Genomic DNA, 46615 nt, shown 5'->3' with positions numbered 1-46615 from the left:
AAGGCCGTCTGAACATTTTCAGACGGCCTTTAATCATATAAATAAGTAACTAGAAAAATACTGTAACCAATCTAAACAATCCCAAAACTGTATTCCAAACAGCTGTAATGGAAGTATCTATTGCATAAACAATGCCACCAGGTATAGCCATTATTGTATCAATTGGGTTTAAAATTAATCCTGTTATAAACCCTATACCTCCCATAACCATAGCTAAAACAATTTCAAATATTAAAATAGGAATAGCCAATACTAAATCAATTGATAAACTATAACGTTCCTTATCTAAAATATATACCCATTGATTAATATATTTCTGTGGTAAATTAATAATATAAGAAAATGAATATAACACATTAGAGATACCATCATTATCAAAAATAATTAAACTACTATCCGCACCATTATAATCATGTTTAAATATTGAATATGATAATCCCCATGTTCCTAACATATAAGCTTCATACAACCCTCTAGAGGCATCCTTTGTGAAACCTGCATTACTCCAAAAAGGATGTTTATTTTCCCAAGGTTTATCATTCCATCTATCAGTTCTAGAATGATATGATTCAGCCCAAAAAACTGTATTAGCTTTATCTTTATTATCTAAATATGAATAACTTGACTGTTGTTGAATAATATGTTGTTTCTCACAAGTTGCATTACGACGTATATCTGGATTTTCATCAGCCTTTTGAACAGTACCCCACCATTCAACCGGATGTGTAATAACACAATATCCCTTACTTAATGTATAAGGCCATGATTTATCACTTTCTGATCAACTTCATAAAAGTTCCCAATGGAATGAAATTATAACATGTAAATATATTTTTCTCAAATTCATATTTCTCCTCACAAAAGAATTAATCCACAACGCTACCCTTTATATAATCAATAGCTCCCAAATAGAAATTAATAAAAACTTAAATATAACATGAATTTAATTACCTTCGAAAGAAGAAATAACTGCCAACTAACTATTTCAAAAATAGGTTATATTAAAGATAAACGAAAAAGGAATGATAGAGCAATTTAAATGTTAAAAAACAGAACAAGGCCGTCTGGACATTTTCAGACGGCCTTGTCTTATCCATCAAGGTAATGCTTACTTCGGCAATACCAAAAAGCTAATCAGCAATTCTTTAAATACGAATCCAAACACACCCAAGCCCAAAACCAAGAAGAGCATGGCAATGCCGAATTTGCCGGCTTTGGATTCTTTACCCAAGTTCCAAACGATAAATCCCAAAAAGATAATCAGGCCGGTGAGGAGGATTTTCATTGCCCACGAGGCGAATTCTGCTTCAGACATTATTTTTTTCCTTTTATTCTTAAGATGTGTGTTTGATTGCTTTCAGACGGCCTATTAAATTTTAAGGCCGCCTGAAATTTGTTTTTAGATTATTTGTTCAATGCTTGTTGCAAATCATCAATCAAATCGTCGATGTGTTCCAAACCGACAGAGAGGCGGATCAAGCCCGGGCGGATATTGGCGGCGAGTTTTTCTTCAGGCTGCATCCGGCCGTGCGTGGTTGTCCACGGATGGGTGATGGTCGAGCGCACATCGCCGAGGTTGGCAGTACGGGAGAAAAGCTCCACGCCGTCCACGACTTTCCATGCGGCTTCTTGGTCGGCGACTTCAAAGCCGATGACGATACCGCCGCCGTTTTGCTGTTTGCGGATAAGCTCTGCCTGCGGATGGTCGGGCAAACCGGTGTAGTACACGGCTTGGACTTGCGGCTGTTGTTGTAGCCATTGGGCGATTTTTAACGCATTGTCAAACTGTTTTTCCATACGCAGCGACAAGGTTTCTACACCGCTCAACAACTGCCATGCGTTAAACGGAGACATCGCCAAACCGCAAGAGTTGCAATATATGGCAACTTGCGTCATCAATTCTTCCGAACCGGCCAACATGCCGCCCATCACGCGGCCGTGACCGTCAATCGCTTTGGTTGCGGAAGACACGGAAATATCCGCACCGTGTTTCAAAGGCTGCGAACCGGCTGGCGACAAGAGGCTGTTGTCCACCACCAAAAGCGCGCCGATGCTGTGTGCCAGTTCTGCCAACGCTTCCAAGTCGGCAACTTCGCCCAATGGATTGGACGGGGTTTCCAAAAACAGCAATTTGGTATTGTCTTTAACCGCAGCTTTCCATTCGTTCAAATCGGTTGGCGACACATGGCTGACCTCGATGCCGAACTTGGTAACGATGTTGTTGATGAAACCGACGGTCGTGCCAAACAGGCTGCGGCTGGAAACAACGTGGTCGCCTGCTTGCAAGAAGGTAAAAAACGCCGCCTGAATTGCAGACATACCGGTCGAAGTGGCTACCGCGCGCTCTGCACCTTCCAATGCAGCAATGCGTTTTTCAAAAGCGGCAGTAGTCGGATTGGCTGTACGGGTATAGGTAAAGCCTTTAATTTTTTTGGAAAACAAATCTGCCGCATGTTGCGCGCTTTCCCACATGAAGCTGCTGGTCAAAAACAGCGCCTGATTGTGTTCGCGATATTCGGTCTGCTCTTTGCCGCCCCGGATGGCCAGCGTTTGCGGATGAAGTTTTTTGTTCATTTATTCTCCAATCTACTGTGTATTCCAATGGACGGAATAATATTTTCCGTCTGTTTAACTTGTTAACATTTTGCGCCGATTTCTACCATCTTTCAAGCCGAAGGCCGTGTTTCGGGCCGTTTGAAAAAACAGGAAAACCGTTTTTACTGATAAAGGCGGCCATCGTGTTTCAACCAGCCGTCTTCATGACGGCCTGCCGGATCATGATGCGTCCAATGGATAACGCCGCCCTGCTCCGACCATTCGTATTCGCCGTAAAACGCTACTTTATCACCTTTTTTCAAGCCTTTGATTTTATCGGCCAAATCGATATTATGCGCCACCAAAAGCGTCTGGCCGCTGGAGAGCTTCAAGATAAAGCGTTGGTGGCGCGTGCCTTTGTTATCATCCGGCAGGGTTTTCCATACCGTGCCCTCGCCCTCAACCTGAATATCGCTTTGTTCGTTTTCAAACGCCTGTTTCAAAACCGCTTCGGCTGATTCTTTGTCCGAACCGATTTGCTGCTGAGCCGTATCGGCGTTTTTTCTACCCGAATTATTTTGTTTTTGAACGGCTTCTATTTTCTGCTGATTCTGCGATTGTACCGGCTGCTTGTTTTGCATTTTGTTATAGGCAAATACGGCAACCAAAGCAATCAGCAATACAATGATTTTATTTTTATTCATAACAATCTCAAAAAAAATGCCCGATTCTGCATCGGGCATATCAACTATTTAGAAAGGATATTTATCACGAAAACGTGAGCCGCTATTATACACGCTTCGTAAAATTTTAAGGGAATTTTACTCCGAAGGCCGTCTGAAACTTTTCAGACGGCCCGGATACTCAACGGCGGTATTTCATTTCAGTTTTCATATCGTCCAAAATACGTTTGACGTTGTGTTCCAATACATCCTCCACCAAGCCCGGCGCCTGCTCGTTCAGCATTTGCTGCAACTGGTAAGTGAACAAGGCCATTTGTTTTTGCACGGCAATCCGAATCATGCCGTTGACCGCATCAGCCACATGGGGACGCAAACGCTTAATCAGACGCTCGGTCAAATCTTTTTCAGAAACGCAGAATACTTGCCGACGGCCAATTGCTTGAGGGTTCAATACATTGATATGGACATTGATGGCCGGTTCTTGTTCAATGCCGTCTGAAACCGCCTCTTCAGCCGCTTCCGCATCATCATTTTCCGTTTTTTCAGTTTCTTCCACTTCAGGCGCATCAAAATCTACGGCACCTGATTTCGGATTCAGTCTGACAGTGTGCGTTGATTCGATATGACGCTCTGAAGCCGCGGCCTGCAATGCCGATTGCGCGCTCAACCAGTTATCCTGCAAAACCACCATTGCATCGGTTTCCACTGCTTCGCCATCGTCTGCAAGGGCAGTATTGTGTTCCAATTGCCAGCGGTACAAATATTCTTCCAATACTTTTTCACGATTATCCGCATCTAATTTATATTCTTTTTTAGACGCGGTTTTGGGCGCAACATCGACAGCCTCTTCCGATTTTTTGACTAATGGCGCATGGGTCGGCGCGGTATTGAATTGTCGTGCCTGACGCAATCTTTCCAAACGTTTTTCCCAATTCAGGTCTTCTTCCTCGAGGGCTGTGGGGTCAAGACGGTTGTTTTCCATAATAATCTCGTTTTTTCATTTTTATTGTGAACCGCATTCAAACCTAAAATCACTTGAAATACGGCCGATGGTTGGACATATCCGGCAAGCCGGCGCAAGCGTCACATTTTAATATTAATTCGCTATATAATCACTATTTTATTTAATACTCAAGGATACATCATGAGCAGCATCGAACAACGCCTCGAATATCTGGAAGAGGCCAACGACGCTTTGCGTATGCAAAACCACGTCCTCGCTACCGCACTCAAAGGCCTTATCCGCTCCCTGCCCTCCGACATGGCCAACGATGCCGTAGAATCCATCCAGCTTGCCTTTGAAGACGCGTTGGCGGAATTGAGCTACGAAGACAGTCCGCACACCGACCTCTTCCATGACGTAACCTACGCATTTTTCCGAGAAAAAGACCACTAATTTCAGCTAGTTTGTTCACAAAATTATGCTAAACTAAGATTTTATCCGTTAACATTTTATTAAGAAAGCACATATCATGAACATGAAAAAATGGCTGGCCACTGCCCTCGCTTGTTCCGCCCTTGCCCTGACTGCCTGCGGCGGTCAAAGCAACAATGCCTCTGCTCCTGCCGATAAAGTGTACCGTGTCGGCTCTAACGCCGAGTTTGCCCCATTTGAATCTTTGGATTCTGCCGGCAAAGTGGAAGGTTTTGACGTAGATTTGATGAATGCCATGGCCAAAGCCGGCAACTTCAAAGTCGAATTCAAACACCAGCCATGGGAAAGCCTCTTCCCTTCGCTGAACAACGGCGATGTGGACATCGTAATGTCCGGCGTAACCATCACTGACGACCGCAAACAAAGCATGCTCTTCAGCGACCCATACTTTGAAATCACCCAAGTCGTCCTCGTTCCAAAAGGCAAAAAAGTGGCTTCTTCCGAAGACCTGAAAAACATGGCCAAAGTCGGCGTGGTAACCGGCTACACCGGGGACTTCTCCGTTTCCAAACTCTTGGGCAACGACAATCCGAAAATCGCCCGCTTTGAAAGCGTTCCCCTGATTATCAAAGAATTGGAAAACGGCGGTTTGGATTCCGTCGTCAGCGACAGCGCGGTTATTGCAAACTATGTGAAAAACAACCCGACCAAAGGCCTGGATTTCATCTCCCTGCCTGACTTCACCATCGAAAACTACGGTATCGCTGCACGCAAAGGCGACGAAGCCACCATCAAAATGTTGAACGATGCGCTGAAAAAAGTACGCGAAAGTGGCGAATACGACAAAATTTACGCCAAATACTTTGCTAAAGAAGGCGAAAAAGCAGAAAAAGCCGAAGCAGCCAAATAATCCGGTTTGACTTCTTAAACTCAAGGCCGTCTGAAAAGTTTTCAGACGGCCTTTAATCTGGTTAACGCCATTAAACGCAAGCATCCCCTATAATCCGCTTGTTTTTATCCTTCAAATGAAAGACACGCCATGATCAAACCCCTTATCCTCAGTCTCGCTGCCGCAACCGCTTTGGCCGCCTGCTCCGCTTCTGAAAAACAAGAATCTCCTAAGGTCGGCGTGGCCAATCCGGCTTCTGAATTCTGCGTCAAACAAGGCGGCAAATCCGAAATCAAAAAAGACAAAGATGGTGGCGAATACGGCGTGTGCCACTTGCCTGACGATAAAGTCGTTGAAGAATGGGAATATTTCCGTCAGCACAACAAATAATTGCTCAATCATAGAAAAGGCCGTCTGAACCCAAGTTTCAGACGGCCTTTTTATTTAAACAACGATTATTTTACTTCCAATTTGGTCACGCCGCCCATATACGGTTGCAACGCAGTAGGAACATTAATGCTGCCATCGGCATTTTGATGGTTTTCCAATACCGCCACCAAAGTACGGCCGACTGCCAAGCCTGAGCCGTTCAAAGTATGCACCAAACGGTTTTTACCGTTTTCATCTTTGAAACGCGCTTTCATGCGGCGAGCTTGGAAATCTTCGCAGTTGGAACAGCTGGAAATTTCGCGGTAAGTGTTTTGCGCAGGAACCCAAACTTCCAAGTCGTAGGTTTTAGTTGCGCCGAAACCCATGTCGCCGGTACACAAAGTGATCACGCGGTATGGCAGTTCCAACGCTTTCAAAATATTTTCAGCATGGCCAACCATTTCTTCCAGTGCTTCGTATGATTTTTCCGGATGAACGATTTGCACCATTTCCACTTTGTCGAATTGGTGTTGGCGAATCAAACCGCGCACGTCTTTACCGTATGCGCCCGCTTCGGAGCGGAAACATGGGGAATGCGCAGTTAATTTCAACGGCAAATCGTTGCCGGCCACGATGCTGTCGGCAACGGTATTGGTCAGCGTTACTTCGGCGGTCGGAATCAGATATTGCGTTTTCTTGCTCTCGTCACCGCCGCGGGTAACATGGAACAAATCTTCTGCAAATTTAGGCAGTTGGCCTGTGCCTTGCAGGGTGGTGTCGTCCACGATGTAGGGCGTGTAATGCTCGGTGTAGCCGTGTTTCAGCGTGTGCGTATCCAGCATGAACTGAGCCAAAGCGCGATGCAGACGGGCGATTTGGCCTTTCATCACGGTAAAGCGCGCGCCAGACAGTTTCGCACCGCCTTCAAAATCCAAACCCAAAGGCTCGCCCAAATCAACATGGTCTTTGATTTCAAAGTCAAATTCGCGCGGCGTGCCGACTTTGCGGACTTCAACGTTTTCCGTTTCATCTTTACCGGCAGGAACACTTTCGTGCGGCAGGTTCGGAATGGTCAACAACCATGCATCCAATTCTTTCTGAACCGCATCCAAATCAGCGGCAGCCTGCTCCAAATCCACTTTGATTTGGGCAACCTGATCCATCGCAGCTTGAGCCTCTTCGTGTTTGCCTTGACCTTTCAACGCGCCGATTTGTTTGGAAATACTGTTTCGTGAAGCCTGCAACTCTTCTGTTTTCACTTGAACGGCTTTGCGTTGCTCTTCCAAAGCGTTGAAACGCGCGGTATCAAACTCATAACCGCGTGCGGCCAAACGTTCGGCGACTGCGGCGGTATTGCTGCGGAGCAATTGGATGTCTAACATTGTTTTCTCTCGTTAAGATTCGGAATGGCATTATTGTAAACCAATTTAAAGATATTTTCACAGCGGCAGGCCGTCTGAAAACAAAAAACGCCCCTGCAAAAAGCAGGAGCGTTTTTTAGAATTTTGGCACGCCCACGGGGATTCGAACCCCGGTTGCCGCCGTGAAAGGGCAGTGTCCTAGGCCTCTAGACGATGGGCGCGTAACCGAAGCGCGAACTATACAGAAAGCCTTTTCTTCTGTCAACGCCTTTACTGCATTTTTAAAGATGTTGCCGATTTCCGTATGTTATTTTCCCTGTATAATGCCGGTTTTAATAAAAAGGAAAACTCGCCATGTGGTTTAAGCAAATCAGTTTTTATCCGCTCAACAAAGACAAGTTGCCCGAATTGGAAGTCCTTGCCGACAAATTGGCGCAATCCGAATTTGCCCATTGTCAGGGTTTGGACTGGTTTAGCGAAGGCTTTGCCACGCCGGTTTCCTTTTCGCCCGAGCTGGTTTTCCCTGCCGATTACACTTGGCGCGTTGCTTTGAAAAAAGAAGAAAAAGTCCTGCCTGCCGGCGTGATTCGCGATATTTTGGATGAAAAAGTTTTGGAAATTCAAAACAACGAAGCGCGTAATGTCGGCCGCAAGGAAAAACAAGAGCTGAAAGAACAGATTACTGACGACCTGCTGCCCCGTGCCTTTACGCGCAGCAGCCGCACACAGGCGATTTTCGACACGCGCCACGGGTATCTTTTGGTCAACAATGCCGCCTCTGCCAAAGCGGAAAATATCCTGACCAAACTGCGCGAGGCGTTGGGCGGTTTGGAAGCAGCCCTGCCCAACACCAAACAATCGCCCTCCTCCCTGATGACCAGCTGGCTACTGCAAGGACACTGTGAGGGCGGTTTTGAATTGGACAGCGATTGCGAACTCAAAGGCATAGGCGATGTTGTTCCGGTCGTCAAAGTTTCCAAACAAGACCTGACTGCCGATGAAGTGGTACAACACGTCAAAAACGGCAAAACCGTTACCCAACTTGGCTTGGTATGGCGCGAACAAATCGCGTTCATCCTCACTCAAGACTTCACGCTCAAACGCATCCAGTATCTGGACGTTTTGCAAGAAGAAGCGGAAAGCAACGGCGACGATGCCGCCAGCCTCGCCTTTGCCTCGCAAATACTGATGACCGAAGCCATCAGCACCATGCTGGAAGAACTGGTTTCTTATTTGGGCGGCTGGCAAGAATAATTTTTCAGACGGCCTTTTGATTGGGAAATATCAAAGGCCGTCTGAAATATAAATGAAGTATCAGAAAGGATGTCATGATGTTGGGCGCAGTCATTGGCGATATTGCCGGATCACGATTCGAGTTTGACAACTACCGTCACACCGATTTTGACATTTTCAGCCCCGACAGCGACTTTACCGATGACACGATTTGCACTGTTGCCATTGCCGATTGGGTTTTACAAGGCTGCAACGATAATTTGGCCTCTATTTTGCAAGGCTGGTGTAGGGCATATCCCTGTCCGAAAGGCGCATATGGCGGCCGCTTCTCACAATGGATAGAATGGAAAGATCCAGAACCTTATAATAGCTGGGGCAACGGCTCGGCCATGCGTGTTTCGGCCGTTGGTTGGGCATTTGCCACATTGGAAGAAACCCTGCATTTTTCCGAACAATCCGCTATCGTAACGCACAACCACCCGGAAGGCATTAAAGGTGCACAAGCCGTAGCCGCCGCCATCTTTTGGGCGCGTACTGGTATGGGCAAAGCGCAAATCAAAGAAAACATTACACGACAATTCGGCTACAACTTGAGCCAAAGTTGCGACCAAATCCGCCCGCATTATCATTTCAACGAAAGCTGTCAGGAAACCGTACCTCAAGCAGTTACCGCCTTTCTTGAAAGCGATGATTTTGAACACGCCATCCGACTGGCAGTTTCCCTGGGCGGAGACAGCGATACCTTGGCAGCCATTACCGGCAGTATTGCCGAAGCCTACTACGGTATCCCTACCGCCATGCGCGAACACGCTTTAGCCATATTGCCACGCCGTATTGCTGAAACCCTGCTGACTTTTGAATCCCAATATCAGGCCGTCTGAAACCGCCTGCAAAAAGGAATGAATGATGAAATACCTCGCCCTACTCCCTATCGCCTTAATGCTGGGTACGCCTGCCATTGCCGAAACCATCAATCCTTATCAGGAAAAAGGTTGTGCTTATGATGGCGATGTCGGCAAAGACGGCAAACCGTCCGGCAAAGGTACATGGAAATGCCAAGACGGCCGCAGCTATGTCGGAGCCTTTAAAGACGGCAAATTCGACGGCAAAGGCGTATATACTGTTTCCAGCAACAGCGAAACCTTTATCGAACCTTTCTCCTCCAACAGCGCCAAATTACGCAATATGACGCTGGAGGGCGTGTTCAAAAAAGGCAGGGCGCACGGAAACTTTACCGCCTCCCAAAACGGCACACCAGTCTTCATCATGAAATGCGAAGACGGTATGATTAAAGAAGTCAAACTGCCTAAGAAATCTGCTTCCAAAACCAAATAAACAGCCTTTCAGACGGCCTTATCCAGCTTTTAGGCCGTCTGAAACATCAATTAACAAGCCCGCCTAAAGGCTGTTGTGTTGATTTTAAAGAATTTCCAAACAACCCTTACCCCAGGACAACCACCATGAGCATTAAATCCGACAAATGGATACGCCGCATGGCCGAAGAACACGGCATGATTGAGCCGTTCGAGCCCAACCAAATCAAAGAGGCCAACGGTCAACGCATCATTTCCTACGGCACATCCAGCTACGGCTACGACATCCGTTGTGCCAATGAATTTAAAATCTTCACCAACATCAACAGCACCATCGTCGATCCAAAAAATTTCGACCCGAAAAACTTCGTAACCGTCGAAGACGACTGCTGCATCATTCCGCCCAACTCCTTTGCTTTGGCGCGCACAGTCGAATATTTCCGCATCCCGCGCAACGTCCTGACCGTCTGCTTAGGTAAATCCACTTACGCACGCTGCGGCATCATTGTCAACGTTACCCCGTTCGAGCCTGAGTGGGAAGGCTACGTTACGCTTGAGTTTTCCAACACCACCCCCCTGCCTGCCAAAATCTATGCAGGCGAAGGAGTAGCTCAAGTCTTGTTCTTTGAAAGCGATGAAGTCTGCGAAACTTCATACAAAGACCGCAACGGCAAATACATGGGGCAAACCGGTGTTACCTTGCCTAAGACTTAATATACAAAATAAAAAAAGGCCGTCTGAAGTTTCAGACGGCCTTTTATCATTTCATTTAGAAACGGCGTTTCAGCTTACAAGCCTGCAAGATATGAACGGCGAGTTCTTCCACTGATTTATCCGTTGTATTGGTAAACGGTACTCCGTGGCGTTTGAACATATTTTGCGCATCGGCAATCTCACTGCGGCAAGTATCGATTTTGGCATAGGTCGAATTAGGACGGCGCTCATGACGGATAGCCTGCAGACGCTCAGGCTGAATGGTCAAACCGAACAGCTTGTCTTTATAAGGTTTGACCATACGCGGCAAATCGGTCGATTCCAAATCATCGGGAATCAATGGATAGTTTGCGGCGCGGATACCGTATTGCAGGGCCAGATAGAGACAGGTCGGCGTTTTGCCCGAACGGGACACGCCCATCAAAATCACATCCGCTTCCTGCAGGTTTTTATCGCTGACACCGTCATCATGATTCAGTGAAAAATTGACCGCCTCCATACGCGCATCATAGCGTTGGGTATTGCCGATACTGTGGTGCCCCTGCCGGGCGGCAACCGCCTCCGTATTGAGTTCCTTTTCCAAAAGACCGAGAAAGGTTTCAAAGAAATTAATATGGAACGCATTGGCTTTCTTGATGATTTCACGGATTTCGTCATTGACCACACTGACAAAAGCAATCGGGCGCACGCCGAATTTTTCAGCTGACTGGTTGACTTTGTCTACAACAGCACGCGCTTTTTCAGGCGTATCGATAAACGGATAGGTATGGCGTTTGAACTCAACATTGCCAAATTGGTTCAGCAAGGCTTCACCGATATTTTCAGCGGTCAGGCCAGTTCGGTCGGAAATATAGAAGACTTGGCGTGGATCAGTCATAATGAATCCTCTTGAGGGTAACGTTTCAGACGGCAATCATAGCAGTTACAGCCTTTGCAATAAAGCGATTCCCGACAGATTACACAGGATTACAACAAATTTGAACAATTTTTAAATTGGCACAAAATTTTATTTTTTTCTATTTTGTAGAATTTTATTCTAAAATTGCAAAATAAATCTTGTTTATCAAATTTATTAACTTATTTTGTTTTCCATATTTAACAAGAAGATAACACGTAAAAACATGAATCTGATATTCACATTTCAGAAGGCTACACGTCTGAAAAGCACAATATCACAGACGAATTTGTGATTTTTAAAAAGATAAAACACATGACAGCCATCAAACGAATGGCTACAATAAGCAGGCGGATTTGTTTCTTTTTTAACATTTTTTGGATTGGATTGGACACACAAATGGCCGAAAACTACGTTATTTGGTTTGAAAACCTGCGTATGACTGACGTTGAGCGAGTGGGCGGTAAAAATGCCTCTTTGGGCGAAATGATCAGCCAACTGACTGAAAAAGGCGTGCGCGTTCCCGGCGGTTTTGCAACCACAGCCGAAGCTTATCGTGCTTTCCTGGCTCACAATGGTCTGAGCGAGCGTATTTCCGAAGCCCTGAAACAACTGGATGTTGAAGACGTTGCCGAATTGGCACGCGTGGGTAAAGAAATCCGTCAATGGATTTTGGATACCCCGTTCCCTGAGCAGCTGGACGCTGAAATCGAAACAGCTTGGAACAAAATGGTTGCCGATGCCGGCGGTGCAGATATCTCCGTTGCCGTACGTTCTTCCGCAACAGCAGAAGACTTGCCGGACGCTTCTTTCGCCGGCCAACAAGAAACCTTCCTGAACATCAACGGCTTGGATAACGTTAAAGAAGCAATGCACCATGTATTCGCTTCCCTGTATAACGACCGTGCCATTTCTTACCGTGTCCACAAAGGCTTCGAACACGACATCGTTGCCCTTTCAGCCGGCGTACAACGCATGGTGCGCTCTGACAGCGGCGCCTCCGGCGTGATGTTCACCATCGATACCGAATCCGGTTACGACCAAGTCGTTTTCGTTACCTCTTCTTACGGCCTGGGCGAAAACGTCGTACAAGGCGCGGTCAACCCTGACGAATTCTATGTATTCAAACCTACTTTGAAAGCAGGCAAACCGGCTATCCTGCGCAAAACCATGGGTTCAAAACAAATCAAAATGATCTTTACCGACAAAGCCGAAGCCGGTAAATCTGTAACCAACGTCGATGTACCTGAAGAAGACCGTCAACGCTTCTCCATTACCGACGCCGAAGTTACAGAGTTGGCCCATTACGCGCTGACCATCGAAAAACACTACGGCCGCCCAATGGACATCGAATGGGGCCGCGACGGCTTGGATGGCAAACTCTACATCCTGCAAGCTCGCCCTGAAACCGTGAAATCTCAAGAAGACGGCAGCCGCAACCTGCGCCGCTTCTCTATCAACGGCGAAAAAGTTGTCTTGTGCGAAGGCCGTGCCATCGGTCAAAAAGTTGGCCAAGGTAAAGTTCGCTTGGTGAAAGATGCTTCCGAGATGGATTCCGTTGAAGCAGGCGACGTACTCGTTACCGACATGACCGACCCGGATTGGGAACCGGTAATGAAACGTGCTTCTGCCATCGTGACCAACCGTGGCGGCCGTACCTGCCACGCAGCGATTATCGCGCGTGAATTGGGTATTCCGGCTGTTGTAGGTTGTGGCGATGCTACCGATCTGCTTTCAGACGGCCAAGAAGTTACCGTATCTTGTGCCGAAGGCGATACTGGCTTCATCTACTCCGGCCTGCTGGACGTACAAGTTACCGATGTTGCTTTGGACAACATGCCTAAAGCCCCTGTCAAAGTGATGATGAACGTTGGTAACCCTGAATTGGCATTCAGCTTCGCCAACCTGCCTAGCGAAGGTATCGGCTTGGCGCGTATGGAATTTATTATCAACCGTCAAATCGGTATCCACCCTAAAGCCTTGTTGGAATTTGACAAACAAGACGACGAATTGAAAGCGGAAATTACCCGCCGCATCGCCGGCTACGCTTCTCCTGTCGACTTCTATGTCGATAAAATCGCAGAAGGCGTGGCAACTTTAGCTGCTTCGGTTTACCCACGCAAAACCATCGTCCGTATGTCTGACTTCAAATCCAACGAGTACGCCAACTTGGTGGGTGGCAGCATTTACGAACCACACGAAGAAAACCCAATGTTGGGCTTCCGTGGTGCAGCGCGTTATGTAGCTGATAACTTTAAAGACTGTTTCGCACTCGAGTGCAAAGCCTTGAAACGTGTCCGTGACGAAATGGGTTTGACCAACGTCGAAATCATGATTCCATTCGTCCGCACTTTGGGTGAAGCTGAAGCTGTTGTCAAAGCCCTGAAAGAAAACGGTTTGGAACGCGGCAAAAACGGCCTGCGCCTGATCATGATGTGCGAATTGCCAAGCAACGCAGTATTGGCAGAACAATTCCTGCAATACTTCGACGGCTTCTCCATCGGCTCTAACGACATGACCCAGCTGACCCTCGGCCTCGACCGTGACAGCGGCTTGGTATCTGACTCCTTCGACGAGCGTAATCCTGCCGTTAAAGTGATGTTGCACTTGGCAATCTCTGCCTGCCGCAAACAAAACAAATACGTCGGTATTTGCGGTCAAGGCCCGTCAGACCATCCGGACTTTGCCAAATGGCTGGTTCAAGAAGGTATCGAGAGCGTATCGCTCAACCCTGATACCGTGATTGAAACTTGGCTGTATCTGGCTAACGAATTGAACAAATAAGTTCGATGAGACAAAAATCCCCTGCCCGTCTATCTCGGCAGGGGATTTTTATTGCCTTATTCAATGCCGTCTGAAAGAACTTTCACGTTCTTTTACCTTTTTAAAAAAGTCATTTTACATCAAAAAGATATAAAAAGATTCTGCCATACCCACAAATTCTCAATGGTACTATATTGCCTTTCCGCATTTTATCCCATGCCTTTTGAGTGAACCTTTTTTCACTCTTCCTATCTATCATACACAGCATAACGATACATTTAGAAACAACCCATGAATACAAATTTTATTTCCACCTTTCAGACGGCCTTGAAACGTCTAGCACTCATCAGCACCATTGCCGTATTAGCAGCCTGCGCCGGCAACAATACCTCTTCCAACCGCGCCGTACCTGACGGCTACTACAAAGTCCGCCCTGGCGATACCCTGACCCAAATCGCCAAACGCTACGGACAAAACGTCAATACACTGGTTGCATGGAACAACCTTCCCAACGCCTCACAAATCGAAGTCGGCCAAGTATTGCGCGTCCGCCGTCATGTTGCCCCACGCAGCACTGCAACACAGCAACGCCAAACCACTGCCGTTACCCCAATCAACCGATTGAACCTGCAATGGCCGACCGATAACGCTTCATCCTCCATTATCCAACGCTACAACGGCACAACCAGCAAAGGCATAGATATTGCAGGCACACAAGGCCAACAAATCCGTTCCGCTGCAGCCGGTACCGTTATCTACGTTGGCGAAGAAGTCCGCGGTTACGGTAAGCTAATTTTGATCAGCCACAATGACTACACCATTACCGCCTACGCCCATAACGACACGCTTTTGGTACAAAAAGATCAAAAAGTCCAAGCAGGTCAAGTTATCGCCACCATGGGCAGCAGCGATTCAGACAGCGTCAAGCTGCATTTTGAAGTTCGTCTCAACGGCAAAGCAGTCGATCCCCTGCCTTATTTGACTAGAACAAATTAATACCTTAATCAAAAGGCCGTCTGAAATAACTTTATTTCAGACGGCCTTTTGATTTGTCTTACCATAACACCCATCTCAACAAAGCATTGACCAACTTAACTTATGTTGATTGAGTGAAAACACCGTTATACAATAACAACTCTTTTTAACATTCTATTTTAGGTGCCCTACTATGTCTCCTAACCGCATCCTTGCAACCGCATTCTTGTTTGCTTCTGCATTTGCCAGCGCAGATGTCCATATTGATGAAAGCATCCCTTACCGTCATGCAGAAGAAATCGATACCCGTATCGTTTCCGAGTGTTTACAAATTGGCAACGTCATGTCCAAATCTTTGCAAGAAACTGCAGCCAAAAGTGATGTAACTATTGTCCGTGACGGTAAAAAACAAGGCACATACGCAGATATCTCCATTACTTCCGCCATGAGCGCAGGCGTAGCCTTTGTCGGCCACGCCAAAAGTATTACAGCCGTTGCCACTTTGTATGGTGATGGCGAAGAAGTCAATAAAAAAACCTTTACCCGCAATTCTTCCGGCGGCATGCTCGGTGTTTATAAAAGCTCTTGTGCAGTCTTAAATCGCACTTCTAAAGTCTTGGGTTCAGATATTGCCCAATGGATTGTTAGCGAACAAAAAACGCTCAAGACAAATAAAACCCCAATTTGATAAAGGCCGTCTGAAAAATCGTATTTCAGACGGCCTTTATATTTTCTATTTCTCTAGAAACAAAGAAATAAATTATCCATTAATCATTGTCAGAAATAGAGAATTTTATTTCCAACGCCCTTGATTTTAGAATATCTACCCTCAATTATTAAAACTATAAGAATTTTGTATATGAGCAGTCAAAGGAATAACATGGCAGAAAAAAACTATTATGAAATACTAGGCGTTGCCAAAGATGCGGATGAGGCCGAAATCAAAAAAGCCTACCGAAAACTGGTGCGCAAATACCACCCCGATGTCAGCAAAGAACCTGACGCAGCCGAACGTACGGTAGAAATCAACCGTGCCTACGAAACGCTTTCCGACAAAGAAAAGCGGGCCGAATACGATGAAATGTTGGCTAATCCTTACGGACGCAGCGCCGGAGGCAATCCGTTCGGTCAAGGCGGCAATCCGTTTGGCAATGGATTTAACGGTGGCGGCTTCCACTATGAACGTCATGAAGGCGAACCGTTCGGAGCGGGAGACTTCAATTTTGAAGATCTGTTTTCATCATTCCGCCAATCCCACACTCGTTCCGAGCAACCCCGCGGCCCAATAAAAGGCGAGGATCAACATGCTGAATTGAGTATTGATATTTACGCAGCGTATGTTGGCGCAGAACGTAGCATGACTTTGAATGTGCCGACTCTAGACGAATACGGACGTGCGGTCTATCAAAATAAAACCCTCAACGTCAAAATCCCCAAAGGCATTGCAGAAGGCCAACAAATCCGTTTGGCCGGTCAAGGTTTGCCGGGATATAACGGCGGTGAAAACGGTGACTTGTACTTAAAAATCAAGTTCCACGACCAACCTGATTTATACGTCAAAAACAGGAAAGACGTATATCAAACAATAGATGTCAAACCTTGGGAAGCCGTATTGGGCGGCAAAATCATCGTCCCTACCGCCTCAGGCCGCTTGCAGGTCAATCTGCCTGCCAACAGCCAAAGCGGTAAAAGCATCCGCCTCAAAGGCAAAGGTATTCCTGCAAAAGAAGCCGGAGACCTTTATCTCAATATCCGCATTAATGTTCCGCCAGTAGAGAGCGAAGCCGACCGTGCCGCATGGGAAAAATTGGCCGAACACTTTGCCGCGAAACAAGCATAAGAGAAAGGATAAATTATGATTCAGTCCTCCGATGTTACCCTTACTTTTGAAGAAATCGTTGCCGCCAGCCGCTGCCGTCGTGATTGGCTGTTGGAACTTATAGCAGAAGACATCATCAGCATAGATGGTGCGCCCGAAAAAAGCACCTTCAGTGGTTTTCATCTTGCCCGCATCCGTCGCGCACAACGCTTAAGCCGTGATTTTGAGGCCGGCATTCCTGCATTGGGGCTGATTATGCGGCTGTTGGACGAGGTGGAAGAGCTCAGAAAAATACAGCGTCCGCTGGTACTGCTCGAAGAAGAGTAAATATTGGCAAGTTGTTCGATTAAATATTGATGACAAGACAAAATCTTTGATATTTATTGATATTCCATAATGAAAGGCCGTCTGAAAGTATTTTCAGACGGCCTTTTTATGCCTTCATTAACAACAGCGTCCGCCGTTGCTACCGCAACGGCGTTTGCGGCAGTAGTCTTGGAATTGCAGCTCGGTCATGACCGGCGCATTGGGATTATGTTTGCGCTGGCGGGCAACGTAGTTTTCATAATCTGGGACACCGGCCATCAAGTTTGCTGTCAACTTGATGGTTTTCCACCAAGATGCGAGCTTATGCTTCATGCTGAGCCTCCGGCTGTTTACCGTCGCGGTACACTGCTGGAATTTCTTTAGCAGTTGGCCAGCCGACTTTGCGGGCTTTCATGGCGGTACGAAAACCGTACACGGCGACAATCACGACAACTGCCAGGAACAAAGCGGTCAGACCGGCATTGATTTGGTCGTTGAAGATGATTTGTGACATTTCGCCAATGTCTTTAGCTGGGGCAAGGACTTCGCCTGAGGCCAAGGCATCGCGGTATTTGCCTGCATGAGCCAAGAAGCTGACGCGTGGGTCGCTGTGGAACAGTTTTTGCAAACCGGCATAGCAGGTTACAAACAATACGCCGACAGCAGGAACCAAGGTTACCCAAACATAGCGGTCGCGTTTCATTTTCACCAATACAACGGTACACATAATCAACGCTACGCCTGCAAGCATTTGGTTGGCGATACCAAACAACGGCCAGAGCGAGTTGATACCACCCAGAGGGTCGGTTACGCCGGTATAGAGGAAGTAACCCCACAATGCCACGGCAAAGAATGTTGCAACCAAGTTGGCAGGGATAGAATCGGTGTTACCGAATGGTTTGTAGAAGATACTGCCCAAGTCTTGAATCATGAAACGGGCAACGCGTGTACCGGCATCAACCGCGGTCAAGATGAACAAGGCTTCAAACAGCAAGGCAAAGTGATACCAGAACGCCATCATGGCTTCACCCGGAATCAGACGGCTCATGATGTGTGCCATACCAACTGCAAGAGTTGGTGCACCGCCTGCACGAGACAGAATGGTGTTTTCGCCCACTTCTTTAGCAGTATGCAACAGAGTTGCGGCATCAACAGAGAAATTCAGTTTAGTGGTGATGACTTCGGCAGCTGTGTTGGCATCTGTACCAATCAGCGCAGCCGGACTGTTCATCGCGAAGTACACGCCTGGATCAAGCGAAGCGGCGGCAGCCAAAGCCATAATGGCCACAAAACTTTCCATAATCATGCCACCGTAACCGATCATGCGGACGTGGGTTTCGTTTTCCACCATTTTTGGTGTGGTACCTGAAGAAATCAACGCATGGAAGCCTGAAACCGCACCACAAGCAATGGTAATGAACAAGAATGGGAACAATGCACCGGAGAATACCGGACCTGAACCATCGATAAAGTGGGTAACAGCAGGCATTTGCAGAGTCGGGTTAACAATAACGATACCCAAAGCCAAAGCTGCAATCGTACCGATTTTCAGGAAGGTAGACAGATAGTCGCGCGGAGTCAGCAAGAGCCAAACCGGCAATACGGAAGCCACGAAACCGTAAATCATAATCGCCCAAGTCAGCTGAATGCCGTCAAGGTCGAACCAGTGACCGAAGGAGCTATGGGCAACATCTTCACCGTAAATCACGGCCAACATCAGCAAAATAAAGCCGACGATGGAAATCTCACCAATTTTGCCCGGACGGATATAACGGGTATAGATACCCATAAACAGGGCAATCGGCATAGTCGCTGCGATGGTGAACGTACCCCAAGGGCTGTGAACCAATGCTTTCACAACGATCAGCGCCAACACCGCCATAATGATGACCATAATCATCAAAATACCGATGGATGCAATCACGCCTGGGACGGTACCGAGTTCTTGTTTCACAATATCGCCCAAAGACTTACCGTCACGGCGCATAGAAACAAACAGTACCATCATATCCTGTACGGCACCGGCAAATACCACGCCGAAGATAATCCACAAAGTACCGGGCAGATAACCCATTTGCGCTGCCAATACAGGACCAACCAGAGGGCCTGCGCCTGCAATAGCGGCAAAGTGGTGGCCGAACAGTACACCTTTATGTGTGGGCACATAGTCCAAGCCGTCATTGTGGCGTTCTGCCGGAGTCAGACGGTTAGGATCAAGCTGCATCACACGGTTGGCAATGTAAAGACTGTAGAAACGGTAGGCAATGCAGTATACCGAAATGGCGGCCGTAACCATCCAAATCGCACTGACTTGTTCGCCACGGCTGAGAGCTAAAGTAGTAAAGGAGGCCAAGCCTACCAAAACCACAATGCCCCAGATCAAAAATGATTTGAGCGATTTCATTGATTTATCCTTAAAACGTGATGCACCAAGGCTTGCTTTAGCGACAAACTGCCTTAATGCGCTTCAGAAAGACCAGTCATTATAGTCTTCATGATTTCATGAGTGAAATGTCATTTCAACCCAAATTCGACTGAAAACAAAATGATTAGTTCGCCCGTAAGGTTAACACAAACAGACAATATACCCTTCATTTTTTACTTCAAAACTAAATATTCCTTAACATATAGCAAACGAAAGGCCGTCTGAAAACCCAAATCTTCAGTTTTCAGACGGCCTGACAAACGGTCAATGCTATAATCCGACATTCCCATTTCTCTATATTGCCATACCATGCAAAACAACGATTCCGAAACCATGCGCCTCTCCAAACGCATGGCGCAATTAGGCTTATGCTCGCGCCGCGAGGCAGACAGCTACATCGAGCAAGGCTGGGTCAAAGTCAACGGCCAAACCGCCGTACTCGGTCAAAAAGTCACCGAGCGCGACCGCATCGACCTCAACAAACAAGCCCATGAAAAACAAGCCGCGCGCGTAACCATCCTGCTGAACAAACCCGTCGGCTACGTCAGCGCTCAGGCAGAAAAAGGCTATAAATCCGCCGCCGAACTCATTACCGCCGATAACCATTGGGAAGGCGACGACAGCCGTATCCCTTTCAGTGAAAAGCACAAATTCGGCTTAGCCCCTGCCGGCCGCCTGGATATCGACTCCGTCGGATTGTTGGTACTCACCCAGGACGGCCGCATTGCCAAACAACTGATTGGCGAAAACAGCAGTAGCGAAAAAGAATACCTTGTCCGCGTCCGCGGCAAACTGGACGACAAAGGCCTTGCCCTGCTCAACCACGGCTTGAGTTTGGACGGAGAAAAATTGCGCCCCGCCAAAGTCGAATGGCAAAACGAAGACCAGTTGCGCTTTATTTTGCGACAAGGCAAAAAACGCCAAATCCGCCGCATGTGCGAACTGGTCGGCCTGCGCGTCGTCGGTTTGAAACGTATCCGCATGGGCAAAGTCAAACTCGGCAGACTGCCGCCGGGCAAATGGCGTTATTTACGCGCTGACGAATCGTTTTAATTGCAAATAACAAAAAGGCCGTCTGAAAACATATTTCAGACGGCCTGATCTTTTACTGATTACTCAATATACGTAAACTTCGCACGTTTAATATTGCAGAGGATTTCGTACGGAATCATACCGGCAACTTCGGAAACTTCATTGATATTAATTACATCGCCCCAAAGCTCAACTTCCGCGCCCAAGCCCTCTTTCGAGGCTTCCAGCTCAACCGTAATCATATCCATAGACACTCTGCCGATAATACGGCTGCGTTTGCCATCCACCGCCACAGGGGAATTAGTGGAAGCGCGACGCGGATAACCGTCGGCATAGCCGCAGGCAATCAAACCGACACGGGTAGATTTGCTGGTGTAGAACGTTGCGCCGTAGCCAATCGGAGAATGCGGTTGCAACACGCGCTCGCCGAAAACGCGGGAAGTCAGGCGCATAACCGGTTTCAAACGCTCATCCACGCCGCCGAAAGGCGAAATACCATATAAAGCCAGACCGGCACGTCCCCAATCGCGGCGCGCTTCAGGCACGTTCAAAATCGCGGCGGAATTGGCCAAGCTCTCTTCGCCTTCCAAACCCTCACACGCCAAATCAAACGCTTCAAGCTGCATTTCGGTCATGCCGTTTTCCGGCTCGTCCGCGCAGGCAAAATGGCTGAATTTCACAATATTTCCAACCGATTCGGATTGCTCCAATGCAGTATAGGCCGCGGCATAGTTATGCGGAAAGAAACCGGCACGGTGCATACCCGAGTCCATTTTCAGCCATACGGTTGTCGGACGTTGCCACTCATGATGCACAAACGTCTCCAGCTGCCATTGGCTGCCGATTGCCGGCCACAAATCATAACGGTCAACATCCGCATACTCCGCAGCCTCAAACACGCCTTCCAACAAAACAATCGGATTTTTAATGCCGTTTTGGCGCAGCTCCACGCCTTCATCTACCGTTGCCACCGCAAAGCCGTCGGCAATATCTGCCAACGCGTGTGCACATCTGACCGCGCCATGCCCGTAAGCATCAGCCTTAATCACAGCCAACAATTTATTGCCGTGCAACTCTTTGAGAAAACGATAATTTTGACGTAAATTATCCAAACGGATTTGCGCATTGAGCGGACGCATAATGTATTCCTCTTATCGGCATTCCGTTTCAGACGGCCTGCCCCATTACTTTGAAGCAAATATTATAGGTCAAAAACTACACAGGATTCCATGAAATACACAAGAATAATCTATTCATAATTTAGACCTCATGCGCACCTTTAGGCATTTATGCTTCTTCTCAGGCTGTTTTAAGGTTATGATTCAATCCAAATGAAAACGACAGACATCAAGGCCATGAAAGAACTCGACAAAACCGACTTAAAAATTCTCAAGCTCCTACAACAAAACGCACGTATCCCCATGACTGAATTGGCTGAAAAAGTCGGCCTCTCCACCACGCCGGTAACCGAACGCGTCCGTCGCTTGGAACGCGACAACCTCATTACCGGCTATCACGCCCATCTGAATCCTCATGCTTTAGGCCAAAGCCTCTTGGTCTTTGTCGAGCTAAAACTGCGCTCCAAATCCGGCAATATTTTTGAAGACTTCAAACGCGAAGTGCTGAAGATTCCGCAAATTCTAGAATGCCACTTGGTCTCTGGCGAATACGACTACCTTATCAAAGTCCGCCTGCCCAATATGTCCGCCTATCGCGATATGCTCGGCAATATCCTGCTGCAACTGCCGGCTGCAGCCGAAAGCCGCAGCTATGTTGTCATGGAAGAAGTCAAAGAAGAAGTAGTATTAGACATCTAATTCTATTCGATAAACAAAGGCCGTCTGAAAGATTACAACATTCAAACGGCCTTTATTTTAAATAGGCAAAAAAAATGCACACATCCGACAGAATGTGTGCCAAGTCTACAAAGGAGAAATAGAGGAGAAACTATTAACTGACTACTCGAACCAGCTAACGAAACGAATTATGCAACAAGAGCTTCAACCGCGCAAGTATTTTTCTTGTAAAGTTTCTTAATTATTCGATTTACAGATCTTAAATGTAATCATGTTTCAATGCAGATAAAAAAATGCGCATACCGTTTTGATATGCGCCAAGTCTACAAAGGAGAAATAGAGGAGAAAAATCAAGCTGCATCAAGCAACTCAACGGCGCGAATTATCCTATCCTTCTACCCTCCTGTCAACTGTTTTCCTATCTATTTTCAAGTATTTTGCTAAAAAACAACAAAGTCGCTATTCCCCTCTTTTTCTTGCTATTTTCGCCCATATATAAAAAATTTAGGGCCGTCTGAAACATATATTGCCACTAAAGATAAACGGCTCCATACTCACACATTCATAGTCCATATCAACCCGACCCAAAGACCATGACCACCCCACTTTCCCTTGCCGTCGTCGGCCATACCAACACAGGCAAAACCTCGCTCTTACGTACGCTTTTGCGCGACAGCACCTTCGGTGAAGTGAAAAACGCGCCCTCTACCACGCGCCATGTCGAAGAAGCCCTTATCAACGACGGCGACGACAGCTTGGTTTACCTCTACGATACACCCGGCCTTGAAGATGCCGGCGGCGTGTTGGATTGGCTGGAAACCCACACATCTGCACGCGATGACGGTATCGAACGCATCCAGCAATTCCTCAGCAATCATGAAGCGCATCACGAATTCAACCAAGAGGCCAAAGTGCTGCGCCAAGTCATGCAAAGCGATATGGCCATGTACGTCATCGATGCGCGGGAACCCGTCCTCGACAAATACAAAGACGAGCTGACCATTTTGTCTTGGTGCGCCAAGCCCATCATGCCCGTGTTCAACTTCACCCAAAATCAAGACCTGAGCGCTTGGACCAATATGCTCGCCCGCAGAAATCTGCATGTTTACGCCGGTTTCGATACCGTTGCCTTCGACTTTGAAGGCGAAATCCGATTGTGGGACAACCTTGCCACCATGTTACCTAAGCGCGACATCCTCGACCGCCTCATCAATATGCGCCGGCGCGAGTGGCAACGGCTGGATACGGAAGCGCGTCGTGAAATTGCCGATTTTCTGCTGGATGCCGCCGCATTTACCCAAGAAATTGCCGAAAACGACGACCCTGCCCCGACTTTGGAAGTCATGCAATCGGAAATCCGCCAACTTGAGCGGCAAATGCAACAACGCCTGTTCACACTTTACCGCTTCTATCACGACGAAGTCGGCAGTGACAGCACATGGATGCCCAAAGCCTTCAAACAAGATCCGTTTGACAGCGAATTGCTCAAACATTACGGCATCCGTACCGGTACCGGCGCAACCGCAGGTGCACTCATCGGCTTAGGCTTGGATATTGCCACGCTTGGCGGCTCGCTTGGTTTGGGCACAGCCATCGGTGGACTGTTGGGCGGCATTTTGCCCAATGCCCAAGACATCACCGACAAAATCAACGGCCGACAAACCCTGCATACTGATCCGGAAACCCTTACCCTGCTCGCCGCACGCGCACTGGATTTATTGCACGTCTTGCAAACGCGCGGCCACGCGGCTCAATCACATATCGAGCTAAAAGAACGCAAAGCGCCATGGAATACGGCCAAATTGCCAAGCGAACTCAACAAAGCACGCAGCAACCGCAAATGGTCTTCGCTCAACACACACCAGCCCGAAGCCAGCCGTAACGAACGCGCAGCCTATGTCGGTTCTTTAAGTGAGAAATTAAAAGCTTAGAATTGCTGCATAACAAAAAGGCCGTCTGAAACCTAAATGTTTCAGACGGCCTTTTAATCTTAGCAAATACTTATTCAGCAGCTTTGGTTTCGCGTTTCAAACCGCCGCCAAGTGCTTTATACAAATCGGCAAGGTTTTCCAAACGGGTCAGCTGATTAGCCAAAAGAGCAGTTTCTGCGCTGTAACTGCTGCGTTCGGCATCCAGTAAATCCAATGCGCTGGATACGCCATGTTTGTAGCGCAGGCTGATAAGGCGCAGGCTGTCGTTGTAGGCACGGCTTTGCTTGCTCAACGCTTCATAGCTTTTATCCAACTGTTCACGCGCAACCAACGCATTGGAAACGTCTTTGAATGCGGATTGAACAGCGGCTTCATAAGCAACGATTTGTGCCTGTTGGCGCAGTTTGGCTACGTCAAGATTGGCTTTGTTTGTGCCCCAGTCAAAGATAGGCAGAGTGATGGATGGTGCAAAAGCCCAAATACCTGTACCGCTCTTAAACAGGCCGCTCAACTCTCCGGAAGCTGTACCGACAGAACCGGTCAGGCTGATGCGCGGGAAGAAGGCCGCACGTGCCGCGCCGATATTGGCATTGGCTTGTTTGAGCGAGTATTCGGCCGCGCGGATATCCGGGCGGTTGAGCAACAGGTCCGAACTCAAACCGGCAGGCAGTTTGGTCATTTTGAACTGTTTGTTCAAAGGCAAACCGGCAGGCAAGTCTTCAGGCAAAGGTTGATTAATCAACATAGCCAAGGAATTTCGCGCTTGCTCGCGTTTTTTTACCGCAGATGCGTAATCGGCTTTGGCCGATTCAATCAGCGCTTCCTGTTGGTGCAAATCAACGGCGGAAATCACGCCGGCCTTATGGCGTAATTGCGAGAGCTTGTAAGTCGCTTCACGGGTTTGTAATACGCGTTGTGCCAATGCCATGGTTTCTTCCGCGTAGCGTTCGTTAAAGTAGGCTTTGGCAACGGTAGAAATCAGGGTCAGATGGGCGGCATCGCGGTTTGCGGCCACATTAAAATAACCTTGCAACGCGGCTTCGCTGGTGCTGCGGACACGGCCGAAGAGGTCAAGCTCATAAGAGGCTGCGCCCAAACCCACGCTGTATTGGCTGCTAACGCTGCCGCCGCTCAAACTGCCTTGACGCGAACCTGTACCGCTGGCATTGACGGTTGGCAACAAATTATTACGCGCAATCATGTATTGCTTGCGGTAGATTTCCGCATTCAGCGCGGCTGTACGCAAATCGGTATTGCGTTCCAATGCGATGTCGATCAGGCGGTGAAGGCGAGGATCGGCAAAGTAATCTTGCCAACCCAATTCGGCTGCACGGATACCGTCGTCAACAGTGTCGTATTTAAACGTATCGGCCACGGCAACTTGAGGCTGCTCATATTTCGGCATCATGGTACAGGCCGACAAAGCCACGGCGGCGGCAACGGCGGTCAGTACAGGTTTGAATGTAATCTTCTTCATTTTAGAATCCTTTAGCATTTTGAGGCCGTCTGAAAATTTTTCAGACGGCCTTTGCTTTAGTGCTTGTCTGAATCGTGTTTACCGTCTTCAATCATGCCGGCTTCAGCGGCGTGTTTGGCGGCCATCTCATGCTCGTGTGCGGTTTCTTTAAAGAATTTGCGCACAACCACATAGAACAAAGGCACAAGGAACACAGACAGAATCGTACCGATCAACATACCCCAAACCACGGTCGTACCAATCGCACGTTGGCTGGCGGAGCTGGCACCGCTGGCAACATAAAGCGGTACCACGCCCAAGATGAAGGCAAACGAAGTCATGATAATCGGACGGAAACGCAAGTGTGCGGCGGCAAGCGCAGCTTCAATCGCGCTCTTACCTTGCGCTTGCAGGTCTTTGGCAAACTCGATAATCAAAATCGCGTTTTTCGCACTCAAACCCATCACCGTAACGAAACCGACTTGGAAGTAGATATCGTTGGCGTATGCCGGAATACTGCCCAGCAGCGCTTCAAACATGTTGCGGCCGGTCACGCCCAATGCCGCGCCAATCAAGCCCAACGGAATCACAAGGATAACCGCCAACGGGATAGACCAGCTTTCGTACAAAGCAGCCAATACCAAGAATATAGCGGCAGCGGCCAATGCATACAACACGACAGTTTGCGAGCTGCCTTTGGCCTCTTCACGAGACTGGCCGCCCCATTCCAGGCTGTAACCGCCACCCATATCATCAACCATTTGCTGTACCGCAGCCATGGCTTGACCGGAAGACACGCCATTAACAGGCGAGCCGGAAAGCTCCATTGCCGGATAACCATTGAAGCGGACGCTTTGTTCCATACCGTTTTCCCAAGAAACAGTAGCAATGGTAGAAAGCGGTACGGCAACGCCGGATTTATTCGGTACAGTCAGGTTCAGAATATCGGCAGGCTGCATACGGGCACTCGCATCAGCTTGTACCATCACGCGTTGCAGACGGCCTTGATTCGGGAAGTCGTTTACATAAGACGAACCCAAAGCAGAAGCCAAAGCAGTACGGATGTCAGAGAACGAAATACCTTGTGCGGCTGCGGCAGAGCGGTCGATGTCGATTTTCAACTGCGGCGCATCTTCCAAACCGCTCGCACGAACGGTACTTGGGTTAAACAAACCGCTTTTGCGCATTTTGTCAATCAACTCATTGCGCTTGGCCAATAATGCAGCATGGCCGCTGTTGTTACGGTCTTGCAGGTAAATCGTCAAGCCGGAGCCTGTACCCAATTCCATAATGGCAGGAGGCACAATCGCCAAACCGAAACCGTCTTTCAGCGTAGCCATCATCATGCCGGTCAACTTACCGGAAATAGAAGTCACATCGCTGCCCGGAGCAGTACGTTCGCTCCAGTCTTTCAGAATGACAAAGCCCAAAGCCATGTTTTGGCCGGAACCGCTAAAACTAAAGCCGGAAACGGTAACAATGTTCTCGATCTCAGGTACAGATTTCGCCAGTTGAGTGATTTGAGCCAAAGTTGCATCGGTACGCTCTTTGGTCGCGCCGGCAGGCAGCTGTACGCTCAACATCAAGTTACCTTGGTCTTCAGTCGGCAAGAAGGAAGTCGGCAGACGCATAAACAGGAATACGCCCACAACAGTCAAACCGATATAGACAACCATCATGCGCAAAGTCTTGCGCAAGACTTTGGCTACCCAGCCTTCGTAGCCGTGTGTCCAGTTGTCGAATTTCTTGTTAAACCAACCGAAGAAACCTTTTTTCTCTTCGTGATGACCCTTCTGAATCGGTTTGAGCATGGTGGCACACAATGCCGGAGTCAGCGTCAAGGCAAGAAATGCGGAGAAGCCGATCGATGCCACCATAGTCAAGGCAAACTGTTTGTAAATGTTACCGGTTGCACCGCTAAACATCGCCAGCGGCACAAATACGGACATCAACACGGCAGTAATACCGATCACCGCGCCGGAAATCTGACCCATCGCTTTTTTGGTTGCAGCCTTAGGCGACAGACCTTCGCTCGCCATAATACGCTCAACGTTTTCAACGACCACAATCGCATCATCGACCACAATACCAATTACCAATACCATCGCAAACATGGTCAATACGTTAATCGACATACCCATATATGAGATAAAGGCAAAACCGCCCAACAGGGAAATCGGCACGACAATAGTCGGAATCAGCGTATAGCGGATATTTTGCAGGAAGAGATACATCACCAAGAATACCAATACGATGGCTTCCAAAAGTGTATGGATCACTTTCTCAATCGAAATTTCCACAAATTTGGAAGTATCGTAAGGAATTTTCCAGCTCATGCCGTCTGGAAAATACTTCTGCAAAACCGCCATTTTTTCTTTCACGGCAGTCGCCGTTGCCAAAGCGTTACCGCTGTTAGACAACATCACTGCCATACCGGTGGTGTTCACACCGTTCAAACGTGTGGAAGTAGAATAGTCCTGCATACCCAAGCTGACTTTGGCAACGTCTTTCAGATAGACATTAGAACCATCGGTATTGGATACCAAAATGATGTTGCCAAACTCTTCAGCAGTGCTCAGCTGACCTTGAGCCGTCACAGTTGCTGAAATGGTCTGACCTGCAGCCGCCGGCAAAGAGCCGATAGAGCCTGCAGAAATTTGGATATTTTGAGTAGCCAGTGCGTTGGTTACCGTTGCAAAAGACAGGTTGTAGTTTTGCAGTTTTTTCGGGTCAACCCAAATACGCATGGCGCGTTGCGCACCAAACAATTGTACCTGCCCTACCCCGTCGATACGCTGCAGTTCAGGAATGATATTGCGCTGGGCGTAATCGTTCATTTCCTCAATGGATTGCTTTTCAGAAGAAAGCATGACCACTTGCAAGAAGTTGGAACGCGCTTTAGATACGGTTACACCATATTGCTGTACGGTAGACGGCAATGTGGACAACACTTCCGACAATTTGTTCTGCACGTCTACCTGCGCCAAATCTTCATTGGTTTCCGGTGTAAACGTCAGACTGACGCTGCCGCTGCCGCTGGAATTGGCAGAAGTCGTCATATAGTCCAAACCTTCCACACCGTACATATTACGTTCGATAACGGCCAGTACGCTGTCTTCCATTACCTGAGCAGAAGCGCCCGGATAAGTAGCGCGCAAAGTAATGGTCGGTGCAGCAACGGACGGATATTGGGAAATCGGCAGTTTTTGAATGCCGAAAATACCCGCTGCGATGATAAAAATCGCAATAACCCATGCAAAAATGGGGCGGTCAATAAAAAACTTAGACATTCATGCGTTCCTTATTTGGCTTCAGATGCAGCTTTAGCTTCAGGCTTGGCCTCGGATGCAGCTTGGCCGTCTGAAACTGCTGGTGTTGCTGCCGCAGTGTTTGCAGGCGGCGTCCATTCTTTCGGCGTTACCTTTTTAGCACCCGACATAGCGGCAATGCTGATGCCTTCAACAATCACTTTGTCGCCGTCTTTCAGGCCGTCTGTAATCACCCAATTGCTACCTTGCTGTTGGGCAACGGTCACGACACGCGCTTCCATTTCGCTCTTGTCATTCACCACCATCACCGTATCTTGCGAACCGCGGGTCACTGCTTGTTGCGGCACTACAAATGCATTATCCACTGCCACTTGTTCCATCAATACGCGCACATACAAGCCCGGCATCAAGATATTTCTGTCGTTAGGAATGGCGGCGCGCAAGGTAATTTGACCGGTCGTTTCGTTGACAGTCGGATCTGCAAACAGCAGACGGCCTTTTTCAGGGTAAACCGTACCGTCGTCAAATTTGATATCCACTGCAATCGCGCCGTTTGCCGCCAACAATTTGCCTTCGGCAACCTGTTGACGCAGTTTCATGACCTCACTCGCAGACTGGGTAACATTGACATACATCGGATTGGTTTGTTGGATGGTGGCCAAAACAGTGGTATCGCCGGAATTCAGCAGCGTACCTTCAGAAACTTTAGATTGACCGATAAAGCCGGAAATCGGCGCAGTAATGCGGGAGCGGTTCAGGCTGATACCGGCAGATTTGATGGCTGCTTGAGCGGATTTGACGCCTGCCTCTGCCGAACGCTTGGCCGTTACGGCCGCATCATATTCTTGTTGGCTGATGGCATCGGCGGCAACCAGCGGTTTGTAGCGGGCTAAGTCGGCATTCGCTTTAGCCAAAGTAGCTTGCGCACTCGCCAACTGGGCGCGTGCGCTTTCTAAGTTTGCTTCATAAGATGAGCTGTCGATTTGGTACAAAGGCTGACCAGCTTGCACATAGCTACCCTCTTGGAACAGTCGTTTTTGCAGAATACCGCCGACTTGGGCGCGAACTTCGGCAGTACGCAATGATTCCAGACGGCCTGGCAATTCAGTCGTCAATGCAACAGTTTCCGGATGTACAGTAACCACGCGGACTTCAGGCGCAGGTTGTTTTTGCTGTTGCTGACTGCCTTGCGTCTGTTGGCCGGCTGCTTTTTCATCGCCTTTGCCGCAAGCGGAAAGTGCCAACGCAGTAGCTGCTGCGATTGCCGCGACACGCATCATTTTAGAAGCATAAAGAGCCATAATTTTCCTATCTCTATGATAAATAAGGGTTTGACTGATTAAAAATTGATTACTTTAATCTCATATTTCACAAACGGAAATTGCCTGTTTTTATAAAAAACAGGCTGAGTATATAGTGTTGAGAAACACTATACAAGTACTGAATTGAATTATACATACATTCTTGCATGTTCAGAAGTAATTTTTTATAATCCGAACCATAAATTTACATTTCCTACAAAACAACTATGAGAAGAACCAAAACCGAAGCTTTAAAAACCAAAGAATATCTCATGCTTGCCGCATTAGATACGTTTTATAAGAAAGGCATTGCCCGCACTTCGCTCAACGAAATCGCCCAAGCAGCAGGCGTAACGCGCGGTGCGCTGTATTGGCATTTCAAAAACAAAGAAGATTTGTTTGACGCCTTGTTCCAACGGATTTGCGACGACATCGAAAGCTGCATGAAAGAAGACTCGAACAATAATAACGAACAGGCTTGGCCAAGCTTCCGCCTGACCCTAACCCGTTTTTTCGAGCGACTGCAACATAACGAGCTTCACTACAAATTCCACAGCATTTTGTTTTTAAAATGCGAACACACCGAGCAAAACGAGGCAGTCATTGCCATCGCTAAAAAACACCAATCATTATGGCGTGAAAAAATCGTTGCCGTCCTGACTGATGCGGTACAACAAAAAGCGTTGGCGGATAATTTGGATACCGACATGGCGGTCATCTTCATCAAGTCTTCATTAGACGGCTTGATTTGGCGTTGGCTTTCTTCCGGTCAAGGCTTCGATTTAGCGAAAACTGCCCCCCGCATGATTGAAATCATCATTGATACATTGGAGAACCATCCGCAATTAAGAAAACAATCATAAACATCAAAAATAAAAGGCCGTCTGAAACATTAAAAGTTTCAGACGGCCTTTTGGTTCAAACCTAATTAACGTGTTACCGGTTTGTAACGGATACGTTTCGGTTTCGCGCCCTCTTCGCCCAAACGGCGTTTCTTGTCGGCTTCGTATTCCTGATAGTTGCCGTCAAAGAACACCCATTTAGAGTCGCCTTCACAAGCCAAGATATGCGTAGCGATACGGTCGAGGAACCAGCGGTCGTGCGAAATCACCATCACGCTACCGGCAAATTCCAACAATGCGTCTTCCAACGCGCGTAGAGTTTCTACGTCGAGGTCGTTGGACGGTTCGTCCAGCAGCAAGACATTGCCGCCGCTCAACAAGGTTTTTGCCAAGTGCAGACGGCCGCGTTCGCCGCCAGACAATTGACCTGCGATTTTGCTTTGGTCGCTGCCTTTGAAGTTGAAGCGTCCCAAATATTGGCGGGCAGGGATTTCAAACTGACCAACCTGCAAAATGTCGCGGCCTTCAGCAATGTTGTCGAACACGGTTTTGTCGTTTTGCAAACCTTCGCGGCTTTGGTCAATCAAGCTCATTTTCACGGTTTGCCCGATTTTCACTTCGCCGGAATCAGGCTGCTCTTTGCCCGCAATCATTTTAAACAGCGTCGATTTACCTGCGCCATTCGGACCGATGATGCCAACAATCGCGCCAGCAGGTACTTTGAAGCTCAAATCGTCAATCAACACTTTATCGCCAAACGATTTGGAAACGTTCACAAATTCAATCACTTCGTTACCCAAACGCTCGGCAACAGGGATAAAGATTTCCTGCGTTTCATTGCGTTTTTGGTATTCGTAGTTGCTCATTTCTTCAAAACGCGCCAAACGCGCTTTGGACTTGGCTTGGCGGCCTTTGGCATTTTGGCGCACCCATTCCAATTCCTGCTTCATCGCTTTCACGCGCGCAGCTTCGGATTTCGCCTCGTTTTCCAAACGTTTTTCTTTCTGCTCCAGCCAAGACGAGTAATTGCCTTTCCACGGAATACCGTGTCCGCGGTCGAGTTCCAAAATCCATTCGGCGGCGTTGTCGAGGAAGTAGCGGTCGTGCGTTACCGCAACCACGGTACCTGGGAAGCGTACCAAGAATTGCTCCAGCCATTCGACAGATTCTGCGTCCAAGTGGTTGGTCGGCTCGTCCAACAAAAGCATATCGGGCTTGCTCAACAAGAGTTTGCACAAAGCCACACGACGTTTTTCACCGCCGGACAAATTGCCGATTTTGGCATCCCAATCAGGCAGACGCAGCGCGTCGGCAGCGATTTCCAATTCGTGTTCCGCACCGCCGCCGGTAGACGAACCCGCCGCAATAATCGCTTCCAAGCGGCCTTGTTCTTCCGCCAACACGTCAAAATCCGCATCAGGATTGGCATACTCGGCATACACTTCTTCCAAGCGTTTCTGAGCGGCAGCCACTTCGCCCAAACCGCTTTCCACTTCCTCGCGTACGGTTTTCTCAGGATCAAGCTCAGGCTCTTGCGGCAGGTAGCCGATTTTAATGCCGCCCATCGGCACGGCTTCGCCCTCAAATTCTTTATCCACTCCCGCCATAATCCGCAGTACAGTAGATTTACCCGCACCGTTCAAACCGAGCAAACCGATTTTTGCACCGGGAAAAAATGAAAGGGAAATGTCTTTAATAATGGTTTTCTGCGGCGGCACAACCTTGCTCACGCGCAGCATAGAATAGACGTATTGTTGGGACATAGTTTTCTCGTTTCCGTCAAACAAATTTCAGACGGCCCATTTTAACCTATTGCCCCAATACTTGCTTGTTCAAATGCCGTCTGAAAATAGAAATAAGCATCAAAATATACACCGCACCGAACCGATACCCTTATTGCCCGACGGTATCAATGCCAAACCACAAAAAATTTGATTTAAGCCAGTTTATCCTTGAACTGGCATTGCCAATATCCGGCGCGCTTCATAAAATGCACCTAATATCCTTGAAAGTACGCACACAAACAATAACGACAGAGAACACCACACCAAGGAACCTTTCAGATTTCTCAATAAAAATACTTTTTAAAAAAAGGATTTACCTCATGTCGGAAAATACGCAAAAAACAGCAAAACAAGGTTTGCCGTCACTGGCAAAAAGTACGATTTGGATGCTGAGCTTCGGCTATCTCGGCGTTCAGACGGCCTTTACCCTGCAAAGCTCACAAATGAGCCGAATTTTTCAAACTTTAGGCGCCGACCCGCATAATTTGGGCTGGTTTTTCATTCTGCCGCCATTGGCCGGTATGTTGGTTCAACCGATTGTGGGCTACTACTCAGACCGCACTTGGATGCCGCGCTTGGGCGGCCGCCGTCTTCCCTATCTGCTTTACGGTACGCTGATTGCGGTTATAGTCATGATTCTGATGCCGAACTCGGGCAGCTTCGGTTTTGGCTACGCTTCTTTGGCGGCTTTGTCGTTTGGCGCGCTGATGATTGCGCTGTTGGACGTATCCTCCAATATGGCAATGCAGCCGTTTAAAATGATGGTCGGCGACATGGTCAACGAGGAGCAGAAAAGCTACGCCTACGGGATTCAAAGTTTCTTAGCGAATACGGGCGCGGTTGTGGCGGCGATTCTGCCGTTTGTGTTTGCGTATATCGGTTTGGCGAACACGGCCGAAAAAGGCGTCGTGCCGCAGACCGTGGTCGTAGCATTCTATGTGGGCGCAGCCTTACTGATTATTACCAGTGCGTTCACCATCTTCAAAGTCAAAGAGTATGATCCGGAAACCTACGCCCGCTACCACGGCATCGACGTAGCCGCGAATCAGGAAAAAGCCAACTGGTTCGAACTCTTAAAAACCGCACCTAAAGCGTTTTGGACAGTGACTTTGGTGCAATTCTTCTGTTGGTTCGCTTTCCAATATATGTGGACTTACTCGGCAGGCGCGATTGCAGAAAACGTTTGGCAGACAACCGATGCCTCCTCCGTAGGCTACCAAGAAGCAGGCAACTGGTACGGCGTTTTGGCGGCGGTACAATCCATTGCTGCCGTTATCTGCTCATTTATTCTGGCAAAAGTACCGAATCAATACCATAAAGTCGGTTATTTCGGTTGCTTGGCTTTGGGTGCGCTCGGTTTCTTCTCCGTTTTCTTCATCAGCAATCAATACGCGCTGGTGTTGTCTTATACCTTAATCGGTATTGCATGGGCCGGTATCATTACCTATCCTTTGACGATTGTGACCAATGCCCTCTCAGGCAAACACATGGGTACTTATTTGGGCCTGTTCAACGGCTCTATCTGTATGCCTCAAATCGTCGCCTCCCTGCTGAGCTTTATCCTCTTCCCTATGCTGGGCAGCCATCAGGCGACCATGTTCTTGGTTGCAGGCGCGGTCTTGCTGCTGGGAGCCTTCTCAGTATGTCTGATTAAAGAGACCCACGGCGAATAATCCATCAATACCATCGGCAAAGGCCGTCTGAAACCTTTGCCGAACTTACAATTTTAATAACAGGAGCTTCATAAATGTATACAAGAATCATGGAAATCAGCCCTTGGACGCTGCGTTCGGCAAAACTGGAAAAAGAACACAAACGGCTGCAAGAGAGCCTGACCAGCTTGGGCAACGGCTATATGGGCATGCGCGGCAACTTTGAAGAAACCTACTCCGCCGACAGCCACTTGGGCACCTACATCGCCGGTGTGTGGTTCCCCGACAAAACCCGTGTCGGCTGGTGGAAAAACGGCTACCCCAAATATTTCGGCAAAGCCATCAACGCGCTCAATTTCAGCAAAGTTAATATCTTTGTCGACGGGCAGGAAGTGGACTTGGCGAAAAACGACGTTACCAACTTCTCCGTCGAACTCGATATGCAGCACGGCGTGTTGCGCCGCTCGTTCACCGTATTCGGCGTGCGTTTCGATGTGTGCAAATTCCTGTCCGTCGCGCAAAAAGAGCTGGCTCTCATCCGATGGGAAGCAGTATCCGTTGACGGCAAAACCCACCAAGTCCGCATCGATTCCATCATCGACGCCGACGTGAAAAACGAAGACTCCAACTACGAAGAAAAATTCTGGCAGGTATTGAACAAAGGCGTTTCAGACGGCCGCTCCTACATTGCTACCCAAACCGTCGCCAACCCTTTCGGCGTGGAACAATTCATCGTCAACGCCGAGCAAACCTTCGCCGGCAGCTTTAAAGCCCTCGGCGGCAGCCAAACCGATTGGCAGGTCTCTAATTCTTTCGAGACCGAAGTCGGCAGCACACCCGAAACCTTTGAAAAACGCGTGATTGTTACCACCAGCCGTGATTATCAAGGCTTGGAAGCAGTAAAAGCCGCAGGCCGCGACTTGTCGGAAAAAATCGCAGGCGTTGCGTTTGAAACCTTGCTGGACGCGCACAAAGCAGGCTGGCTGCATCGTTGGGAAATCGCCGACGTAGTCATCGAAGGCAGCGACGAAGCGCAGCAAGGCATCCGTTTCAACCTGTTCCAACTATTCTCCACCTACTACGGCGAAGACGCGCGCCTGAATATCGGCCCGAAAGGCTTTACCGGCGAAAAATACGGCGGCGCGACCTATTGGGATACCGAAGCCTATGCCGTACCGCTCTACCTCGCACTGGCGGAACCCGAAGTTACCCGCAACCTGCTGCAATACCGCCGCAACCAACTGCCGCAGGCGCAGCACAACGCGCGCGAACAGGGCTTGGCGGGCGCACTCTATCCGATGGTAACGTTTACGGGTATCGAATGCCACAACGAATGGGAAATCACCTTCGAGGAAATCCACCGCAACGGCGCGATTCCTTACGCCATCTACAACTACACCAACTACACCGGCGACGAAAGCTATCTTGCTAAAGAAGGCTTGGAAGTCTTGGTCGAAGTGTCCCGCTTCTGGGCGGACCGCGTCCACTTCTCCAAACGCAACGGCAAATACATGATTCACGGCGTAACCGGCCCGAACGAATACGAAAACAACATCAACAACAACTGGTACACCAACACCCTCGCCGCATGGGTATTGGACTACACCCGCGAAGCCCTGGCGAAATATCCGCGTCCGGATTTGAACGTGAGCGCCGCCGAGTTGGAAAAATGGGCGGACATCGGCACGAATATGTACCGTCCGCATGACGAAGAACTCGGCGTATTCGTGCAACACGACGGCTTCCTCGACAAAGACATCCGCCCCGTGTCCGCGCTTTCGCCCGATGATTTGCCGCTCAACCAGAAATGGTCGTGGGACAAAATCCTGCGTTCGCCTTTCATCAAACAGGCAGACGTATTGCAAGGCATCTACTTCTTCGGCGACCGTTTCAGCATGGACGAAAAACGCCGCAACTTCGACTTCTACGAACCGATGACCGTGCATGAAAGCTCGTTGTCCCCATGTATCCACTCCATCCTTGCTGCCGAACTGGGCAAAGAAGAAAAAGCCGTGGAAATGTACCAGCGCACCGCCCGCCTGGACTTGGACAACTACAACAACGACACCGAAGACGGCCTGCACATCACCTCCATGACCGGCTCGTGGCTCGCCATCGTCCAAGGTTTCGCCCAAATGAAAACCTGGGGCGGCAAACTCAGCTTCGCCCCGTTCCTGCCAAGGGCGTGGACAGGCTACGCCTTCCACATCAACTACCGCGGCCGTCTGATTAAAGTCGCCGTCGGCAAAGAAAACGTCGTCTTCACCCTGCTCAAAGGCGAGCCGCTCGATTTGCAGGTGTACGGCAAAGACATCACACTCAACGGCAGCCACACTGTCGCGTTGGAAAAATAAGGAGGGTGCAAAATGACTTTCACCGCAGTGCTCTTTGATCTCGACGGCGTCATCACCGACACCGCCGAGTACCACTACCGCGCATGGAAAAAGCTCGCCGCAGAACTGGGCATCAGCATCGACCGCAAGTTTAACGAGCAGCTCAAAGGCGTGTCGCGCGACGATTCGCTCAAACGCATCCTCGCGCACGGCGGCAAAACCGTCAGCGAAGCCGAGTTCGCCGAACTGACCCGCCGCAAAAACGACAACTACGTCGAGATGATTCAGGCAGTCAAACCCGAAGACGTGTATCCCGGCATTTTACCCCTGCTGGAAACATTGAAAGCAAACGGCAAAAAAATCGCCCTCGCGTCCGCCAGTAAAAACGGCCCGTTCCTGCTCGAACGCATGGGGCTGACCCACTTCTTCGACGCCATTGCCGACCCTGCCGCCGTAGCGCATTCCAAACCCGCCCCCGACATCTTCCTCGCCGCCGCCGAGGGCGTGGGCGCGGACATCCGCTGCTGCATCGGCATCGAAGACGCCGCCGCCGGCGTCGCCGCCATCAAAGCCGCCGGCGCCTTGCCTATTGGCGTGGGCAAAGCCGAAGACTTGGGCAGCGACATCGCGCTGGTGTCCGACACCGCCGAGCTGACCTACGCCTACCTGCAAAACGTGTGGAAACAGTCAGGCAGATAAAATATTAAGGAAGTCAAAGGCCGTCTGAAAAATATTTCAGACGGTCTTTCTGCTTTTAGAACAAAATAATAACCCAACTTACGCAACCCTAAAAACTGAATGCCAATTTCTCAACCATGCTATTCAAATTTATTTGAACGATTTTTTTCTAACCAGCCAACCTTAACAATCACTATTAAAATGCGCGCCAATATTTTGCCGTCTAGCGTATGCGGCTTGGGCGACGGCGAGGCTGCATTCGAGCAGGTTGCGGTTTTCGTATTCAGACGCGGTGTGCGGCTCGGCTTGGTTTTGCTTCCAAAGCTGCAGTTGGGCGATGGCGCGGCGCAGGCCGGTATCGTTGCGGAGAATGCCCAGATGGCGTTGGTTGAACGCTTGCAGGACGGGGCGGCTGAATGCGCTTTGGATACCGTCTGAAAAGGTGTCTGCTTCGGCGGAGGGGTGTTCAGACGATCTTTGGGACAGTACGGCTTGGAATGCTTGTCCGTCCGCGATGGTTTGGGCGGCAAGTCTGGCGGTAACGACGCATTCGAGCAGGGAGTTGCTGGCAAGGCGGTTGGCTCCGTGCAACCCTGTGCAGGTGGTTTCGCCCAAGGCGTAGAGCTGCGGCAGGGAGGTTCTGCCGCAGGGGTCGGTTTGGATGCCGCCGCAGGTGTAGTGTTGCACAGGGCGGACGGGGATGGCTTGGCGCGTGATGTCCAAACCGCATTGGGATAGGCAGTGCCGATGGATGGACGGGAAATGCCGGCGGACGAACGCTGCGGGTTGATGGCTGATGTCGAGCGAGACGAAGTCTTGCGTTTGTTTGGCGATTTCGGCGGCGATGGCGCGGGCAACGATGTCGCGCGGCGCAAGTTCGGCGCGGCGGTCGTAATGCGACATAAACCGTTCGCCCGATTGGTTGGTCAGGATGCCGCCTTCGCCGCGTACGGCTTCGGAAATCAGGAAGGTGCGGCCGTTTTCAGACGGCCTTGCCAAGCCTGTGGGGTGGAATTGGATAAATTCGAGGTTTTCGACTGCGCAGCCTGCGCGTATCGCCATGGCGATGGCGTCGCCCGTGCATTCAGGCGGCGTGGTGGTGGCGGCATAAATCTGTCCCAAGCCGCCGCCTGCGAGTACGGTATGGCGGGCGCGGATGCGGTCGATTTCTTGCGTTCGGCAGTCGAGGACGGTCAGTCCGCACGCTGCGCCTGATTCGGTTTGAACGTCCAACGCCATCTGCCGCTCGCAAACGCGGATGTTCAGGCGGCGGCGTATTTGGGTAATCAGGCTCTGCATGACGGCTTCGCCCGTGTAGTCGGCGACATGGGCGATTCGGCGGCAGGTATGCCCGCCTTCGCGCGTCAGGTGCAGGTCGTTATGATTCCGATCGAACGCCACGCCCTGCGCCAGCAGCCATTCGATTGCCGGTTTGCCCTGCGATAAGATGGTACGGACGGCGACTTCGTCGCACAAACCTGCGCCCGCTTCCAAAGTATCGGCGACGTGTTTTTCGATATCGTCCTCTCCCGACCACGCCGCCGCAATCCCGCCTTGCGCATGACGGCTGGCGGTGTCGTCCAGCCGGTTTTTGCACAAAATGACGATGCGGAACGACTCAGGCAGCGACAGGGCGAGCGTCAGTGCCGCCAGCCCGTTTCCGGCAATCAATACGTCGCAATCGGTTTGCATGGTGTTGTCCTTGTTTGAGAGGTCGTCTGAAACGGCAATATTGACGGCAAATCAGGCGGGGCCTATACCGTTGAACACATCCCCGCGCTTGAGTCCTGCCGCGAAGTCGAGCATACGCTGCAAAGGCAGTTTGGCGGCTTCGCCCAGCTTTCTGTCCAACAGGATTTCGTTATGTGCGTTTGTCAGGGCGTATTTGATGCCGCCCAGCGAATTCATCGCCATCCACGGGCAGAACGCGCAGCTTTTGCAGCTTCCGCCGTTGCCCGCCGTCGGGGCGGCGATAAATTCTTTGTCGGGCGCCTGTTTTTGCATTTCGTGCAGGATGCCCAAATCGGTCGCCACGATGAATTTTTTTTCGGGACGAGATACGGCGGCTTTGAGCAGTTTGCTGGTCGAGCCGACCACGTCGCCCAGTTCGATGACGCTTTGCGGCGATTCGGGATGAACCAGCACCACCGCGTCGGGGTGTTCCGCCTTCAACGCCGCCAATTCCTGCCCTTTGAATTCGTTATGAACGATGCACGAACCCTGCCACAGCAGCATATCCGCGCCCGTTTCGCGGCGGATGTAGTCGCCGAGGTGGCGGTCGGGTCCCCAAATCAGTTTTTCGCCGCGCGATTTCAAATACGACACGATTTCCAACGCCACCGAAGACGTTACAACCCAATCGGCACGCGCTTTCACGGCGGCGGAAGTGTTGGCGTACACTACGACTGTACGGTCGGGGTGTTGGTCGCAAAACGCTGAAAACGCCTCTTCCGGGCAACCCAAATCCAAAGAACATTCCGCTTCCAAATCAGGCATCAGCACCGTTTTTTCAGGGCAGAGGATTTTCGCGCTCTCGCCCATGAAGCGCACACCTGCCACCACCAATGTATCGGCTTCGTGTTCCGCACCGAAACGAGCCATCTCCAGCGAATCGCCCACGCATCCGCCTGTTTCCAAAGCCAAATCCTGAATCAGCGGATCAACGTAATAATGCGCCACCAAGACCGCGTTTTTCTCCTTCAGCAAAGCCTTGATTTCATCTTTCAGACGGCCTGCCGTCTCGCGGTCGGGCGTGTCGGCAACCTTCGCCCACGCCTGACGGATTTGGCAGGCAGAAGTCGGCGTCTGAATGAGGGGCATATCGTAGTCGAACGAGCGGCGGGCGGCGGTTTGCATGATGTTTCCTTGTGGCTGTTTTTTCAGACGGCATAAAGGTTTGCCGTTTATATTTTGAAATAGTTTTTATATTATGCTCAACTTGAGTATAATATGCAAGGTCGTCTGAAAACCGCTTTGGTTTACAATAAGGTTTTCTCTTGAATGAAAGCCACGCATGGATGCCTATCCTGAAACAGCAGCCAATACGCAAAGTATCGTCGAGCTTGTTCCTGTACTGATTGCCATTACAAATGGCAGCTTGAGGGTTTTGACAGTTGCCAAAGGAGAGCTATTACCCAATGGCCTGCTTGCACCGCTTCGCCACTCCTTGCAGGCAGGGGTTAGGATGTGGGTTGCCAAACAGACATCGCAGCCTATGGGCTATGTAGAACAGCTTTATACGTTTGTAGATACGCGCCGTCAAAACGAGCAAGGCATGCCTGTCTTGTACGTCAGCTATTTGGGACTGGTGCGCGAGGCAGCCGACAGCATCCTGCACCCCGACGCGAAATGGCAGGACTGCTACGGCTATTTCCCGTGGGAAGATTTGCGCACCGACGGCGGGCTGCGCGATACCATCGTCAGCCGCCTGCGCATTTGGGCAAACTTGGCGGATACGGAGGAAGTGCGCCAGAAGCGGCTCAAGCGCATTCATTTGTGCTGGGGGGTAGAACCTGAAAATTGGTCGGAAGAATACGTTTTGCAACGCTATGAAATGCTGTATGAAAGCGGCCTGATAGCGGAAGCAGCCGAGCCTCAGGAAAACTTCAACTTCGCACTCACGGGGCAGCCTATGTGCCACGACCACCGCCGCGTACTGGCGACAGCCTTATCCCGCCTACGCGCCAAAATCAAATACCGTCCCGTGATTTTTGAACTGATGCCGCCCGAATTTACACTGCTGCAACTGCAAAACAGCGTCGAAGCTATCAGCGGCAGATTGCTGCACAAGCAAAACTTCCGCCGCCAGATTCAGCAGCAAAACCTCATCGAGCCGTCGGATACCGGCGTATCAGGCAGTAAAGGCCGTCCTGCGCAGCTTTACCGCTTCCGAGATGACGTTCTGCCCGATCAGCTGATTTCTGATATCGGACTACCGCTGGGCAGCCGCTAACTGATTTTCAGACGGCCTCAAATTAAATTTTGCCCCATTGGGCAATATCAATTTTTCAACAAAGGAACCTTCATGTCGTCTGAGAATAATCTTCTACCTCTACCCGATACCCTGTTGCGCCCCATGGTAGAACAAGCCTTGAGCGAAGATTTAGGCAGGCGAGGCGATATTACGTCCGCAGCCGTCATCGCTCCCGACAAAACCGCCAAACTTTTCCTGATCAGTCGTGAGGACGGCGTAATAGCAGGCATGGATTTGGCGCGCCTTGCCTTTCAGACGATGGATCCGTCCGTCCGCTTCCAAGCAGAAATCCAAGACGGGCAAGCTGTCCGCGCAGGTCAGATGCTTGCCGCCGTCGAAGGCAACGCCCGCGCGCTGCTCGCTGCCGAACGCACCGCGCTCAACTATCTTACGCACTTGAGCGGCATCGCTACCGCCACCGCTCGCGCAGTAGCCGAAGTCGCCGAATACGGCACAGACATCGTGTGCAGCCGCAAAACCATCCCACTGCTTCGCGTCCTGCAAAAATACGCCGTCAGAGCAGGTGGTGGCGTGAACCACCGCATGGGCTTAGACGATGCCGTGCTCATCAAAGACAACCACCTCGCCTATTGCGGCAGCATCGCCCAAGCCGTACGGCAGGCAAAGCAGGCGGTCGGACCGTTGACCTGCGTGGAAATCGAAGTGGACACGCTGGCACAACTGGACGAAGCCATCGCGGCGGGCGCGAAACGGATTTTGCTGGACAACATGGACGACGAAACCTTGAAAGAAGCGGCAAACTGCTGCCACACGCAAACCGCCCACCCACACACCGTCTATTGCGAAGCATCGGGCGGCATCGGCTTCGACCGCCTGAAACGCGTGGCACAAACCGGCGTGGACGGCATCGCCCTCGGCTATCTGACCCACAGCAGCCGCTCGTTGGATATAGGCTTGGATTTCGTGGCTTAAATTTCGAGTTTGCTATAAAACAAAGGCCGTCTGAAATTTCAGACGGCCTTTAATATCACCTATCAACCCAACGTTACCATCTCAATCTGCTCCATACTTCTACCCAAGAAGCGTTCGCCGATGGTGCGGAAGCGCAGTGGGATGTCGCTGACGTAGAAGCGGTAATCCGGGTTGTCGTTTTCTGTATTCAGCAAACCTGCTTGCGCCAAGGCTTTGGCGGTGGCTTCAGCGGTGGTGATGGCGGAATCGACCAAGGTGACATTTTGCGCTTCACGGCCGATAAGCGGTTTGAGCAGTGGGAAGTGGGTGCAACCCAACACCAGCGTGTCGATGTCGTCGGCCAAGAGCGGCTTCAAGTATTCGCGCACGGTCAGGCGGGTGACTTCGTGATCGAGCCAGCCCTCTTCTACCAATGGCACAAGCAGGGGCGCGGCTTGTGTGCGCACCAGCGTGTCGTTGTTTTTCGAATGGATAGCGCGCGCGTAGGCATTGCTGTTGACGGTGGTATTGGTCGCGATAATGCCGATTCGGTTGTTTTTGGTGGTTTGCAAAGCGGCTTCCGCACCGGCGGAGATGACGTCCAATACGGGCATATTGCCTGCTTTTTGGCGGATTTTCTGTCCGGCAACGGCGGCGATGGTGTTGCACGCGATAACGAGTGCTTTGACATCGTTTTCCAGCAGGAAATCGACAATCTGCATGGCGAAGGTCTCGATGGTGGCACGGGATTTGGTGCCGTAGGGAACGCGTGCGGTGTCGCCGAAATAGATGATGTTTTCCATCGGCAGGCGTTCCATCAGGGCGCGGACGTTGGTCAAGCCGCCGACGCCGGAATCGAATACGCCGATGGGGCGTTGTTTGCTGGTACTCATGGTTAATTTCTTCAATATAGAGTTGAGGCCGTCTGAAACCGTTTTCAGACGGCCTGAAGGTTAAACATATTCTTTTTTATCGTTTTCCATCCAAGCCTGATGCGAGCAAATCCACAACAGCACGATACCGCATACGGTCGAACTCAACATCATACCGGCCATCACCAAGGCAGAACCATTATGCAGCCAAGTCGTTGCCATGCCGACCGATGCGCCGATAAGGGATTGGAACACGCCTAAAACCGCATTTGCGCTGCCGCCCTCTGCACTGAAATAGCTCATAAAGCAGGCCTGAGTGTTTGCACCGACTAAGCCTTGCGTACCGACTGAAAACATCACACATGGCACTAAAGCCCACAAAGGCGGCAAAGACAGCGACAACACCAAAACCGTCATCAGCAGATTGGCGGAAAATTGGACGATAATGCCCCATTTGAGGATGTTTTGCGGATGCGTACCGGTTTTCAAACGCCATGCGGTAACGCGGTTAAACGACATCATGGTAATGATATTGAGCGCAAATATCCAAGCATATTGGTTTGGTGAAACATGATACAGATGTTGGTACACGAACGATGATTCGGTCAAAAAGGCAAACATCGAACCAAAACTGAAAGCTTGGAAAAACAGATAGCCCATCGCGGCGCGCGTTCTCAAAACACGTTTAAACCTGCCGGCCACCACGCCGAACACGTCCATGCTGATTTTGCCTTTTTGGTGCGGCTTAGGCAGGAAATACCACATCAAACCCCAAAGCAGCAGCGAATAACAGGCCAGAAAGCCGAAAATCATGCGCCAGCCGCCCAAATTCTGCAAGCCTGCACCAATCATCGGTGCCATCAATGGCACAATCATCAGAATAATGCCGATTAAGGCAAACATCTGCGCGGCTTTGCGTCCGGAATAATAATCGCGCACCATCGCACCGGAAATCACCACGGTCATCCCCGCGCCAAACGCCTGCAAAGCACGCAAGTTCAACAGCTGCTCGACATTATTCACCATCGTCAAACCGATAACGGCGGCAAAATAAATGCTCAATCCCACCAAGGCGACAGGTTTGCGGCCTTTAATATCCGAAATCGAACCGCCGACCACCTGACCAAACGCCACGCCAAACATAAAAAAGCTCAGACTTTGCTCAATACGGTGGATGTCCGAACCCAGCGACTTTGCCATTTCGGGAATCGCAGGCAGATAGGCATCGACAGAAAACGGCATCAGCGCGACCAACATCGCCATCAGCACGGCCATGGTTTTTTCGCCCAAAGGGGCTTGTTGTGCAGTCATTCCGACTTTCGCTTTCGTAAAAAATATTCAAAAAACAAAGAAAACAACCGCCTTGTCAGACGGTTGCGGATTGGATGGAATTATAGCAGATTTCAACCTTGTCCAATCACTGCAAAAAAACCTTTGCAAAACTTAAGGCCGTCTGAAACTTTGCTTGGTTGAATCCCCTCGCCGCAAACGTTAAAATGCTTGTTTTTTAAGACAACAAATTGTTTCACATCACGGATTCTAAGGAATAATCATGACTACATTTCAAATTGCGCGTGCCGACGGGAAAACGCTCGAAATCCAAGGCAAAATGGCCAACCGCCACGGCTTGATCGCCGGTGCGACCGGTACGGGTAAAACCGTTACCCTACGCCGTATGGCGGAAGCCTTCAGCAGCGAAGGCGTCCCTGTATTCTTGGTCGATGTCAAAGGCGATTTGTCAGGCATCGCGCAAGCCGGTGCCAACAGCGGCAAAGTAGGCGAACGCATCGCCGAGTTTGATTTGGGCGAACATTGGCTGCAAAATTTCCCCGTGCGCTTTTGGGATGTTTACGGCGAAACCGGTATTCCCATACGCGTAACCGTTTCAGAAATGGGCCCTATGCTTTTGGCCCGCCTGATGAATCTGAACGATACGCAAGAAGGCCTGCTCAACCTCGTGTTCAAAGTTGCCGATGACAGAGGCTGGCACATTCTGGACTTGAAAGACCTGCGCAGCATGTTGAAACACGTTTCCGACCATGCTTCGGAATACCGCACGCAATACGGCAACGTTTCTGCCGCCAGTATCGGCGCAATTCAACGCCAACTGCTGACTTTGGAAAACGAAGGTGCAGAAAAATTCTTCGGCGAACCTTCCCTCAACCTGCAAGACTGGATGCAAACCGACAACGGCAAAGGCATCATCAACATCCTTAATTCCGAAAAACTAATGTGCTCTCCGCGTATGTACAGCGCGTTTTTGCTGTGGATGCTGGCGGAGTTGTTTGAAACCCTGCCCGAAGTCGGCGATTTGGACAAACCAAAATTTGTGATGTTCTTCGACGAAGCGCATTTGATGTTCGACAATGCCGCCAATGCGTTGGTCGAACAAATCGAACAAGTCGTGCGCCTGATCCGTTCCAAAGGCGTGGGCGTATATTTCGTCACCCAAAACCCGCTCGACTTGCCCGATACTATTCTCGGCCAACTGGGTAACCGCGTACAACACGCCCTGCGTGCCTTCACACCGCGCGACCAAAAAGCAGTCAAAGCCGCTGCCGAAACCTTCCGCAGCAACCCAAACATCAAAGTTGCCGAAGCGATTGCCGAACTCGGCGTCGGCGAAGCCCTCGTTTCCTTCCTTGATGAAAAAGGTATGCCCGAGCCGGTAGAACGCGCCCTCATACTGCCGCCGCAATCTTCCTTAACCCCGCTTACCGCAGAGGAACGCAACCGCCTGTTCCAAAACGACGATTTGTATCCAACCTACAAAGACATGGTGGACAACTACTCCGCCTTTGAAGCATTGGCCGAAGCAGACAGCCAGGCTGCCGCTGAAAAAGAAGCCACAAATGCCGCCAAAGAGCAGGAAAAAGCGCAAAAAACCGCAGAAAAAGAGGCTGCCAATGCCGATCCCGGCATTCTCGGCGGACTGATCGGCGGTTTGAGCGGCGGACGCAAAAAATCCGGCCAAGGTTTGGGCTACAACGTTGCCGACGCCATCGGCAGCCAAATCAACCGCCAAGTAACCAACGCCATTTCCCGCAGCGTAATGGGCATTATTAAAAATATATTTAAATAATCAGCCTGCAAATATAAAAGGCCGTCTGAAATTTCAGACGGCCTTTT

The 46615-nt window shown here is 49.7% G+C and carries 40 protein-coding genes and 1 tRNA gene; 22 read left to right on the top strand and 19 right to left on the bottom strand.

Annotation, left to right across the window (positions count from 1 at the left end; all coding sequences use genetic code 11):
* Positions 1-49 precede the first annotated feature (49 nt).
* The 5 genes from HMPREF2560_RS08195 to HMPREF2560_RS08175 all read right to left on the bottom strand — a co-directional run bounded on the left by HMPREF2560_RS08195 (position 50) and on the right by HMPREF2560_RS08175 (position 4200).
* Positions 50-454 (bottom strand): hypothetical protein, encoded by a 405-nt coding sequence (locus tag HMPREF2560_RS08195; RefSeq protein WP_070607490.1) that lies wholly within the window; start codon positions 452-454, stop codon positions 50-52.
* A gap of 654 nt (positions 455-1108) precedes the next feature.
* The gene (locus tag HMPREF2560_RS08190; protein ID WP_003747401.1) at positions 1109-1315 is read right to left on the bottom strand and encodes a DUF2788 domain-containing protein; all 207 of its coding nucleotides are present in this window, start codon (positions 1313-1315) and stop codon (positions 1109-1111) included.
* Positions 1316-1404: 89 nt separating this feature from the next.
* Positions 1405-2574, bottom strand: a complete 1170-nt coding sequence (gene metZ / locus HMPREF2560_RS08185; protein WP_070607492.1) for an O-succinylhomoserine sulfhydrylase — start codon at positions 2572-2574, stop codon at positions 1405-1407.
* A 143-nt stretch (positions 2575-2717) separates the two neighbouring features.
* Positions 2718-3278, bottom strand: a complete 561-nt coding sequence (locus HMPREF2560_RS08180; protein WP_070607496.1) for a DUF3465 domain-containing protein — start codon at positions 3276-3278, stop codon at positions 2718-2720.
* Positions 3279-3399: 121 nt separating this feature from the next.
* On the bottom strand, positions 3400-4200 hold the full coding sequence (locus HMPREF2560_RS08175; protein ID WP_070607498.1) for a hypothetical protein: 801 nt from the start codon (positions 4198-4200) through the stop codon (positions 3400-3402).
* 162 nt (positions 4201-4362) lie between these two features.
* Between HMPREF2560_RS08175 and HMPREF2560_RS08170 the strand changes: the two genes are divergently transcribed.
* The 3 genes from HMPREF2560_RS08170 (at position 4363) to HMPREF2560_RS08160 (ending at position 5872) form a co-directional block, all read left to right on the top strand.
* Entirely contained in the window at positions 4363-4614 is a 252-nt protein-coding gene (locus HMPREF2560_RS08170) for an NGO1151 family protein (RefSeq protein ID WP_003680526.1), read from the top strand.
* A gap of 76 nt (positions 4615-4690) precedes the next feature.
* The gene (locus HMPREF2560_RS08165; protein ID WP_003747411.1) at positions 4691-5503 is read left to right on the top strand and encodes a basic amino acid ABC transporter substrate-binding protein; all 813 of its coding nucleotides are present in this window, start codon (positions 4691-4693) and stop codon (positions 5501-5503) included.
* A gap of 129 nt (positions 5504-5632) precedes the next feature.
* Entirely contained in the window at positions 5633-5872 is a 240-nt protein-coding gene (locus HMPREF2560_RS08160) for a putative hemolysin (RefSeq protein WP_070607501.1), read from the top strand.
* Positions 5873-5937: 65 nt separating this feature from the next.
* Here the strand turns inward: HMPREF2560_RS08160 and serS are convergent, their stop codons facing one another.
* Complete coding sequence (serS, locus tag HMPREF2560_RS08155; protein WP_070607506.1) at positions 5938-7233, bottom strand: serine--tRNA ligase; 1296 nt, start codon at positions 7231-7233, stop codon at positions 5938-5940.
* A 124-nt stretch (positions 7234-7357) separates the two neighbouring features.
* Positions 7358-7433, bottom strand: a tRNA-Glu gene (locus tag HMPREF2560_RS08150).
* 133 nt (positions 7434-7566) lie between these two features.
* Here HMPREF2560_RS08150 and rdgC point away from each other — a divergent pair.
* The 4 genes from rdgC to dcd all read left to right on the top strand — a co-directional run bounded on the left by rdgC (position 7567) and on the right by dcd (position 10472).
* Positions 7567-8466: a recombination-associated protein RdgC gene (gene rdgC, locus HMPREF2560_RS08145; protein WP_070607509.1), complete on the top strand. Its 900-nt coding sequence runs from the start codon at positions 7567-7569 to the stop codon at positions 8464-8466.
* 77 nt (positions 8467-8543) lie between these two features.
* Complete coding sequence (locus tag HMPREF2560_RS08140; protein ID WP_070607513.1) at positions 8544-9326, top strand: ADP-ribosylglycohydrolase family protein; 783 nt, start codon at positions 8544-8546, stop codon at positions 9324-9326.
* Between the two features lie 22 nt (positions 9327-9348).
* Complete coding sequence (locus HMPREF2560_RS08135; protein ID WP_070607516.1) at positions 9349-9780, top strand: MORN repeat-containing protein; 432 nt, start codon at positions 9349-9351, stop codon at positions 9778-9780.
* 125 nt (positions 9781-9905) lie between these two features.
* Positions 9906-10472 (top strand): dCTP deaminase, encoded by a 567-nt coding sequence (gene dcd, locus HMPREF2560_RS08130; RefSeq protein WP_003680541.1) that lies wholly within the window; start codon positions 9906-9908, stop codon positions 10470-10472.
* 55 nt (positions 10473-10527) lie between these two features.
* Here dcd and HMPREF2560_RS08125 read toward each other — a convergent pair whose 3' ends face one another.
* Positions 10528-11349, bottom strand: a complete 822-nt coding sequence (locus HMPREF2560_RS08125) for a posphoenolpyruvate synthetase regulatory kinase/phosphorylase PpsR (RefSeq protein WP_070588146.1) — start codon at positions 11347-11349, stop codon at positions 10528-10530.
* 417 nt (positions 11350-11766) lie between these two features.
* Here HMPREF2560_RS08125 and ppsA point away from each other — a divergent pair, with 417 nt between their 5' ends.
* The 5 genes from ppsA to HMPREF2560_RS08100 all read left to right on the top strand — a co-directional run bounded on the left by ppsA (position 11767) and on the right by HMPREF2560_RS08100 (position 17251).
* The gene (gene ppsA / locus HMPREF2560_RS08120; protein ID WP_070607520.1) at positions 11767-14151 is read left to right on the top strand and encodes a phosphoenolpyruvate synthase; all 2385 of its coding nucleotides are present in this window, start codon (positions 11767-11769) and stop codon (positions 14149-14151) included.
* Positions 14152-14421: 270 nt separating this feature from the next.
* Positions 14422-15126 (top strand): peptidoglycan DD-metalloendopeptidase family protein, encoded by a 705-nt coding sequence (locus HMPREF2560_RS08115; RefSeq protein ID WP_070607523.1) that lies wholly within the window; start codon positions 14422-14424, stop codon positions 15124-15126.
* Between the two features lie 172 nt (positions 15127-15298).
* A complete protein-coding gene (locus tag HMPREF2560_RS08110; protein WP_070607524.1) occupies positions 15299-15793 on the top strand; it encodes a hypothetical protein in 495 nt (164 codons plus the stop codon).
* 192 nt (positions 15794-15985) lie between these two features.
* A complete protein-coding gene (locus HMPREF2560_RS08105; protein ID WP_063068882.1) occupies positions 15986-16945 on the top strand; it encodes a DnaJ C-terminal domain-containing protein in 960 nt (319 codons plus the stop codon).
* Positions 16946-16960: 15 nt separating this feature from the next.
* Complete coding sequence (locus HMPREF2560_RS08100) at positions 16961-17251, top strand: chaperone modulator CbpM (protein WP_003747441.1); 291 nt, start codon at positions 16961-16963, stop codon at positions 17249-17251.
* Positions 17252-17368: 117 nt separating this feature from the next.
* Here HMPREF2560_RS08100 and HMPREF2560_RS08095 read toward each other — a convergent pair whose 3' ends face one another.
* Together HMPREF2560_RS08095 and HMPREF2560_RS08090 are read right to left on the bottom strand one after the other, a co-directional pair.
* Entirely contained in the window at positions 17369-17563 is a 195-nt protein-coding gene (locus HMPREF2560_RS08095; protein WP_049343946.1) for a YbdD/YjiX family protein, read from the bottom strand.
* Positions 17553-19634 carry a carbon starvation CstA family protein gene (locus HMPREF2560_RS08090; protein ID WP_070607528.1) on the bottom strand — a complete coding sequence of 694 codons (2082 nt, stop codon included), beginning with the start codon at positions 19632-19634 and terminating at the stop codon, positions 17553-17555. The genes HMPREF2560_RS08095 and HMPREF2560_RS08090 overlap by 11 nt, the downstream gene beginning before the upstream one ends.
* Positions 19635-19964: 330 nt before the next feature.
* Here HMPREF2560_RS08090 and HMPREF2560_RS08085 point away from each other — a divergent pair, with 330 nt between their 5' ends.
* On the top strand, positions 19965-20708 hold the full coding sequence (locus HMPREF2560_RS08085; protein ID WP_036493902.1) for a pseudouridine synthase: 744 nt from the start codon (positions 19965-19967) through the stop codon (positions 20706-20708).
* 59 nt (positions 20709-20767) lie between these two features.
* Here HMPREF2560_RS08085 and alr read toward each other — a convergent pair whose 3' ends face one another.
* Positions 20768-21826, bottom strand: a complete 1059-nt coding sequence (gene alr, locus HMPREF2560_RS08080) for an alanine racemase (protein ID WP_070873818.1) — start codon at positions 21824-21826, stop codon at positions 20768-20770.
* A 216-nt stretch (positions 21827-22042) separates the two neighbouring features.
* Here alr and HMPREF2560_RS08075 point away from each other — a divergent pair, with 216 nt between their 5' ends.
* Positions 22043-22504 (top strand): winged helix-turn-helix transcriptional regulator, encoded by a 462-nt coding sequence (locus HMPREF2560_RS08075; protein ID WP_003747450.1) that lies wholly within the window; start codon positions 22043-22045, stop codon positions 22502-22504.
* Between the two features lie 572 nt (positions 22505-23076).
* A complete protein-coding gene (locus HMPREF2560_RS08070; RefSeq protein ID WP_049343940.1) occupies positions 23077-24414 on the top strand; it encodes a GTPase/DUF3482 domain-containing protein in 1338 nt (445 codons plus the stop codon).
* A gap of 70 nt (positions 24415-24484) precedes the next feature.
* On the opposite strand, the gene HMPREF2560_RS08065 is transcribed toward HMPREF2560_RS08070, so the two are convergent.
* Genes HMPREF2560_RS08065 through HMPREF2560_RS08055 form a run of 3 tightly spaced genes read right to left on the bottom strand, consistent with a single transcriptional unit; the run spans position 24485 to position 30440 of the window.
* Positions 24485-25891 (bottom strand): efflux transporter outer membrane subunit, encoded by a 1407-nt coding sequence (locus HMPREF2560_RS08065; protein ID WP_141762598.1) that lies wholly within the window; start codon positions 25889-25891, stop codon positions 24485-24487.
* A gap of 56 nt (positions 25892-25947) precedes the next feature.
* Complete coding sequence (locus HMPREF2560_RS08060; RefSeq protein ID WP_070873816.1) at positions 25948-29160, bottom strand: efflux RND transporter permease subunit; 3213 nt, start codon at positions 29158-29160, stop codon at positions 25948-25950.
* Positions 29161-29171: 11 nt separating this feature from the next.
* Positions 29172-30440: an efflux RND transporter periplasmic adaptor subunit gene (locus tag HMPREF2560_RS08055; protein ID WP_070873815.1), complete on the bottom strand. Its 1269-nt coding sequence runs from the start codon at positions 30438-30440 to the stop codon at positions 29172-29174.
* A 227-nt stretch (positions 30441-30667) separates the two neighbouring features.
* Between HMPREF2560_RS08055 and HMPREF2560_RS08050 the strand changes: the two genes are divergently transcribed.
* Positions 30668-31303: a multidrug efflux system transcriptional repressor MtrR gene (locus HMPREF2560_RS08050; RefSeq protein WP_070873814.1), complete on the top strand. Its 636-nt coding sequence runs from the start codon at positions 30668-30670 to the stop codon at positions 31301-31303.
* Positions 31304-31368: 65 nt separating this feature from the next.
* On the opposite strand, the gene ettA is transcribed toward HMPREF2560_RS08050, so the two are convergent.
* Positions 31369-33045, bottom strand: coding sequence for an energy-dependent translational throttle protein EttA (gene ettA / locus HMPREF2560_RS08045; protein ID WP_070629653.1), 1677 nt, complete (start codon positions 33043-33045; stop codon positions 31369-31371).
* Positions 33046-33386: 341 nt separating this feature from the next.
* Between ettA and HMPREF2560_RS08040 the strand changes: the two genes are divergently transcribed.
* The 3 genes from HMPREF2560_RS08040 to pgmB all read left to right on the top strand — a co-directional run bounded on the left by HMPREF2560_RS08040 (position 33387) and on the right by pgmB (position 37750).
* Complete coding sequence (locus tag HMPREF2560_RS08040) at positions 33387-34739, top strand: SLC45 family MFS transporter (protein ID WP_070461997.1); 1353 nt, start codon at positions 33387-33389, stop codon at positions 34737-34739.
* A gap of 74 nt (positions 34740-34813) precedes the next feature.
* Positions 34814-37072 carry a glycoside hydrolase family 65 protein gene (locus HMPREF2560_RS08035; protein WP_070607546.1) on the top strand — a complete coding sequence of 753 codons (2259 nt, stop codon included), beginning with the start codon at positions 34814-34816 and terminating at the stop codon, positions 37070-37072.
* Positions 37073-37084: 12 nt separating this feature from the next.
* Complete coding sequence (pgmB, locus tag HMPREF2560_RS08030) at positions 37085-37750, top strand: beta-phosphoglucomutase (protein WP_070607549.1); 666 nt, start codon at positions 37085-37087, stop codon at positions 37748-37750.
* Positions 37751-37912: 162 nt separating this feature from the next.
* Here pgmB and nadB read toward each other — a convergent pair whose 3' ends face one another.
* Together nadB and nadA are read right to left on the bottom strand one after the other, a co-directional pair.
* Positions 37913-39421 (bottom strand): L-aspartate oxidase, encoded by a 1509-nt coding sequence (nadB, locus tag HMPREF2560_RS08025; protein WP_070607552.1) that lies wholly within the window; start codon positions 39419-39421, stop codon positions 37913-37915.
* A gap of 51 nt (positions 39422-39472) precedes the next feature.
* Complete coding sequence (gene nadA, locus HMPREF2560_RS08020; protein WP_070607555.1) at positions 39473-40585, bottom strand: quinolinate synthase NadA; 1113 nt, start codon at positions 40583-40585, stop codon at positions 39473-39475.
* A 157-nt stretch (positions 40586-40742) separates the two neighbouring features.
* Between nadA and HMPREF2560_RS08015 the strand changes: the two genes are divergently transcribed.
* Positions 40743-41681 (top strand): NUDIX hydrolase, encoded by a 939-nt coding sequence (locus HMPREF2560_RS08015; protein WP_070607558.1) that lies wholly within the window; start codon positions 40743-40745, stop codon positions 41679-41681.
* A 72-nt stretch (positions 41682-41753) separates the two neighbouring features.
* Positions 41754-42635, top strand: a complete 882-nt coding sequence (gene nadC, locus HMPREF2560_RS08010) for a carboxylating nicotinate-nucleotide diphosphorylase (protein ID WP_070607561.1) — start codon at positions 41754-41756, stop codon at positions 42633-42635.
* Positions 42636-42697: 62 nt separating this feature from the next.
* Here nadC and murI read toward each other — a convergent pair whose 3' ends face one another.
* Both murI and HMPREF2560_RS08000 read right to left on the bottom strand, forming a co-directional pair.
* Positions 42698-43507, bottom strand: coding sequence for a glutamate racemase (gene murI / locus HMPREF2560_RS08005; RefSeq protein ID WP_049331752.1), 810 nt, complete (start codon positions 43505-43507; stop codon positions 42698-42700).
* Positions 43508-43567: 60 nt separating this feature from the next.
* Entirely contained in the window at positions 43568-44797 is a 1230-nt protein-coding gene (locus HMPREF2560_RS08000) for a multidrug effflux MFS transporter (protein ID WP_070607564.1), read from the bottom strand.
* Positions 44798-45038: 241 nt separating this feature from the next.
* Between HMPREF2560_RS08000 and HMPREF2560_RS07995 the strand changes: the two genes are divergently transcribed.
* Complete coding sequence (locus tag HMPREF2560_RS07995) at positions 45039-46568, top strand: helicase HerA-like domain-containing protein (RefSeq protein ID WP_070607567.1); 1530 nt, start codon at positions 45039-45041, stop codon at positions 46566-46568.
* The last annotated feature ends 47 nt before the right edge of the window (positions 46569-46615 follow it).

It is taken from the genome of Neisseria sp. HMSC078H04 (genome assembly GCF_001838135.1).
Classification (GTDB): Bacteria; Pseudomonadota; Gammaproteobacteria; order Burkholderiales; family Neisseriaceae; genus Neisseria.
Note: the sequence above shows the minus strand (reverse complement) of the source record. Positions and strands in the feature narration are given on the sequence as shown.

Bases quoted from the DNA above. Each gene is read 5' to 3' on its own strand.
- HMPREF2560_RS08100 (WP_003747441.1), top strand. From the start codon at position 16,961: ATGATTCAGTCCTCCGATGTTACCCTTACTTTTGAAGAAATCGTTGCC.
- metZ (WP_070607492.1), bottom strand. From the start codon at position 2,574: ATGAACAAAAAACTTCATCCGCAAACGCTGGCCATCCGGGGCGGCAAA.
- HMPREF2560_RS08190 (WP_003747401.1), bottom strand. From the start codon at position 1,315: ATGTCTGAAGCAGAATTCGCCTCGTGGGCAATGAAAATCCTCCTCACC.
- HMPREF2560_RS08070 (WP_049343940.1), top strand. From the start codon at position 23,077: ATGACCACCCCACTTTCCCTTGCCGTCGTCGGCCATACCAACACAGGC.
- ppsA (WP_070607520.1), top strand. From the start codon at position 11,767: ATGGCCGAAAACTACGTTATTTGGTTTGAAAACCTGCGTATGACTGAC.
- alr (WP_070873818.1), bottom strand. From the start codon at position 21,826: ATGCGTCCGCTCAATGCGCAAATCCGTTTGGATAATTTACGTCAAAAT.
- HMPREF2560_RS08095 (WP_049343946.1), bottom strand. From the start codon at position 17,563: ATGAAGCATAAGCTCGCATCTTGGTGGAAAACCATCAAGTTGACAGCA.
- HMPREF2560_RS08050 (WP_070873814.1), top strand. From the start codon at position 30,668: ATGAGAAGAACCAAAACCGAAGCTTTAAAAACCAAAGAATATCTCATG.
- HMPREF2560_RS08040 (WP_070461997.1), top strand. From the start codon at position 33,387: ATGTCGGAAAATACGCAAAAAACAGCAAAACAAGGTTTGCCGTCACTG.
- HMPREF2560_RS08135 (WP_070607516.1), top strand. From the start codon at position 9,349: ATGATGAAATACCTCGCCCTACTCCCTATCGCCTTAATGCTGGGTACG.
- HMPREF2560_RS08165 (WP_003747411.1), top strand. From the start codon at position 4,691: ATGAACATGAAAAAATGGCTGGCCACTGCCCTCGCTTGTTCCGCCCTT.
- nadA (WP_070607555.1), bottom strand. From the start codon at position 40,585: ATGCAAACCGCCGCCCGCCGCTCGTTCGACTACGATATGCCCCTCATT.
- murI (WP_049331752.1), bottom strand. From the start codon at position 43,507: ATGAGTACCAGCAAACAACGCCCCATCGGCGTATTCGATTCCGGCGTC.
- ettA (WP_070629653.1), bottom strand. From the start codon at position 33,045: ATGTCCCAACAATACGTCTATTCTATGCTGCGCGTGAGCAAGGTTGTG.
- HMPREF2560_RS08195 (WP_070607490.1), bottom strand. From the start codon at position 454: ATGTTAGGAACATGGGGATTATCATATTCAATATTTAAACATGATTAT.
- HMPREF2560_RS08115 (WP_070607523.1), top strand. From the start codon at position 14,422: ATGAATACAAATTTTATTTCCACCTTTCAGACGGCCTTGAAACGTCTA.
- HMPREF2560_RS08035 (WP_070607546.1), top strand. From the start codon at position 34,814: ATGTATACAAGAATCATGGAAATCAGCCCTTGGACGCTGCGTTCGGCA.
- HMPREF2560_RS08085 (WP_036493902.1), top strand. From the start codon at position 19,965: ATGCAAAACAACGATTCCGAAACCATGCGCCTCTCCAAACGCATGGCG.
- HMPREF2560_RS08015 (WP_070607558.1), top strand. From the start codon at position 40,743: ATGGATGCCTATCCTGAAACAGCAGCCAATACGCAAAGTATCGTCGAG.
- HMPREF2560_RS08105 (WP_063068882.1), top strand. From the start codon at position 15,986: ATGGCAGAAAAAAACTATTATGAAATACTAGGCGTTGCCAAAGATGCG.
- HMPREF2560_RS08125 (WP_070588146.1), bottom strand. From the start codon at position 11,349: ATGACTGATCCACGCCAAGTCTTCTATATTTCCGACCGAACTGGCCTG.
- HMPREF2560_RS08090 (WP_070607528.1), bottom strand. From the start codon at position 19,634: ATGAAATCGCTCAAATCATTTTTGATCTGGGGCATTGTGGTTTTGGTA.
- pgmB (WP_070607549.1), top strand. From the start codon at position 37,085: ATGACTTTCACCGCAGTGCTCTTTGATCTCGACGGCGTCATCACCGAC.
- HMPREF2560_RS08180 (WP_070607496.1), bottom strand. From the start codon at position 3,278: ATGCCCGATGCAGAATCGGGCATTTTTTTTGAGATTGTTATGAATAAA.
- nadC (WP_070607561.1), top strand. From the start codon at position 41,754: ATGTCGTCTGAGAATAATCTTCTACCTCTACCCGATACCCTGTTGCGC.
- HMPREF2560_RS08065 (WP_141762598.1), bottom strand. From the start codon at position 25,891: ATGAAGAAGATTACATTCAAACCTGTACTGACCGCCGTTGCCGCCGCC.
- dcd (WP_003680541.1), top strand. From the start codon at position 9,906: ATGAGCATTAAATCCGACAAATGGATACGCCGCATGGCCGAAGAACAC.
- nadB (WP_070607552.1), bottom strand. From the start codon at position 39,421: ATGCAAACCGATTGCGACGTATTGATTGCCGGAAACGGGCTGGCGGCA.
- serS (WP_070607506.1), bottom strand. From the start codon at position 7,233: ATGTTAGACATCCAATTGCTCCGCAGCAATACCGCCGCAGTCGCCGAA.
- HMPREF2560_RS08075 (WP_003747450.1), top strand. From the start codon at position 22,043: ATGAAAGAACTCGACAAAACCGACTTAAAAATTCTCAAGCTCCTACAA.
- HMPREF2560_RS08060 (WP_070873816.1), bottom strand. From the start codon at position 29,160: ATGTCTAAGTTTTTTATTGACCGCCCCATTTTTGCATGGGTTATTGCG.
- HMPREF2560_RS08140 (WP_070607513.1), top strand. From the start codon at position 8,544: ATGTTGGGCGCAGTCATTGGCGATATTGCCGGATCACGATTCGAGTTT.
- HMPREF2560_RS08055 (WP_070873815.1), bottom strand. From the start codon at position 30,440: ATGGCTCTTTATGCTTCTAAAATGATGCGTGTCGCGGCAATCGCAGCA.
- HMPREF2560_RS08160 (WP_070607501.1), top strand. From the start codon at position 5,633: ATGATCAAACCCCTTATCCTCAGTCTCGCTGCCGCAACCGCTTTGGCC.
- HMPREF2560_RS08000 (WP_070607564.1), bottom strand. From the start codon at position 44,797: ATGACTGCACAACAAGCCCCTTTGGGCGAAAAAACCATGGCCGTGCTG.
- HMPREF2560_RS08170 (WP_003680526.1), top strand. From the start codon at position 4,363: ATGAGCAGCATCGAACAACGCCTCGAATATCTGGAAGAGGCCAACGAC.
- HMPREF2560_RS07995 (WP_070607567.1), top strand. From the start codon at position 45,039: ATGACTACATTTCAAATTGCGCGTGCCGACGGGAAAACGCTCGAAATC.
- HMPREF2560_RS08110 (WP_070607524.1), top strand. From the start codon at position 15,299: ATGTCTCCTAACCGCATCCTTGCAACCGCATTCTTGTTTGCTTCTGCA.
- rdgC (WP_070607509.1), top strand. From the start codon at position 7,567: ATGTGGTTTAAGCAAATCAGTTTTTATCCGCTCAACAAAGACAAGTTG.
- HMPREF2560_RS08175 (WP_070607498.1), bottom strand. From the start codon at position 4,200: ATGGAAAACAACCGTCTTGACCCCACAGCCCTCGAGGAAGAAGACCTG.